Source organism: Streptomyces sp. HSS9-12, from assembly GCF_054963655.1.
On record NZ_JBUEGC010000034.1, the window covers coordinates 1 to 57,396 of the forward strand.

Sequence of the window (57,396 nt, forward strand, 5' to 3'; positions counted from 1 at the left end):
CGACGCGGCACCAGGGGCCCCGGGGCCACTGGGCCCCCGCCAGGCGGTAGTTCCCCCGGGCCTTGACCGGGAGCCGCGGCGAAGCCAGATCCCCCCTCAGGGGGCGGCGGCGCGCAGGAGTGGCCTCAGGCCCCGTCCAGGAGGCGTTCGCGCAGGCGCTCGCGGTGGGCGGGGGAGAACTTCAGCCCCTCGCTCACGTAGGCGTCCACCGTCCCCCAGGTCTCCTCGATGGCGGAGAAGGCCGCCGCCAGATACTCCGCGCGGGCGTCGAAAAGCGGCGCCAGCAGCTCCCTGACCTCGGGCGACATCTCGGCCTCGGACTGGTCGCCGCGGCGCACCCGGTAGCGCCGATGGGCGGCATTGCTCGCCAGGTAGTCGGCTTCGATCGCATCCCACTCGACCCCCAGCACCACCAGCGTCAGGGCGATCGACAGGCCCGCCCGGTCCTTGCCGGCCGCGCAGTGCACCAGCGCCGGGATGCTGTCCTCGGTGAGGGCGTGCAGCACCCGGCTGTGCTCGGCGGTCCGCGCCCGGACGATGTACCGGTACGTGGCGGCCATCCGGTCCGCGGCCTTGCCGTCGGCGAGTGCGCTGCGCAGCTGCTCGACATCGCCGTCGCGGACCATCTTCCAGAACTTCGCACCGTGCGCCGGGTCGGTGAGCGGAAGGCTCACATGCCGCACACCGGGCAGGGACACATCCGGGCCCTCGAGCGCGACATCGGCGGAGTTGCGGAAGTCGAAGATGGTGTGCAGGCCGAGGGAGCCGAGGAATGCGGCGTCCTCGGGGGTCGCGTGCGCCAGATGCCCGCTGCGGAAGAGGACGCCGTGCCGTACGCGCCTGCCGTCCACGGTCGGCAGCCCGCCGACGTCCCGGAAGTTGCGCACCTCCGCCAGCTTGGGCTCTTCGGTCGATGGGACCTGTGGGACCTGCGGCGTCTGCGTCACGGGCGCTCTCCTGGCTGTCGGCCGTCGCTACGGCTGCCGGCGGTGGGGACCTCCACGACGATACGACATGGATTCCTGGGGCAATCAGTTCGGCTGCGAGCCCCTGTTCTCCCGTGTCGGCTCGAGTGCGGCCCGATCCGGCGGTGGTCAATATCACGCCCCGTCAACCCTTGGTTACGGTGGCGTAGGTCACTTCGTGCGGTGAATCATGTGGTGCCGTGGCAGACGATTCGACATCAGACATCAGTGGCGCTATCGGGTCGTACACCGCTGTCGGTGACAGCTTCACCGAGGGGGTCGGTGACCCTGGGCCCGACGGCACGTTCATCGGCTGGGCCGACCGGCTCGCCGTTCTCCTTTCCGACCAGCGGCCAGGCCGCGACTTCCGCTATGCCAACCTCGCCGTACGCGGGCGGCTGCTCGACCGGATCGTCGCCGAACAGGTGCCGCGTGCCAAGGAACTCGGCGCGGATCTGGTGAGCTTCTGTGCCGGCGGTAACGACATCCTCCGGCCGGGCAGTGACCCGGACGATGTGGCCGAGCGTTTCGAGGCGGCAGTCGCCGACCTGGCGAGCGCCGTCGGCACGGTCATGGTCTGCACCGGTTTCGACACCCGGGGCGTGCCCGTGCTCCGGCACCTGCGCGGGAAGATCGCCACCTACACCGCGCACGTACGGGCCATCGCCGACCGGTACGGCTGCCCGGTGCTCGATCTGTGGTCGCTGCGCTCCGTCCAGGACCGGCGGGCCTGGGACGCCGACCGGCTGCACCTCTCACCCGACGGGCACACCAGGGTCGCCCTGCGCGCCGCTCAGGTGCTGGGCATCCCGGTGCCTGCCGACCCCGACCAGCCCTGGCCGCCGCAGCCGGAGCGGGCCCCGGCCGAGGTGCGGCGGGACAACATCCAGTGGGCGCGCGAGCACTTGGTGCCGTGGATCGGGCGGCGGCTGCGGGGTGAGTCCTCGGGGGACCACGTCGAACCCAAGCGTCCGGATCTGCTTCCGCTCTAGGCTCCGGTCCAAGGTGCCGGCGACGGTGCCCGGAGCGGTCGCCGCGCGGCGATAAGTGCGTGTCCCGCGCTGCCGGATGCGGCGGATGGTGTCGTCCTCGCAGAAGACCCGAAGCGGGGGGGGACCCGCGCAGGCGTCGTACACGTCCCCCGCTCGCGCTGCTCGGCCGTTGTGTCACGGCAGCCCGCACGGCCTGTCTTCGGCCGGCTCAAGACCGGCGCCGGTAGCCCCGGCACTGCGACGATTCCACGGCACGAAACGGCGATTTCGGCTCCAGTGGCCGCCGATTCCCTACGAGTCCGCCCTCCCCACCCTTCGAAGGGCGGAAGGGCGGCTGGTAACCGACGCGAAGCGTCGGACCCTGCGCCGGGGTGCGAGAAGGGACCTCGGGGGCAGGCTCCGGGTCAGTACTCCTCGCCGGAGGCGGACTCGTACCGCAACTCCGCCCAGACGACATGCCCGCAGCCGTCCTCGCCGGGCCGCACTCCCCACTCCTCCGACAGGACGTCGACCAGCAGCAGTCCCCGTCCGCCCTCCCCGTCGGGGTCGGCGGGCCCGGGGCGCAGCTGTGTCGTCGCGCTGCCCTCGTCTGTCACTTCCAGCCGTAATCTCCCCGTCTCCGCCAGCAGCGCGCAGACCACCTTCCCGCTGTCGGTGTGCCGCACGGCATTGGTGAAGAGTTCGGAGACCACCAACTCCGCGCTGTCGCGCGCCTCTCCGTCGACGCCCCACGTCAGCAGCAGTGCCACGACGTGTCGTCGTGCCTCGGCGACGGACGCGCCGTCCGCCGGCAGCTGGAACGTGTCCTGATGGCGCGGCGCGGCAGCGAGGCCGCCGCAGTGCGCTAAGCCAAGAGCGTCAGGGGAGGTAGCCACTCGGTAACTATGCGCCCGTTACCGACTCATGGCAAGGTTCATTCTGCAAATTGCAGAGTCACAGGAACAGCCTGTCGGCTGAGCTGACGTCATGACACACTGCCGTCAAACGGCGGCAGTTGGAGGGGAACCGGTAGTGGTGGAGACGCGATCCGGCGGCGCACCGACCGTTCTGCGCATGGTGCTCGGCAAGCGGCTGCACGATCTTCGGCAGAAGGCGGGGCTGTCGTACGAGGACGCCGCCCAGGCCCTCGATGTCACCCACGCGACCATCCGCAGGATGGAGAAGGCTGAGGTCAGCCTCAAACTCCCGTACGTCGAGAAGCTGCTGCAGACCTACGGCGTCACCGACGAGGACGAGCTCGAGGGGTTCCTCGACCTCGCCAAGAAAGGGAACCGGCCGGGCTGGTGGCACCGCTTCCGTGACGTACTGCCGGACTGGTTCAGCGCGTTCGTCAGCCTCGAGGGCGAGGCGAACCTCATCCGCGCCTACGAGCCGCACTACGTCCCCGGGCTGCTCCAGACCGAGGACTACGCCCGCGCCGTGCTGCGCGCGGGAATGCCGCATGAGCCCGAGGACCAGATCGAGCGCAACGTCGCCCTCCGCTTGGAGCGCCAGGCGCTGCTGGACCGTGCCGAACCGCCCCTGCTGTGGGTGGTCATGGACGAGACCGTGCTGCGCCGGCCCATCGGCGGACCCGAGGTCATGCGAGCTCAGATCGACCGGCTGACCGACGCCCTGTCGGTGCCGAACGTCAGACTCCAGGTCATGCCGTTCGCCGCGGGCCCGCACCCGGCGATGTACGGGCCCTTCTACATCTTCCGGTTCCCGATCCAGGAACTGCCGGACATCGCGTACACCGAGAGCCTGATCGGCGCCGTGTACTTCGACCAGCGCGATGACGTATCCGGCTTCCTGGAGGCCCTGGACCGGATGTGCGCGCAGGCCGCGCCTGCACACACCACCCAGGCCATCCTGAGTGGCATTCGCAAGGAGATCTGATCCATGGATCGCATTTACAACGGCATGCCGGCCACCGACCTGGGGACGGAGGGCTGGCACAAGCCGTGGAGCGGCGGCAACGGGGGAAGCTGCGTCGAGGCCATGAAGCTGAGCGATGGCCGTGTGGCGCTGCGCCAGTCCACCGACCCGGACGGGCCCGCCCTCATCTACAGCCACCACGAGATCGAAACGTTCATCAAGGGCGCGAAGGCCGGCGAGGCCGACTTCCTGCTCGCCTGACCAGCAATGAGCATCGAAATGGAGCACCCTGTGACCGACCACGGCTTCCCCGCCCACGAGATAGACACCAGCCGGCCGCACCCGGCCCGGATGTACGACTACTACCTGGGCGGCCGCGACAACTACCAGGTGGACCGCGAGGCCGCCGAGCGCGTCATCGCGATGGTCCCCGACGCCCGCCCGAGCGCCCGGGCGAACCGTAACTTCATGGAGCGGGCGGTACGTACGGTGGTGGGGAGCGGCATCCGCCAGATCATCGACATCGGCAGCGGCTTCCCCACCTCCCCCAACCCCCATGAGCTGGCCTGGGAGACCGACCCCGAGGTGCGGGTGGCCTATGTCGACAACGACCCGATCGTCGCCACCCACGCGGGGGCGCGGCTGCCGAACACCGGCAACGTCGGGTTCGCCTTCGCCGACGCCCGCAAGCCCCGCGAGATCCTCGACCACCCCGTCGTACGCGACCTCATCGCCTTCGACGAGCCGGTGGCCCTGCTGCTCGTCGCGATCTTGCACTTCGTCTCCGACGAGGAGGACCCGGCCGGCATCGTCGCCACCCTGAGCGAGGCGCTGCCGAAGGGCAGCCATCTGGTGCTGAGCCACGGGACAGCCGACTTTCACCAGCACATCGACAGCGACGGCACCGAGCTCTACAAGGGCGCCACGGCGATGCTCACCGCGCGCTCGCACGGCGAGATCATCCCGTTCTTCGACGGGTACGAGCTGCTGGAGCCGGGGCTGGTGCAGGTACCGCTGTGGCGCCCGGACGGCCGGCTGCCTGACGTCGAGAACCTTCGCCAGGTTGCCTTCTACGGCGGGGTGGGCGTCAAGCAGTGAGTGCGGCCGATGCCGCGGGCGGCCGCCCGCGGCATCGGCCATACGGTGAGCGCGGCGCGGCTGTCAGCGGGACGCTGTCAGCGCCGTGCGCTCCAGGCCCAGTTCGTGCGCGAGGGCGTCGTCCACCCATGCCTCCATCTGCCGGCGGCTCAGCGCACCGGGGAAGGCCGTCATCTGCACCGCCAGCCCGTCCAGCAGCGCGGTCAGCCGCCAGGCCGCGGTCCGCGGATCGGGGCAGACGTACTCGCCCGCGGCCGCGCCTTCCGCGATGACCTCGGCGAGAGCCAATTTCCACTGCCGGTCCAGGCCCAGCGTCACCTCCCGCAGCACCGGTTCGCGCAGCGACGCGGCCCAGCCCTCCATCCAGAGCTTCCAGCCCTTCGCCTGCCCGGTGGGGGAGTACCAGCGCACCGCGGCGCGCAGCCGGCGCACCGCGCTGCCGCGCCGGCCGAGCAGGGTGCGCAGCCGCGCCAGATCCGCCTGCGCCGCGTGTTCGAACGCCGCCGCGACCAGCTTCTCCTTCGTCGAGAAGTGGTACAGCACCAGGGCGTTGCTCACGCCCAGCGCGGCCGCCACGTCGGCGATGCGCAGCGCCGCGACACCGCGCACCTCGATCTGCTCGACTGCCGCACGCAGCAGCTCCTCGCGCCGCTGCTCGACGCTCAATCGGACTCTTGCCACAGCGTCACCCTACACACGCGCGGCGGCCTGCCGATCCGGCCCGGTCACGAGCTGCTGTCCGGACTATTGACACCCCTGTGTGGCGAGGGCCACAGTCGATCACTACTAACTGTGCGTTCAGTAAGTAATGCCCGGCGCCCGCCCGGTAGTGACGCCCGTAGGAGAACTCCCCGTGACTGAAGCACCTCCTCGTTCCCCGGCACCCCAAGCGCCCGACCTCTCCCAGGGCTGGGGTGAACAGCGTGGCCGGCTCCACAAGGACCTGCGCCGCTTCGACGTCCTGTTCTTCCTCATCTGCACGCTCGTCGGCCTCGACACCATCGGATCCGTCGCGGCCCAGGGCCCGCAAGGGCTGACCTGGATGGCCATCCTGGCCCTCGCCTTCTTCCTCCCCTACGGGCTGCTCGTCGCCGAACTCGGCGCCGCCTTCCCCGTCCAGGGCGGACCGTATGTGTGGACCCGTCTCGCCTTCGGCCGGGCGACCGCCGGCCTCAACCAGGTCCTGTACTGGATCTCCAACCCCGTCTGGCTGGGCGGAAGTCTGTGCATCCTGGCCCTGACCACCTGGGAGGAGTTCTTCACGCCCCTGCCCGGCCTGTGGAAGTACGCCGCCGGACTGGCCTTCATCTGGGCCACCGCCCTCGCCGTCGTGCTGAACGTTCGGGTCGGCAAGTGGATCCCCACCGCCGGGGCCATCGCCCGGATCATCCTGCTGAGCTTCTTCCTCGTCTCCGTGGTCGTCTTCGCGGTCCAGCACGGCGTCCATCCGCTGCCCGCCGGGAAGTTCACCCCCACCTACGCCGGCTTCATCGCCCTCGTCCCCGTGCTGATCTTCAACTACGTCGGCTTCGAACTGCCCAGCTCCGCCGCCGAGGAGATGAAGAACCCCAAGCGCGACATCCCGCTGTCCATCCTGCGCTCCGGCTTCGCCGCCTTCTTCCTCTACGGCGGCCCGATCCTGGGCATCCTCTTCGTCCTCCCGAGCGACAAGATCGGCAGCCTCGGCGGCTTCATCGACGCCTGCAAGGCGGTCTTCACCGTCTACGGCGGCCACATCGCCGCCGACGGCACCGTGACCCTCACCGGCGCGGGCTCCGTCCTCGGCGGCGTCGCGGCGGCCGGCCTCATCGTCGGGCTGCTGACCAGCGCCGTGACCTGGTCGATGGGCGCCGACCGGGCTCAGGCCGTCGCTTGCGCGGATGGCGCGGGGCCCGCCTGGCTGGGCACGATCTCCAAGCGGTACGGCACGCCGGTACGGGTGAACCTGCTGTCCACCGTCATGGCTTCGGCCCTCTTGGTGATCGCGCTCAACCTCACCGGCGGCAACGGAGAGAAGTACTTCACGGCCGGGCTCGGCCTGGCGATCTCCACGACGTTCATCTCGTACGCCATCACCTTCCCGAGCCTGGTGGCGCTGCGCCGCAAGTATCCGCGGGCGCCGCGCCCGTACCGGGTGCCGGGCGGCCAGGCAGGGGCCTGGCTGGTCACGGCGCTTGCCACCGGGCTGGTCGCGTTCACGGTGGTGGTGCTGATCTGGCCGGGCTTCGGGGTCGGCTGGTTCGGTACGGAGGGCTCCGCCGCGGACTCCCTGCCGGAGAGCTTCGCGGGCCAGCGCCTGCAGTACACCCTGAGCCAGATCGTGCCGCTGCTGCTCTTCCTCGGCATCGGGCTGGCGTTCTACGCACTCGGCGCCCCGGCCCGCCGGCGTGCGGTGGCGGCGGAGGCGCAGACGCAGGCCGACGGTACGGGGGATCGCGGCGATGCGGACGTGCCGGGCTCTCGTAACGCCGCGGTCATTCCGGACGTCTGATCCCGCGGATGCCTTGCGTACGGCGCCCCGCCGTCTGCTTGTCACAGGCGGCGGGGCGCTGCTGTCGGCGGCCGAACGCGGTCATCGCGTTGGGCCCGGCGTTGGCTAATACCAGATGACGAGGTAGCCGTCGCCGCCTGCCGTTCCGTCTTCGCCGGCCGCCCCGCCACTCACGGTGGAGATCAGGGGACCGCCTTCGCCGCCGTTGCCGCCGATTGTTCTGCCTGGGCGCTGGGCGATGATGCCGTCGACGGCGGCACCGCCGGTTCCGGGGGACAAGACGCCCCGTCCCGGTACTCCGCTGTCGCCGCGTCGGTCCAGACCGCCGGGGGCGCCGGGGCTGCAGGTGTTACCGAAGCCGCCGACGCCGCCGCCGCCGGCGAGGCCATTGGTCCCGTTCGCCCCACCAGCGCCGTTTTGCCCGCCACCGCCTCCGTGCGCGGTGATCAACGGGGTGTTGGCCGGACTCTTCAGCTGTGTCGAGGTACCGGGATCGCCGGGTTGGCCGTCGTCGCCGGTGTGATCACCCACAGCGGTGGCGGGGCCGCCGTCGCCGCCTGCTCCGCCCTCGCCCACGGTCACCGTGTACGTCGTGCCTGGGGTGAGGTTGAGCTTGCACCAGACGAAGCCGCCCGCTCCGCCCCCGCCGCCGGCGCCACCGAAGCCCTCGAAGTCCGGCGGATCGAGGGTGCCCTGGGCAGCGCCGCCGCCCCCGCCTCCGCCTCCGCCGCCCCATGCCTGGACGAACACCTCGGAGACGGGGGGAGTGAAGGTCCCGTTGTTGAGGAAGGCCGTGAGGCCGTGCTGGGGGATGGCAGTCGTCTTCTGGGCGGTGGCCTGTGCGGTGGGAGCGAACGCGAGGCCGCCGAGGGCGGCGCCTGCGGTCATGGTCGCCAAGCAGGCGCGGTAGGTCAGACGCCGCTTGCGTGCGGCGCCCGCCCGCCGGGCACTGCCTGGCAGGTTGTCTTCGGGCACGGAGTTCTGGAGATGCATGTTCGACGATCCTTCCGGGAGTCGTGGGGGCGGTCCGCCGGGGACTGGCGTGGGAGTACCGCAGAGAGGGTGTGCGGACGATGCCGCCCGCAGGCTCATCACACCGTCCCGCGCAGGAGTTCGCACGTCACGCGCGCGATGCTTGAGCCAGGTGGGCGCATGAACTTCAGGCAAGCGATGACCCGTTGGGAGGCGCGGCCGGTGGCTGTGGCCGTCACGGCAATCGCACCCGGCGGCGGCACATGGGGTCTCTGCCCGCTCCGGGTCTCGGCGCCCTGGTTCAACCACGTACTGGCGGCGCGCCTCGTGCGGGCGGGGAAAAGGGGCGGCGGCGAGCGGTTTTCGAGGCGTCGGGAAGCACGGGCATGCTTGGCGCCACGACCACCAACCGGTCAGGCAGAGGAGGGGGATTGGCGGCGCCGATGCCGTACGAGACAGCAGCCGGCGCCGCCATTGGTGACATGTGACGCTACAGGCGCGGCCCTCGCACACAGCAACCCCGCCACCTGCTTGTCGCAGTGGGCGGGGCGCTGCTGCTAGCGGCCGAGCGCGGTCCCCGATACCGCGTCAGGCCGGGTTACCAGTAGATGACGACGTAGCCGTTCCCGCCGGGCTGGCCCCCATCGCCGGCTTCGCCGTTGACGGTCGGAATGTTGTTGCCGCCCTCGCCGCCGTTGCCGCCGAGCGATCGGCCAGGGCGCTGCTGGATGATGCCGTCGACGGCGGGACCGCCCGTTCCGCCGTCGCCGCCGTCCAGCCCGTTGTTGCCGAACCGGTCCAGAGCCGCGGGCGGGCCGTCGCAGAAGTTGGTGGTGGTGCCGATACCCCCAGCACCTCCGCCACCGTCCGCAGGGGGGATGACGGTGGCCCCGCCACCGGCGGCACCGCCGTTACTGCCGCCCGCCTGGACGATGGTGTTGGTGAGAGACAGATTCTTGATCCAGGTGGCGGTTCCCGGGTCGCCGGGCTGCCCAGCTTGCCCGTCGACGTTAGTGGTGTCGCCGCCCGGGCCGCCCGTGCCGCCCGCGCCGCCGGTGCCCACATTCACCGCGTATGTGGTTCCCGGGGTAAGGGTGATCTTGCACCAGACGAAACCGCCCGAGGCGCCTCCGCCTCCGGTGCCACCGTGGCCGGTGATGCCGGTGAGCGCGCCGCCGCCACCGCCGCCGCCTCCGCCGCCGCCGCCCCAGGCCTGGACGAACACCTCGGAGACGGGGGGAGTGAAGGTCCCGTTGTTGAGGAACGCCGTAAGGCCGTGCTGGGGGATGGCAGTCGTCTTCTGGGCGGTGGCCTGTGCGGTGGGAGCGAACGCGAGACCGCCGAGGGCGGCGCCTGCGGTCATGGTCGCCAAGCAGGTCCGGAAAACCAGACGCCGCTTGCGAGAGGCACCCGAGCCCTTGCCCTCGGGAGCCGAATTCTGAAGGTGCATAATCGACGATTCCTTCCTTAGCGCGGTGTACCCACCGGGGACAGGGGTGGGACCACCGCGAAATTGACGTGCGGACGATGCTGTCCGCGGGCTCATCAGACTGTCCCGGGCACGTCTTCGCACGCCGAAAAGATCACGTTTGCCCCACGTGGGGCATGATCGACCCCGAAAGGGGGAGAGCCATCGGTCCAAATGGAGGCAACGGCCGGTGGCACATGACCTGCGCGTGTGCGTCAGTGCGCCACGAGGCCACCGCTCCTCGGCACCTGGTCGTCAGCGATGCCCTTTGACCAGGGCGGCGCCATCGCGCGGGCGAAGGTGAAGGATTCGCGACCGCTGGTTCCCGGGATGCGTGCATGCGGGCGCCGGCCCGCCGGAGAGCGGCGACCCGGCGCACCCGCAGCTGCCGTATCTGCGCGAGGGCGTCCGGGCCGGTGCCGTACGGACTCGCTCCCGCTCAGCGAGGGGCCTCACCGGTGCTGGCCGAAGCGCTCCGTGATGACCGGCAGCCGGTCGGCGACGATCGCGTGTGCGGCGGCGCGCGGCGTGCTGCCGTCTGCCTCGGCCCGCGTCAGCACCTGGTCGATCAGCGCCCGCATCGACCGCCGGATGTGGGCGAACGCCTCCTCCGCATCGGCGCCGATGTCCCCGAACAGCGTCCACCACCACCACGCGTTCGTACCGGAGTTGACCACGACGTCCGGCAGGACGGTGACACCGCGCGCCGCGAGCAGCTCCTCGGCCTCGGGCAGCACGGGCATGTTGGCCGCCTCGGCCACCCAACCGGCCCGGATGGACCGCTGGTTGGCGGTGTCGATGCAGTACGAGACCGCGGCCGGGACCAGCACCTCGGCCTCGGTCTCCAGCCATGCCGTGCCGGGGAGCTCGGTGTCCGACGGGCGCAGCGCTGACCGCTCCACGGCGCCGTAACCGTCGCGGGCGGCCAGCAGTGCCTCGACGTCCAGGCCGTCCGGGTTGGCGATCGTCCCTTTGACGTCCGCGACGGCGACCACCGTCAGGCCCGCGCGGACCAGGAAGCGGGCGGTCGCCCCGCCCATCGTGCCGAGCCCTTGGACCGCGACCCGCGTCCCCGCGTACGCCACCCCGGCCCGGTCGAGCGCGGCCAGCACCGACTCGGCGACTCCGCAGCCGCCGACCAGCTCGTCCAGACCCATGCCGTCCACCTCGACGGCGAACGCGTCGGCGAGCCGCTGCCGTGCCGCCTGCTCGTCGTCCAGCAGCGGATACACGGCCTGTATGGAGGAGACCAGCCCGGCCTCGGCAGTGGCCCGGTCGACCCGGTCCTGAGTGAGCCCCAGGTCCTCGCCGGTGGTCCAGAAGTGCTCGATGTACGGCCGCATGGCGCGCAGATACCGGACGAGTACGCCGTACGCCTCCGGGTCCTGCGGGTCGCAGTCGATGCCGCCCTTCGCGCCGCCCAGCGGGATGTAGCGGGCGTCCGGGTCGTAGTGCAGGGCTTCCTTCATCGTCATGCCGCGGGCGAGCCCGGCGACCTCGGTCAGGGTGCAGCCCGCGCGCATCCGCAGGCCCCCGCTGCACACGCCGCGTACCAGCCGGTCGATGACGAGGAAGCCCTGGCGGCCGGTGACGAGGTCGGTCCAGGTGGTGGTCAGCAGCGGGGTGGACACCGGGCTGTCTCCTCGCAGGTCGGTGATGCGGCGTGGCCAGGAGGGGTGCGGGCACCGGCCGCGGAACAGCAGCTTGCAACTGAATGCTCGGTCAGTATCCGAGGGAGCGGAACCACCTGTCAACGGGGCCGCTGACTGAATCGTCATTCAGTAGGTCCCGGTGGGAGAGACCATGGGGGCATGAACGGTGAGCTGTTCCCGCGCGCCAGGAGCGAGGCCGCCCCCGGGGGCAGTGACAAGGGGGGCAGCCGACCCGGTCACGGTTCGCTGTGAGCGCCGCCGGCCGCCGCTTCGCGCCGTGCGGCGAGGTGCGCCCACGGGCGGCACCGGCCTTCGCTCACCGTGGTGACACCCGTCGCGTCATAGCGGGAAGTCGACAGCGACCACGCGGGCCTGCGGGGGCTGCTCGGCGGGTAGCCGAGCGGCGCGTCTTCCCGCGCCCACGGTGACGGCACCGGGGCCTGCCCGCTCCCCGCAACCCGGAGGCCGGGGTGGCACACCGCCGCTCATAATGGTGCACAGGAGCGCCGCCGAACCCCCGGCGCCCGCTCCCCGCCATCCTCACCCTGGAGGTGCCGTGCCCGGATCCCGCCCCCGACCCTCCCGACTGGCCTCGCTGCGGCCCGCGTCCTTCGGCGCCGACCCGGCCGGGGAGCGGCTGGAGCGCATCCGGCAGTCCCCCAACTTCGTCGACGGGCAGTTCCGCAACCCGGTCCCCACCCGCACCATGCTCCCCGGGTCCGCCCTGCCCCTGCTCCGCTCCCAGCTGGCCCGGGACGACCGGCTGCGCAGGATGCCCGCCGCCCCCATCCCCGTGCACCGGCCGACCGCCGCGGACTGGGGCGAGCCGCCGGCCTCCGGGCTGCGGCTGACCTGGATGGGGCACTCCAGCGTGCTCGCGGAGATCGACGGCCACCGGGTGCTGTTCGACCCGGTGTGGGGCGAGCGCTGTTCGCCCTTCACCTTCGCCGGTCCGCGCCGTCTGCACCCCGCTCCGCTGCCGCTGACCGAACTCGACCCGGTGGTCGTCGTGGTCATCTCCCACGACCACTACGACCACCTCGATATGCCCTCCGTCCAGGCCCTGGCCCGTACGGGCACCCGCTTCGCGGTACCGCTCGGGGTCGGCGCCGACCTCGAGCACTGGGGCGTCGCGCCGGAGCGGATCGTCGAGCTTGACTGGCACGAGTCGACGCAGGTCGGGGACCTGACGCTGACCGCGACGCCGGCGCGGCACTTCTGCGGACGCGGGCTGCGCGGCGGCATGCCCACCCTGTGGGCCTCCTGGGTGGTGGCCGGGCCCGTACACCGGATCTTCCACAGCGGCGACACCGGCTACTTCCCCGGCTTCGCCGACATCGGCGCCCAGTACGGGCCGTTCGACGCGACGATGATCCAGATCGGCGCCTACAGCGAGTTCTGGCCCGAGATCCATATGACGCCGGAGGAAGGCCTGCTGACGCACACCGATCTGTCCGGTGGCACGCCGGCCGGGACCCTGCTGCCGATCCACTGGGGCACCTTCAACCTTGCCCCGCACCCGTGGGCCGAGCCCGCGGAGCGCACCGTGGCGGCGGCCCGGGACGCCGCGGCGAAGGTCGCCGTGCCCCGCCCGGGCATGCCGTTCGAGCCCGCGGACGACCACGTCGTCGACCACTGGTGGCGGGCGGTCGCCGTACCGCCGCCGCACGGCTGGCCGAGGCTGCCGGCGGAACAGGCCGTACCGGACACCGGGGCGACCGCCGCCACATCCGACCGGGCTTAGCCTCAGCGGTCCCCCTTCCTGGCCAGGACCGAGAAGGCGAAGGAGAACTCGGCCGGCGCGACCTCAAGCCGGTACTGCGGCAGCACCCCCGGGCCGCACGACTGGCTGCCGATGCCATGCTGCCCGTGATCGAGATTGACCCACACAGTCTCGCCCGCCCGCAGATCCGTCGTATGCGCCGCCGCGTCCAGCTGCTCGCTCGTCCAGCGGCGGGCGGTGAACCAGAACGGCTGGTCGCCCGCCATCCGGATGCCGGAGCCGTCCTCGTCGCGCAGCTGCGCCCACCGTACGTCCGCCCGCGCCCCGTTCTCCTGCGGGCGGACGTACGGGGTCTGCATCGCATCGACCGGCAGGGTCCAGCGGCCGATCCGGGAGGCGGCGCGCGTGTCCGGGTACGCCTCGCCCGGCCCGCCGCCGTACCACTCGGCGAGGCCGAGGCCCCCGGACACGCCCAGCCGGATCCCCAGCCGCGGCAGCGGGCACGGCCAGTCCTCACCCTCGGGCGTCACCGACATGGTCAGCCGCAGCACATCGCCGTCGGCGGTCCATCGGTAGGTGGTGGCGAGGCCGAGGTCGGTGGCAGCGGGAGCGACCCGGGCGCGTACGAGCAGCGCGTCGTCATGGAGCGCCACCGCATCGATCCGGTGCCGCATCCGGTGCAGCCCGAGCCGCCGCCACACCGGGCCCATGCGCAGGTCCGGCTGCCAGGGCGCGCCCTCGTCGTTGTCGGTGGGAGCCCGCCAGAGGTCCAGGCGCGGGCCGGCGATCCGGAATTCGCCCAGGCGGCGGAGTTCGCCTGTCGCCACGTCGAAGGTGCCCGGGCCGAGCAGGACGAGGTTACCGGCGCCTGTGCGAGGTGAGGCCGCTGTACCGGTCGTAGGGGACGCGGGCCGGGGACCAGCGGCCAGCTGGGCCCAGGCGATCTCGTACCCGGCCTCCGCCCACGCTGTGTCGGCGGCGAGCAGGGCCCGTACGGTCCACAACGCCTCGCCCGTACGGTCCGTCTCCGGCGGTGCGGGCAGCTTCAGCTCGGCCGACTCACCGGCGCCCAAGTTCGGTACGGCCAGGGGCCCTTTGGCGACGGCCTGGCCCTCGACCTCATAGGCCCAGGTGAACGTCAGATGGGAGAGGTCGGTGAAGTCATGGCGATTGGTGATCCTGACGGTGCCGGATGTGCCATCGCCGCTCATGCGGACCGGCTCGATGACCTTCGCGTACTCGATCAGGCCGGGGGAGGGGGTGCGGTCAGGGAACAGAAGCCCGTCGCAGACGAAGTTGCCGTCGTGGAGCTCTTCGCCGAAGTCCCCGCCGTAGGCGAACCACTGATGTCCGTCGGCTGTGCGCCGGGCGATGCCGTGGTCGGTCCACTCCCAGACGAAGCCGCCCTGGCAACGCTCGTACGTTTCGAACAGCCGCTGGTATTCGGACAGTCCGCCCGGGCCGTTGCCCATGGCGTGCGCGTACTCGCAGAGGATGAACGGCATCGCCCGCCGCCGGGCGTCCAACTCCGCGTCGGCGAGCGGCTCTTCGGCACGCCGGCCGATCTGCTCGACCTCGCTGTGCCGGGCGTACATGCGGGAGTAGACGTCCACGTCCGCGCACGACGGATCGCCCTCGTAGTGCAGGGGCCGTGAGGGGTCCCGCCGGCGGATCCACTGGGCCATGGCGCTCAGGCCGCGGCCGCTGCCGCACTCGTTGCCCAGCGACCACAGGATGACACTGGGATGGTTCTTGTCGCGCTCCACCATCCGGGCCGCGCGGTCCAGCAGCGCGGGCGTCCAGCGGTCGTCGTCCACCGGATTACCGCGCTCGCCGACCGCCCGGAAGCCATGGGTCTCCAGATCGCACTCGTCGATGACCCACAGACCCAGCTCGTCGCACAGCTCGAGGAAGGCGGGGTGCGGAGGATAGTGGCTGGTCCGCACGGCGTTGATGTTGTGCCGCTTCATCAGCAGCACATCGCGGCGCATGGTCGATACGTCCAGGGCCCGGCCGGTCTCGGGGTGGAATTCGTGCCGGTTGACGCCGCGGAACAGGATCCGCCGGCCGTTGACCTTGAGCACGCCGTCCTCGACGGCGACTGTACGGAAACCGATGCGCAGGCGGACGCGTTCGCCCGCGGTGGCCAGCCACGCGTCGTACCGGCGGGGCGTCTCCGCCGTCCACGGCTCGACCGGCACGGTCGCGGTCTCTCCCGTGGCCAGGTCCAGCGCCAGCTCGGCCACGCTCACCCGGCCTGACGGCTCGGCATCGACCCGCAGGGTGCCCCGCCCGCTGCGGTGGTCGTAGGAGGCGTGCACAAAGACGTCGCGCACCGCTTGCCCGGGCCGGTGCACAAGTGTCACATCGCGGAAGATGCCGGGCAGCCACCACTGGTCCTGGTCCTCCAGATAGCTGCCCGACGACCACTGGTGCACCCGTACGGCCACTACGTTGCCGCGCCGCCGCAGCAGCCCGCCGACCGCGCATTCATGCGGCAGCCGGCTGCCCTTGAACGTGCCCAGCTCCTGCCCGTTCAGCCACACCCGGGCGCACGACTCCACCCCCTCGAAGCGCAGCACCGCCTCGCCCGCCTCCGGCCATGTTTCGGGCAGGTCGAAGACGAGCCGGTGGTCGCCGGTCGGGTTCTCCGTCGGCACCCGCGGCGGGTCGACGGGGAACGGATAGGCCGTGTTGGTGTAGGCGGGGGCGCCGTGTCCGTGCAGCACCCAGTGCGCGGGTACCGGCAGGTGGTCCCACCCGGAGTCGTCGAAGTCGTTCCGGGCGAAGGACTCGTCGTACGCGGTGGCCGTCGGTGACAGGCGGAAACGCCAGGTCCCGTTCAGGCTCAGTCGCGCGGCGTCGGAGGTCGCGAACCACGCGCGCGGCGGCAGCGCTCCGCTGCCGGGTGAGATGTCTTCGTAGTAGGGGAGTGTGGAGGCGCTCATGCTTCTCCTCGGTGCGCTCGAGAGCGTCCTGACCGTCCGCCGTGGATGCGGTGGCCAGGAGTAGGACTTCCCGGCGAGCGCCGACCGGATCCGCAAAAAGTGCGGGGAGCCGGGAGCCAACGGCTCCCCGCACGGCTTCGGTTCGCAGCCTCGAGACCGGCTTCGATCCACACATGGGCGGTGGCCGGAAGGCTGGACGGCCGGGCCCCTCGGTCAGGCCCCGGCGTCGCAGCAGCTGTCGCGGCGCAGCTGCCGGCCGGCCTCCAGCCAGTCCCGCTCGCGCAGTGGCCGGGGCGGCCGTGAGGTACCGGTCGTCCCGGAGAACGCCGACACCAGCTCCGACTGTGTGAAGGTCATCCCGCCCCGCAGCACCGAGACCGTACGCACCAGGGCGTCGAAGTGCGTGAACGGATCACCGTCCGGGACCGTCAGGTCCGCGAGCTTCCCCTCCTCGACCGTGCCCAGATCCCGTTCCGCACCGAAAGCACGGGCCGGCGGCACCGCCGCCGTACGCAGCGCCTCGGCGGCCGACAGCCGTGACGGTCTGAGACGGTCTGCGGGATGCCGGCGTACGAGAGCAGGCGAGGGGGAAGGTCGATCACCGGCACCCTTTCCCCATGCTCCCCAGGAGGCGACGGTATGACAGGTACCGCCAAGGCCAATGCGGATCACTTCTCAGCCACGGACGGGGTCCGGGTGGCGACGTACACCTGGCTGCCGGAGGGCGGCCGTCCGCGGGCGCTCGTACAGATCGCACACGGAGCCGCCGAACACGCCCTGCGCTATGACCGCTTTGCGCGCTTTCTCGCCGGAAACGGCTACGGCGTGATCGCCTCGGATCACCGCGGCCACGGCGCGACGGCGGCGTCGACCGGCGGACGGGGTGTGGTGGGGGAGGACGGCTGGCGTGCGATCGTGGCGGACCTGCGGGCCATCGGCGACCGGGCCCGGGCCGAGCACGCGGGGGTGCCGCTGGTACTGCTCGGACACAGCATGGGCTCGATGCTGGCGCGCGACTGCGCACAGGAGTACGGCGGCGAGCTTGCCGGGCTGATCCTCTCGGGGACGTTCCGGTCGCTGCCGGGCGCGGAGACGGAGCGGTCGGTCGCCCGCCTGGAGCGCGAGATCGCGGAGAACGGGCGTACGGCACTCTCGTCGTACATCTCCGAACTGTTCGCGTCCTTCAACGACTCGTACGAGCACCGCACCGGCTTCGAGTGGCTCTCGCGCGACGAGTCCGAGGTCGACCTGTATGTGGAGGACGAGTGCTGCGGCTTTCCGTTCAGCGCGGGGCTGGCGCTGGACTGGGTCCGGGCGGTCCGCAAGATCAATGACCCGCGGAACCTGACTCACATCCCGGCGGATCTGCCGGTCCATATCGCCGTCGGCACGGAGGATCCCTGCAACCAGGGCATGACCTTGGTGTACGAGCTGCTGGAGGACTTCCGCTACCTCGGCACGCGGGACCTGACGTGGAAGGGCTACGAAGGGGCCCGGCACGAGATCCTCAACGAGACGAACCGGGAGGAGGTGCGGGAGGACCTGCTGGCATGGCTGGAGAAGCATGCCTGAGGAACTGCGACAAGCCGCTCCTTGCGTCTCTGGGTGATCATTCGATTTCCCAGGGTGATCGATATGCCCGCTGCGGCTGGTACGCGTCCGCGGCGGCCATGACCGCAGCCGTGGGCGGGGGTGCTGACACAGAATGCGATGGCTGTCCTTGCCCGGTCGCCGAACGAAGTCAGCCCTCGAGTCGAGTCTGAGCTCCCATGACGCCCGAGGGCATCGAGTCCCATCTGTCACACTTACCCCAGATGTCTCGCAGGGAGACGCAGTCTGCTGGACGGGCGCTACGGTGACAGGCCGCTGACGCGGAGTGCCCAGTGGCCCTCCCTTCCCCTCCCCTCCCCTCCCCTTCCTGTCGCGTCACCGGTGATGCACGAGTAGTCGCACATGTCCCACCGTGGCCTGATTCGCCATATCGGACGGTGGCGGGTGGGCAAGCACCCCCTGAGGTGCGGTATTGTTCTCGTGCGCGAGCGGCCGGGCGACAGGCCAGGCCGAACGGGCACCGGGACGTGGCGCAGCTTGGTAGCGCACTTGACTGGGGGTCAAGGGGTCGCAGGTTCAAATCCTGTCGTCCCGACACTGGTCAGAGGCCCTCTGGGATCTTCCCAGGGGGCCTCTGACATCAGCGGCTGACATCAACAGGCGGTTCAGACCGCTGCAGGGACTGCGTGGCGCCGCCGTCGCCCTACTCGTCCTCATCCAAGGCCAGTGCGTCGTCCATGCGCTCAGCGACGGCTTTCAGGGTCGTCACCATCACGTGCGCCTACGTGTCGAGTGTCATCGTAATCGTGCTGTGACCGAACGTTTCCGTGATGGTCCGGGCATCCGCCCCTGGGTGGGACGGCCAGTCGGGGTGGTGAAGACCAACCCGCTCGGCTGCACAGGTGACGGATTCCACCTGTCGCCAACGGCAGCGCGCTCCCGGCGCTGTATCTCCCGGTGCTCCTCAAGCGCGGCCACACACCGCTTGGACAGCGAGATGGTGCGCAGCAACCTGGTGGTCTTCGGCATCCCGAAGATCAACTCTTGCTTAATGCGCTGACGTGTTGGCCCGCTAACCCCCGGCCTTACCCACCCGCGCGCGATTGCCCCCTCCAGACCATCAAGGGGGCATCGGTGTATGCACTACGCCATCGCACAGGGGGACGGCTGAGCTATCCCCGCCGCTTACTTTGGGGAGGGCGGCACCTGCCCGGTTCGGACGAGCCATTCCGCATAGCGCCAGCGCAGCGCTTCAGTACAAAGGCGATCCGCCGCGGACCCCACCCAGGATGCTTGCGCCGCAACTCGCACACCGCCGCCTCCACCTCAGCAGAGGCCTGATGCGGACACGAAACCGGCCTACGGGAACGATCCGCCAACCCCGCCAAACCGGCGGCCTCATACCGGGACTTCCACCCGCTCACCGTCTGCCTGGACACCCCCAGCGAGGCGGCGACCTCCGTCACCGTCGCCCCCGCCAGCACCGCAAGCACAGCGCGGTATCTCTGCTCGACTACCGACAACTCCACCAGCGCCAATCCCGGCCTCCTGCCACACGCCGCAACGACGCGCACAGAAAAGCCGATCACGGCCACTGTCAACCATCAGCTGGGACCGAAGTGTCAAGCATCTCCCGGGACCGGACACTCGGCCGTCTCTGAGCGCGGTACAAGTTTCTCTACTTCATCAAGGCCCGCGCACGGCGCGGGCGCGCGCCGCCTTGTCGGCGGGGCCGCCGCCCTGTCTTCGCCAGCGGCGGCCCCGCCCGGCGGCCGCTGCGTGCCGCGGGCATGGGCGAAAACTGAGCTTTCGCATACGCATTGATCGAGCCAGGATGAGCCCCATGGGGGAATTCACCATGCGCGCAGCGTTCCGTCTCACGTTCACCGACTACCACGAGGACCCAGGCGACAGCGACGTGCTTCGACGAGCGGTCACCGTCCAAGCCGACCGCATCACATTCGACGATGGCAACCTGAACCTTTGGCTCGCTGGTACCCACGTCGGAGAGTTCCCGATCGACATGATTGAGTCCGTCTGTCCCCAGGGCGATGCCGGCAGGAAGCGAGAGTCCCCGGAGGAACTACGTGCCCGCTATCCGCGGATGGGCCACCCATGGTCGCCGGAGGACGACGCACAGCTCGTTGCTCTCTACCAGGAAGGGAAACGTGACTTTGACGCCCTCGGGGAGCGGTTCGGCCGAAAGCCCAGTGCCATCCGATCGCGATTGGCCAAGCTCGGGCTGGAAAGGCTCGCCTAAGAGGGGGCCAAGGCCCAAACGTCTGTGGCTGGGGCGGCCGGTTCCACGACTTTAGCCCAAGACCGGGAAGTTAGGGGCTGGCCGTGTCTGTTGGGGTGGGTTGTGGTGTGAGGGTGATGGTGATCGTGGCGGGTGCCTTGCGACCGACGCTGCCTGCTGTCTTGTTGTAGGCGTAGGGAGAGAGTGTGCGTTTCACGCAGCGGGGGCTGATGCGGGAGCGTCTGCGCCGGTCGGTGAGGTTGCGGGGATGCAGCAGGACGGCCAGGGCCGCGGTGGCTGGAGGGGTGGGGGCGGGAACGGCGGCGGTAATCACCGTGTGGCGTGCAGTGCGCAGGGCGATGGCGAAGGAGAGGCGGTCGGGGTCGAGGCCAGCGCTGTGGGCGGTGTCGTGGATCGCGGTGCGGGTGAGCTGGAAGACGGTCAGCAGGGCATAGATCTCCTGCTCAACGCCTCCCACGGTGTGGGAGCGCAGGACGCGGTCTGCTCCGCGGAGGGTGACTTTCAGTCCGTAGTAGGCGGTCTCGATCTCCCACCGCTGGTGGTAGAGCTCGGCCAGTTCGGCCGCGGGGTAGCGGACGGGGTCCAGGAGAGTGGTGATGAGCCGGACCGTGCTCGTGCGCTGCTGGCCGTCGGTGGTGGTGACGGTGACCTGGTAGCGGATGACACGCACGGTCATGGCAGTGAGCGCAGGCGGCGGTGTCGAGCGCTTGCGGCGCTGCCAGGCGGCCAGGCGGTCGCCGGAGCGGCGGTCGAGGATCTGGGAGAGGTGGCTGCCGTCCGCCAAGGGCTGGATCACCGGCAGCAGGCGTCCGGACTGGACCCGCCACAGCAGGTCAGCTCCCGTAGAGGCGGCGTCTCGGATGGCTTCGTATCCGTCGTATCCACGGTCGGCCAGCAGCAGTATCCCCGGACGCAGAGCAGGCAGCAGGCGGCGGGCCTGCGGCAGTTCCTTGTCGTGCATGGGCCCGAAGACAGCCCCGATCAGCGCCCGGGTGCCGCATTCGACCAGGGCCGTCAGCCGCACCTGCGGATAGCCAGCCGGACGGCTCGTCGCCTTCGCATGGCGTCCGTAGTGCGACACGTTCGCCGCACTGTCGGCCACCTCCACACTCGTGCCGTCCCAGGCCACCACCCGCAGACCACGCCAGAACACCCCCGGCGTCCCCTCGGCACCCACCGGGCCGCACAGCCGGTCGAACAACAACGCCAACGGCGCGGTCCCCAGACGGCGGCGGGCCTGCCGCAGTGCCGCCGCCGACGGATCAGGCACCAGCGGACCGGGCATCCCGGCGGTCAGCGCGGCCCACACCCCTCGGTAGCCACAGTCACCGAACAGGGTCATGGCCAGCACGAAGTAGACGACCACCCGGGCCGGCAGCAGCCGCACCCGCTTCTCCAACCGTCCGGTGGCGGCCAGCACCTCATCGACCAGAACCGGCGGCACCCACCGGGTCAACACCCCCAACTGACCGGGCTTCCACACCCCGGACCGGCCACGCGACCGCGGCGCGGTGGCACACTGAACAGACAACGGAGCCCCCTCCGACTGCGACTTCGACACTCACAGTCCGACAGGGGCTCCGTTGCCACGTCAACCCAGCCCATCTCGCCCTTGACACACCACGCCACCGGCTAACTTCCCGGTCTTGGACTTTAGCCAGCCACTTCGGCGCGAGCCTCGCAGATCATGGCCCCAACGTCGTGCTTTACCGGGCAGGTCCACAGACTGCCCGACGCGCCGAAAGCTTACGAGGCCATGATCACTCGCGCCAAAGCAGCTCCCGGCCAAAGTCGCTCCACCGTCCGCGTGTGTTAGTGACCGGCCGTAGTCTTCGGTCTCACATAGAGGCGCAATCACACCTCTACTGACCTCGTGGGCCGATACTCAAGAAGGTGTAGGTTCGCTTCGCTCTGCCCAAGGTGTTCTGCCACACGGTTTGCACCTCGACAACCACTGATACGGGCTTCATGTAAAACTGCCCGAGGCTTTCGTCTGTAAGGCTGGGGTCTAGTTCTGCGGTAATGATTCGTTCGTCCTCAAGTTGCAGATCCACCTTGCGGAGATTGCTGACCGTTCGGAGGACGCCTGAAAGAGTGATTCGTTCGGTCTACTCACTCACCTTAGTTACGACTGATTCCAAGAAGGCGGCCTCGCGACGGTGAAGACGAGTTGAGCGGATGCCGTTTTACTCAAGTAGGTTCTTAATCAGTGTCTGAAGACGGCCGGCATGCGTAATTCCCAACGGACCGAGGGCATCTCGCAGTTCAGCGATAGACGGTGTATCAGATCGCGCCGAGTCCCACACATCGATCACCCTAGAAATGGCGATATCCACCAGAGGTGGCCCGCCTTCGATGTCTAGAGTCCCTTGATCTTCTGCCGTTTGATTACTCGGATTTTGCGGCTTCTGCCACAAGTGGAAGACGGTAGATCCTGGTGTTGGCTGCGGCGAAAACATCAATTCGACTGAACTACGAAGCGCCTTCCGGCGAGCAGCCTTCCTCGTCCCACCCTGCTCGATTGCTTTTGCACGCAGCGACTCCGCTGCCGCAGTGATCATTCCTTGGAAGTCACCGATAAGCGCAACGGCTAGAGGAACTGGCATCGCTGAAGGTTCAGAACCCTCGGCATGGAACCGCAGAGTAGCGCGACGTCGTGGAACAGGACTTTCAATCCCGCACGCCCTGGCAAGCCGAAAGCGTTGCGCCATGGCTAGGTCAATAGAGTCGCGCGGAATAGTGTCACCGGTCGTTGGCTCGACTTCTCGCCTCAACCATTCCCTAAGGGCCGACTTATTGCCGATCAGGTCAGCAGGGAAGGGTCGCTGATCGCTCACAGCAGCACCTCCACGTAGCCACGGCGCCGAGACAGGCCATCTTCCTCGCCCTTCAGCCGCCAGGGCGGCCTGGCAGCGACTCGACCGAACTGTGGCCGAGCTGCTGGGCCTTGCAACGCCCTTGACCACTGCTCTGCCTCGTGCAGGTCCCGACGGATAGGGTTCGGGTAACGCGCACGGCTCCCGTCGAGCAGAGCTGTGACCGCCCAAGCCTTAGACCGGAGAAGACCTGCGTGAGCGTCCTCAGTCAGTTCGTGTGGAGCGTCGCCGACACCCTGCGCGGCCCCTACCAGGAAGCCGAGTACGGCTCGGTGATCTTGCCGTTCACCGTGCTTCGCCGCCTGGAGTGCGTGATGGAACCGCACCGGGAGGCGATGGCCGAGATCATCAGCGAGTACCCCGGTGATCAGCAGCGCCGCACTTACCTGAAGCTCAAGACGCGCACCCCGGACAATGCGGGCCTGAACTTCTGGACCACCAGCAAGTACACCCTGGAAAAGGCTCTGCAGGACCCGAACAACCTCGCGGCCAACCTCATCGACTACGTCTCTGGCTTCTCGTCGAACCTGGACGTATTCAAGTCCTTCGACTTCGAGAACGTCCTGCGCACCCTCGACGCCCGCGACCGCCTCTCGCCGGTCGTCAAGCACTTCCAGGGGATCGACCTGAGCCCTGAGACCGTCTCGAACGCGGACATGGGAGACCTGTTCGAGAATCTCATCTACCGGTTCGCCGAGTCCGCCAACGACGGCGCCGGCCAGTTCTACACACCCCGCGACGTCGTCCGCCTCCTCGTCGACCTCGTCTACGCCGAGGACACCGAGGCACTGCGCGACCGTAGCCAGGTCCGCTCCATCTACGACCCCACCGTCGGCACCGGCGGCATGCTGACCGTCGCCGACGAGCACCTTCACGACCTGAACGCGTCCGTCTCAACGGCCCTGTTCGGCCAGGAGATCAACCCGCGCACCTACGCGATCTGCAAGGCCGACCTGCTCATCAGGGGCCAGGACCCGACCAACGTCCGCCAGGGCGACACCCTCGTCGTCGACCGATTCGAGGACCGCAAGTTCGACTTTGTCCTATCGAACCCGCCATTCGGCACCGACTGGAAGGCCGTCGCCTCCGAGGTGACCGCCCAGCACGAGCGCGGCGGGCAGGGACGTTTCGCCCCGGGCCTACCCGCCGTCGGGGACGCCGCGATGCTGTTCTTGCTCCACGTGGCCTCGAAGATGCGCGACGTCGACGAGAACGGCCACGGCGGGAAGGCTGGCATCGTCCTCAACGGCTCGCCGCTCTTCAACGGCGGCGCAGGATCCGGACCGTCCAACATCCGTGGGTACATGCTGGAAAAGGATCTGGTCGAGGCCATCGTCGCCCTCCCCAACGACATGTTCTACAACACCGGCATCGCTACCTACCTGTGGATCCTCTCGAACGCCAAGCCCGCTGAGCGCAAGGGCACCGTCCAGCTCATCGACGCCACTGGGCTCGGCTCCAAACTGCGCAAGTCGATCGGCGCCAAGCGGGTCGAGGTGGCTGAGAAGGCTCGCACCGCCATCGTGCGGGCATTCGCCTCCCGCGAGGCATCGGACACCTCGAAGGTCTTCGAGAACCGCGACTTCGCCTACTGGACGATCACAGTCGAGCGTCCCCTGCGCCTCAGGTTCCAGTGCACCGCCGAGCGGATCGCCGACGTGGCCGACCACAAGACCCTTGGCAAGATCCCGGACCTGGTTGAGGCCCTCGGCTCTTTCGGCGAGCAGGTCTACTTCAATAGGGAGGAGTTCCTCCGCGACCTCGGCAAGCACCTGCGTGAGTACCCAGTCACGCTGACTGCGGCTCAGCGCAAGACACTGTGGCAGACGATTGGCGAACACGATGACGACGCCGACGTCTGCCGCTACACCTCCGGCCCGCACAAGGACGAGATCGAGCCCGACCCTGCGCTTCGCGACACAGAGAACATCCCCTTCGGCTGGGGCGGTCACCCGAAGACCCACGATGCCGCCGAGGAGACCATCGACGCATACGTCGAGGCCGAGGTCAAGCCGCACGTGCCCGACGCCTGGGTCGACAAGGCCAAGACGAAGACCGGCTATGAGATCCCGTTCACCCGGCACTTCTTTCGGTACGCCCCGCCGCGGCCGCTGGAGGAGATCGACGCCGACCTCAACCGCGTCGTCGGCGAGATCCTGGAGATGCTGCGGGAGGTGGAGGCATGAGTTCGTACGACCTTGCCGCAAGCGGGTCTCCGTGGCTCGGAGATGTCCCATCTCACTGGCGGGTAAGTCGCTTCGGATACGAAGCGCTGGTCAACGGGGGACAAGTGGACCCGCGTATAGAGCCATGGCGCTCTATGATCTTGGTCGCACCAAACCATATTGAGAGCGGTACCGGCCGAATCGTTGGTCGTGAAACGGCCGCCGAACAAGGTGCAGACTCTGGTAAGTATTTGGCCAGCGCGGGCCAGATTATCTACTCGAAGATCCGACCAGCTCTCAACAAGGTCACCATCGCAGTTGAAGACTGCCTATGTAGCGCTGACATGTATGCAATGTCGTTCCGGCCGACCGTCCTTCCCCGTTATGCGCTCTACTACATGCTCGCACGGCCGTTTCACTCGTATGCGACGGTCACCTCAATGCGCGTCAAAATGCCGAAGATCAATCGCGATGAGCTTGCTGCCGTCCCATGGCTCGTTCCTCCGCTTGAAGAGCAGCGAGCCATCGCAAATTCCCTAGACCATGAGACGACGCAGATCGACGCTCTGGTCGCCAAACAGAACGAGTTCATCGCGCTACTCCAGGAGCGCCGGTCGAATCGAACTGCCGATATTCTGGCGGACCTGGGCGTGCCCGACACGCAGTTGCGGAGAGTCGCTCGAATTCAGACCGGCGTCACCTTGTCAGGAAACGGGGATCCAAATCTCCCGTCATGGCCTTACCTGCGAGTCGCCAACGTACAGATGGGCCATGTGGACCTATCGGAGATCAAGACGCTCCACTTGTCAGAGCGGGTTGCTTCTTCTTCGATGCTCCGAGCTGGCGACGTGCTCATGACCGAGGGCGGCGACATTGACAAGCTGGGGCGCGGCACCGTTTGGGACGGTCTTATCAACCCAATGCTCCATCAGAACCATGTGTTCGCCGTCCGGCCAAAACCCGGAAATCTGCTGCCAGAGTACCTGGCGCTATGGCTCGATTCGCCCACCGCGCGGGAATATTTCTACGTGACGGCAAAGAAGACAACCAACCTTGCGTCGACAAACAAGACCATTGTTGGTCAGCTTCCGATTCGTGTGCCGTCCATTGAACAACAGAATTCTGTAATTCAGCGTCATTCCCAAGAGGTTGGTCGGATCGACGCCCTGATCGCCAAGGCGCAAGAGCACATCACCTTCGCCAAGGAACGTCGTGCCGCGCTCATTACGGCCGCGGTGACTGGACAGATCGACGTACGGACTACTCAGAAGGCAGGCTGAATGATGGCGTCCTCGGATCAGACCCACGAGGAGGCATTCGAGACCGAGATCGCCGAGTACCTGGCCGCCCACGGCTGGGAGTACAACACCTCCGACGACGGTTATGACGCTAAGCGCGCCTTGTGGCCCGAGGACGCCCACTGGTGGCTGAGCACCACCCAGGCCGAGGAGTACGAGAAGGTCGTCAAGATCGGCACGCCGAGCGAGCAGGCCGACAAAGACGCGCTCCTCGACGCCCTCGTGAAGCGTCTAGACACCCCTATGGCCTCCGGCGGCGGCACCCTTAACGTGATGCGCCGGAAGTTCTCGCACACCCGTGGTGCGACAGCTCACTTCCGGTTGTGCCAGTTCGCGCCGGCGACGACGCTGAACCCGACGGTGACAAAGGCGTACGAGTCGGTGAGGCTGCGGGTGGTGCGGCAGGTGCACTACTCGTCGGCCCGCGGTGACAACCGGTCGATCGACCTAGTGTTCTTTGTCAACGGCCTGCCGGTGGCAACGCTGGAGCTCAAGTCCTTCTTTAAGCAGGAGTGGCGCACTGCAGTCAAGCAGTACAAGCAGGACCGCCAACCAAAAGGCCAGCCGCTCCTCGGCTTCGGCACTCGCGCCCTGGTCCACTTTGCCGTCGACGACGACGAAGTCTGGATGACCACGAAGCTGGCCGGCGACAAGACCCACTTCCTGCCGTTCAACCGGGGCCACGCCGACGGCGCGAAAGGCAACCCCTCGAACCCGAGCGGCGCGGCCACCTCCTACCTATGGGAGGAGGTCCTCGAGCGGCACAACTGGCTCCACATCCTCGGCACCCTGATGTTCCTGCGCAAAGACGAGGACGAGGACCCGGCCACCGGGAAGATCAAGCGCACGACGACGCTAATGTTCCCCCGCTACCACCAGTGGCGTGCAGTGCGGCGGATCGTCAACGAGGTCCGCGCTGGCGGGCCGGGGCGGCGATATCTGATCGAGCACTCGGCCGGCTCGGGCAAGACCAACACGATCGCCTGGACCGCGCATCACCTCGCTCGGCTGCACGATGAGGACGATCGCAAGGTCTTCGACAAGGTCCTGATTATCTCCGACCGCAAGGTCCTCGACCGGCAACTCCAGGACGCCGTTAGCCAGGTCGACGACTCCGGCGACTCGGTGGCCATCATCAATTCCGCCGCCGTGCGCCGCTCGGGCGGCTCGAAGTCCCGGGCCCTACTCGACGCGCTAACCGGGCCTGCTCTGGCCGTCGTGGTCACGATCCAGACGTTCCCCTACGTTAAGGGCCTGATCGACACGACGCTCGGCGACAAGGTGTTCGCCGTCATCGTCGATGAGGCCCACACCTCCCAGTCCGGCAAGACGGCCAACGCCCTGAAGAAGGTCCTCACCGAAGGTGGGCAGGTCGCCGAGGACGAGGCGGTCGACACCCAGGACGTCGTCAACGAGCTCCTCTCTGCCGACGACGAGCACGCCAAGCGCGAGCGCCGGATCTCCGCCGAGACGGCTGCACGAGCCGCGTCACCGAACGTGTCGTTCCTTGCGTTCACCGCCACGCCGAAGCACAAAACGAAGACCCTGTTCGGGCGCCCCGGCGAGGATGGCAAGCCCGAGTCCTTCGACGTGTACACGATGCGGCAGGCCATCGAGGAGGGGTTCATCCTCGATGTGCTGCGTGGTTACCAGACGTACAAGACCGCCTTCGAGATCGAGGAGCGCGGCGCCGATGGCGTCGTTACCACGATCGGCAGCGACGATGAGGGCCAACTGGTCGACCCGAAGGCCGCGACGAAGAAGATCATGCGGTTCAAGAACCTGCACCCGTCCAACATCGGGCAGAAGGTCGAGATTATCGTCGAGCACTTCCGGGCCAACGTCGCGCACCTCCTCAACGGCCAGGCCAAGGCCATGGTCGTCACCTCCTCACGCCAAGCAGCCGTCCGCTACAAGATCGAGACGGACAAGTACATCCGCACCAAGGGCTACAAGCTCAAGACGATCGTCGCGTTCTCCGATGACGTCACCGACGAGGAGTACGGCTTGGAGAACGCCACCGAAGCGTCCTTGAACCCGGGCCTCGGCTCCGATCTCGCCCGTGAGTTCAGGCGCCCCGACTACCGGCTGATGCTGGTGGCGGAAAAGTTCCAGACCGGCTTTGACCAACCGCTGCTGTGCGCGATGTACGTCGACAAGCAACTCCCCGACGTCCACGCCGTCCAGACACTCTCCCGCCTCAACCGCACCTACCGCGCCCCGTCAGGGGAGACGAAGGACCAGACGTTCGTCCTCGACTTCGTCAACGACCCCGTTGACATTCAGAATTCATTCCTGCAGTACTACACCGAGGCCCACGTCGAGACTGCCACCGACCCCAACCTCGTCCACCAGCTCGCCACGAAGCTCGCCCAACCCGGCATCTACACCCGTGCCGACATCGAACGCTACGCCGAAGCCTGGTGGGGCAAGCAACGGCACTCGGCACTGGCGGCGGCGATCGCACCGGCCCGCGACGAGTTCACCAACCGATGGGCCGACGCAACCGAAAGGGACGACCGTGAAGCCCTGAACGAGCTGCGAACCTTCCGCAAGGACTGCGGCTCCTACGTCCGCCTCTACGACTTCATGTCTCAGGTCGTCGACTACGCGACCACCGACTTGGAGAAACTCGCCGAGTTCCTGCGCCAGCTGGTGCGCCTGCTCGCGGTCGAAGATCCCCGAGCCGACGTGGACCTGTCCGGGATAGCCCTGAAGCGGGTGCGGCACGTTGACCAGGGCAAGGCGGCTATAGCGCTGTCCGGAGATCAGGAGACGCCGGGGCTGCGGGGCGTCGCTGGCATCGGTACCGCCGTGGCCCGCGATCCGCAACAGGTACTGCTGTCGGAGGTTATCGCCAAGATCAACAGCCTGTTCGGCGGTGAGTTCGCGGACCCCCAGATCGGCGGCTTCGTCACGGCCGCGGCCGGGATGGCCGAGGAGGATCCGCTGATCGCCGAGCAGATCGACAACAACGCCGAGGACCAGTTCCTCATCTCCCCCAACCTGCGTGAGGCCCTCGCCGACGCGGCCGTCCTCAATGAAGGGGCTTTCGGAAAGCTGACCGGCGCGCTGACCGGCGAGAGCGAGCGAGCCGAAGAGCTCATCCAGCTGATCGGTGCCTATCTGTACCGGTCCCGGCGCGCGCGCACGGAGCCGGAGGCTGAGCCGGAAGATCTAACGGAATGATCCCCTGAGGGGGCCTCACGGGGGCTGACCAGAACCTTCCCACTCCATCACACGGCAGTGCCTGCGCTGTACCCCAGTCTCCTGTCCGCCGGCCCGGGCGTCCGCTCCCCCGCCCCGGCCTACCACTCCGCGGGCAGGACGAGCGGGGCCGTAATCCAACAGCGACTGTGAAACAACAACATCGCTGGAGCCAACATGCCTTGAGTCGGGATGATGGGATTTCCGTTGACCTCACTCATTCCTGTTCGGCCTGCTCGTCAAGCAATGTCCGTGCCAGCTCGGAGAGGGTTGCACCACCGTCCAGCGTCCACCGTGCGGGACCTTGAACGGCCACAGGGGCTTCCTCCCAGCCTGCGAGTTCGTAGAGGTTCAGGACCAGGCGCGTCGGCGAGTAAGCGCGCCCGTCGACCGCCCACACAAGACACCGTGTCCGATCGTTTACCCACGCTGCCTCACCGCGTCGGGGGTCCTCCGCGAGCCAAGGCGTGAGCGCGTCGACCTCGGGCTTGTTCCACAGGCGTAGCCGGACTGGCGTGCCGTTCCTGATCCTTCCGTGATCCACGAGGGTAGGCACAGCGTTAGGGCGGCGTGGCTTGCGCTTGCTCTCCTTGGTGGCCTTGTAGATGGCCGGTAGGTCGGGGATGACCCCTTCGCGTTCGGCGTCGCGCAGTACCAGCTCCGCCAGTCGCTTGCAGCGCCCGGCGTCAGTGAGTGTTCCACTGAGGAAGGAGGTCGGTCCGTACTCCGTGTCAATGTGGTGGATCAACCAGGACAGAACCCGATTGGTGAGTGCAGGAACCTCTCGCAGAGCCGCATCCCAGTCGTACTCCGGATCGTCGATGCGGTCCTGATCGAGAAGCTGAAAGACCAGATGGGTGACGAGTAGGTCGCCTCGCTGGCTCACGTCGGCGGCGCGCTTCTGGAACCGCTTGCGTTCTTCATTGAGGGCGGTACCCACGGTGCGGTGAACAAGTACAGAGCGCCAGATCTGGAAGGCTCCAGGACGCTCCCCGAAGAGGCGAGGGTAGGCGCCTCCGCTACCACGCTCCCAGAGAAGGTCTGTATCTCGCTTTGCACGTACGGCGAGGTCGGTGTTGCGGTGCGCACAAGCCAGGGCAATGGCGGCGTGCACCACAGAGCAGCCCTCGTCCGGCGCTGGATCGGGCTCACCACGCTTGAATACGTAGGTCTTTTGGAGAGACAGCATGAAGTCTTCGCGGATCATCGCCTGCACCTCGTCCAAGGCGATGAAGTCGCGCTGTTCCACGTGGTTCTGCGTATTGGTTGTCTCTGTGATGCGCTGTGCGAGATCCGACATGTTCTTGTCGACGACGATCACCTTGACCGTGACCTCAGCGTCCTCGACCGCCTCAGGGAACGTCTTAGTGGCGCGGTGTGCCGCCGCGACGGTTTGCGCGCCGTTTACGACGCTGACTCCTGAGAGGTGCAGGTGCACGGGTTCGTCTGGACGGCGGCGCCCCGGCCATTCCTCTTCTAGCTGATTGCACAGCACAGTCACACCGTTATTAAAGAGCCAGAAATTCTCAGGCTCGTCCACCAGAGTTCTCAACATGCCCGAATTAACTCGGGTTGTACCCAGGGATTGACGCAAGTTCTGCTCGTACAACTGGCTTTCATGTTTTTGATACCATTCGGCAATATTGCTTGCTGGAACCGTACCCTGATACGCAGTGAGTGGAGTGTTCCTTCGAAGCCAGTTCGTCATCCGCACGGTTACCCGTACAGGCTCGGGAGCAAGATCCTCACGGATCTGTCGGAGGATGTCCGCAGCGGGAACCACGCGGTACTCAAGGACCGGCCCAAGGCCGTTGAACTCGTTCCGAGCGTCTTCAAGAACGTTGATGGTTTCCCTGCCAAGTGTCCCCACACCCATGACAGCGATCACCAGAGTTACCTTGAGTCGCGCGTCATGCATCGCTGCGTTGACACGAGCAGCGACTGGCTCCAGGCGGTTGTTGAAGCGGTCGAAACTTCGCTGCTCGATGAGGCGAAGACCAGCGATGAGCTTGTGCGCCGCATTGGTGTCGAGCTTGCCCTTGCCTTCGTCGCTCCACTTGGCTTGGACGAGCCAGACCTCTTGTGTGCCCTCAGTGACGGCCACACCGTCGATGCCTTGGTCATCTTCACCGTCGATGACGGAGGCGCCGGCGGCCTTGTGATCACAACCTGTCACTTGGCGTACGGCAGCCGCTGTCAACGCGCGGGAGAGGAAGCGCTGTTCGTAGCCCTGCCGGTCGTACCCTTTGAGGTCCTCGTCATAGATGAGCCCCTGGTATTGCTGCAGAAGCGCAGTGCGGATCTGGTGAATACGGATAGGGGCCGTTGCAGCCCTGCGTTCTGTCTCTTCCAAGTCCGCCCCCAATGCCCTGCGCTGCGTTGCGCTGACACAGTCTAGGGACAGACCAGGAGGGCAGGGGGCTGATCGTCGCCACGTGGTCCAAGGGGATCCTCTGAGCTGACGCAAAATCATCTTGCCCCAGCGCTGTCATAGATGACTAGGCCGCTGCGTGAGCGGACGAGGTGTCACAGGATGGGTTGGGCGGCACCCTGCGCTCACCCTTGCCTCTCTGACGCGCTAATAGATCAGGTCCACTGTCACCAAGGCTCTGGCACCTTCGATTTGCCCGCCCCACGGCGCGGTCCAGGACAACAGTCGTCGAAGAAACAGGGTGGCGGGCGGCTCTGATCAGGTCCGCGAGCTCGCCCCGCCGGGTGACCAGGTCTTCGACCACGTGTGTCCCGTTCGTATCCGCCACATTGCCCATCTTGCTCGACAACATCGTCGACAAGGGCCGATTCCACGGCAGCATCTCTGAGCTTTGGCCGTGGCGTGCCAGATCCATGCCAGAACGAGCGGTCAGTCATGGTCAACTGCGGAGGCTCACGGCCTCAGTCGTGGGTCACCGGGTCCGCTGGCCAGTGTCCGCAGTGACCAGCGGAGACGGCTTGGAGAACACCACCAGGCTTACAAAGCAGCCGTCGGTCTCCGTAGGCGATTCTCGCCTCGGTGCAGGTCAGCGAGGGATCCGCCGGCCCGCACGGGTGAGGACGAGTGTGAGGCACCCTAGCCACTGGCCGTCGTCCGGATACTCCCAGTTCCCGCTTTCTGCCAGAAGGGCTGCGAGGCCCTGGCGCGGGATGGAGGGGCCGGGCTGGTAGCCGCGGGCTCCCTCGGGGGAAGTCCAAGGGACCAGGCGTGCCACCTCGATCCATCCCTTGTCGATCAGGGACAGCAGGACGACGGCCAGATCGGAGGAGGGCCTCGAGGCGAAAGGCTCATCCAGATCACCCCAGACGCCGGGCAGGATGTCGATCTCGGAGGCGTTGATCATGAATGCGCGCTCCACAGGCGACAGCTTGTCCGTTGCGGGATGGCTCATGCAGCGATCATTGCAGCCTTGAGCCGCCTGGGCCGTCTCTGGGCCGTGCGAGGTTGGCCAACGGTGACAGAGGACACCCACGGGTGACCGCCGTCGCACCGCTCTGGCCTGGGGCGCCGTTGTCGATCTGCGACACTGGGTCGACGGCATTGCGCGTCCGCTCCTGACTGGACGGCATCAGGTGTGCATACACCCGCAGTGTCAGCCCCGGGTCGGCGTGCCCCAGGTACTGGCTGACGGCCTTTGGAGGTCAAGGGGTCGCAGGTTCAAATCCTGTCGTCCCGACACTGGTCAGAGGCCCCTTGGGATTTTCCCAGGGGGCCTTCGACATCAGCGGCTGACATCAACGGGCCACTCAGCCGGCCGCAGGGACGCCTCCGCCGCCATCGCTGTCCTCCTCGTCGTCATCGGTGCCGAGCGCGTCGTCCATGCGTTGAGCAGCAGCTCTCAAGGTCGTCTCCATCACGTGCGCGTACGTGTCGAGCGTCATCGTGATCGTGCTGTGACCGAGCGTTTCCATGATGGTCCGGGCATCCACCCCCTGAGCCAGTAGCAGCGAAGCGCAGGTGTGCCGCAGGTCGTGAACGCGCACCCGGCGGACGTGGGCTTTGCGGCACAGGACCGTCAGCATGCGATTCAGGCTCCGCGGGTCGGTGGGACGGCCCGTAGGGGTGGTGAAGACCAAGCCGCCCGGCTGCACGAGTGACTGGCTCCACTTGTCGCCGGCGATGGCTTGCTCCCGGCGCTGAACCTCCCGGTGTTCCTTGAGGGCGGCCACGCATCGCTTGGGCAGCGAGATGGTCCGGAGCGATCGAGCGGTCTTCGGCGTGCCGAAGATCAGTTCCTGCTTGATGCGCTGGAGATTCCGCCGGACCCTCAGCTGTCCCCTGTCCAGGTCGATGTCCTGCCAGGTCAGGGCGAGTACTTCCCCGCGACGCAGCCCTGTGGAGACCAGCAGCAACCATAGGGCGTACAGGCGGTGGTCACGCGCGGCCTTGAGCAGCATCCTGGCCTCCGTCCGGTCCAACGGTCGCACTTCTTGCCGGGCGACGGTTGGGGTCTCCACGATCTTCGCGACGTTGCGGGCGATGAGTTCTTCGCGGACAGCGTGCTGGAGAGCTGAGCGCAGTACTGCGTGGACGTACTGAACGGTGCGTGCCGATGGCCGGCGGTTGCAGCACTTCCCGATCGCGCAGCACGTCCGTTCACCCTCTTTGCGGGCCGCGTCGACACGGCGCAGACAGCACAGGCAGGCGTCCTTGAACGCCGCGAGGAACGTGCGGATGTCGGCGGGGGAAAGCCGGTTGAGCTTCTTCCTGCCGAGGGAGGGCGTGATGTACAGGCGCGCCATGATCTCGTAACTCGTGAAGGTGGACGGCTTGAGCCGTGCGGAGGCCGCGGTCGCCAGCCAGTAGGTGAGGTAGTCCCCCAGCGGCATGGCGGACGTGGCGGCGGGGATGCCCTGACGAGTCTTCTCCTGAAGCTCGGTGAGCTTGTCCGCCACGTCGGCGCGGGTCTTCCCGTAAACGAACTTGCGGACGCGTGTTCCGTCCGGACGGTAGACGTAGGCAGCGCCCTGGTAACGCCCGTCCTTCCTCCTGGTGATGGTGCCTTCGCCATTGGCTCGACGCTTGGCCATTCAGGCAGCCTCCTCGATGCTGTGCTGGATAAAGGCGCGGAGCGCGTCCACCGGGATGCGACGAGAGCGGCCGGCCTTGAGGCTCTTGAGCTGACCGGAGCGGAGGAGGTCGTAGACCTTGCTTCGGCTGAGCCGCAAGGCGGCCATGGCCTCTTTGACGGTGACGGCTTCAACAGAGCTGGGCAGGGGGGTGTTCAACGAGGTATGCCTCCTCCGCAGGGGGGCTCGGGGTTCTTTGGGGATCCGCAACAGCCGCCACGCCGCAACATTGCTGGTCAGGGGCTTGGATCTGTGGCGGATAGCGGTTTTGTTGCGGATAGGTGCCGCCACGTCGGGACGTGGCGGCACCTCTGGGGTGGTGGTTGGTCAGCCGACGACCCTGAGCGGGCGCGTGGCGGTTTCCGGAGCCGTGTGGCGGATGCCGGGAAGCGGATTCGCCACAGATTCACCCCCGCTGACCTGGGGTGTGGCGGATGTTGCGGATGTTGCGGATTCTCCGGGGGGTGGGGGGCAGTACCGCGCCCACGCGTCCTGGAGGTCTTCCGCGTAGTAGCCCTTCGGGGTCCCGGAGGCGGTGCGGATGCCGCGCGGCTTGATGGGCTTGTTGTTCGGGGTGACGTACTGCCCGAGCAGCTTCGACAGCATCCGTGAGTTCAGCGGCTTGTCGTCGATGTCGCCCCAGGGAGCGTCGTCCATGGCGAGGAGACATTCGAGGATGACGGCGGTGGGCATGCGGTCGGCGCCGCAGAACACCTTGTCGCGCAGGTCGGTGAGCAGCCTCACCCCGAGGGAGGCTTCGTCGTTGTCGTGGGCGGCGTTGACCAGTTCCAGGCAGGCAGCGCGGGCGCGGGCGGGCCAGTGCCCGCCGGCGGCGTCGGCGACGGCGAGCAGGGGCTCCCACACGTCGGCGGGCCGGTCGGTGACGCCTTCGGGCATCTCGGGCCAGGCGTCTGCGACTTCGTCCCGGACGGTGTCGGCCCACTGGGCGAGCCGGTCGCGAAGGGCGTTGCCCTGCTGTTCGTGGATGCGGCGGCGGTAGGGCTCGACCTTCTCGTTGGGGGCGCGCTTGCGCATGCGGATGATGACCGAGCGGGTGAGGATCGTGTCCGGCAGAGAGCCGAGTCCGGCCATGGCGACGGCGCAGAAAGACGAGAACCACGCTGCGGTCTGGTTGGCGCCGTCCCCGACGCAGCGCAGCGACTTGCCGCCCCGCCGATAGCCGGAGTTGAGGAAGCCGCGCACGGGTTCGTTGTCACCGGCCTTCGGGCCGAATACGGTGTCGATCTCGTCGAAGAGGAGGGTCGGAGGTCCCTCGGGGGCCTCGACCAGCCGGAAGAGCGCATTGGGGGAGGCGTTGACCGTGGTCGCGGCTCGGGGAGTGAGTGTTTCGATGATCTCCAGGGCGCGGGATTTGCCCGAGCCTGGTTCGGGCGAGAGGAAGGCGATGCGGGCGGTGCCGTCGAAGGCGTCGATGAGGTGGGCATGTGCATCCCACAGAACGACGGCGACGTAGGCCGCTTCGGTGGGGAAGATGTTGAAGCGGCGGTGGAACGCTTCGACCTCGTCGAGCAGCGTGGCGCCGTCGATGGATGGTGCGGGCGGCTTGGGGGCGTTCACCCGGCGTTCCTCCCTTCGGTGGTGTGGCGGAGCGGGCAGTGCCCGCGGTGCGCTTCGTGTTCGTCGATCAGGGCGAGCACGCGGAGGCGGCCGATGGCCATGCGGTTCCGGCCGCACTCGCAGGTGGAAGTGGCGGTGGGGACGGTGCCTTTGGGGGCGCGGATGTGGAGCCACGCCATGGGGAAGCGCCCGTCGCCGCGAGCCGCGGCGTGCGGGGGCTGTTCCGTGCGAAGGGCTGAGAGGACGCCCTGACGGGCGGCCTCTTCTCGGCCGCCCACCTGAGCCGCAGGTGCCGCCGTGTCGGCGGAATCCGGCCCGTGTGCGGTGCCAGGGAGGCTTTTCAGGGGCGGGCGGGACGGGCTGGTCATGCGGCCTCCCGCGGCTTGCAGGTGCGGATGGACCAGTCCAGGGCGCTGCGGATGGTGGCGCGGCACTCGGACGGGGACAGTCCGGTCGCCTCGCCGGCCGCCTGAAACGCCTCCTCCACTACGTTCCGGGCGATCTCGCCCCAGGCCACGAAGCGGCCCAGGGCGCGGGCGCCCTCCAGCAGCCGGTTGTTCCGCCCGCCCTCTGGCGTGGCCCTCACGTCAGCGGTTTCGCGCTCCAGAGCGACCTCCGCCCGGCAGGTGGCCTGGCCCGGGATGAGGAGCGGTGCGGGCGCCGCGGCGGGCGTGGGCGGGCTCTGAAGGCGGTGCATCAGCCAGGTGGGCAGTTCCGCCACGGGGGCGCGGTTGACGGCGTCGTAGGCGCCATGGTGGGTGGTGCTGCCTGCTGCGACGATGTTGCCGCCCCAGCCCCGAGTGTCGATCTTTTTGGCGAGCAGGTCTTTGCTGCTGCCCAGCCCGATGCCCGGGTCGACCTGAAAGTACAGGTGGAGGCCGCCGCTGGGCGTCCGCACCGTGTAGGTAGTCGGCCAGGACTGTCCGGCGCGCTCGCAGAGCGCCGTGAAAGACGTCACGCCGTCAGGCGTGTCCTTACTGTCTTTGTCCTTGGGCACGTCCAGGTCCACCACGAGCAGGCCGGAGGGACCGGTGGCGATGCCGACGTTGAAGGGACCTGCGGACCATGCTGCGCGGATGCGTTCGGGATCTGTGGTGGCGCGCTGTTCCCACTTGCGGTGTCCGCCTGCGCACTCGCCGGTTCCCGGGCAGGAATGCTCTCCGTGCAGCGCAGAGCCCTTGGCGCCGGGCCGGAGGGGGTGAATGTGCCAGCCGCGTGCAGCAGCGGCCAGAGCGGCGTACAGGAGTCCTGCTCGCCGTTGATCAGGGAGTTGGGTCATGCTGGAGACCTCCAACGGGTCTGTGAAGGGGCTGGTTGGCCGGGGCGACCGCGGATCTTTGGCGAGATGGGGCGGTCGCCCCGGGTGCATCTAGAACGGCGGCTCAGCTCCGGACTGCGCCTCTGCCGGGGTGCCAGTCGCAGCCCACGGGTCGCTGGAGGCCTCGGGCGCGGAGCGCTTGGCGTTGATGGCGACGGTGGTGAAGCGCAGGCTGGCGCCGATGTCGTCGACCTCGATGGCGAGCATGGAGCGGTTCTCGCCCTGCTCGGTCTGCCAGTTGTGCTGCCGGATCCGGCCGGACAGGACCACCCGCGAGCCCTTGGTCAGGGAGTCGGTGATGTGTTCGGCCAGGGAGCGCCAGGCGGCGCAGCGGAAGAACGTGGAGGTGCCGTCCTTCCACTGGCCGGACTCGCGGTCGAAGGTGCGGGGGGTGGAGGCGACGGTGAACTTCGCGAGGGCCTGGCCGGAGTCGGTGAACTTCAGCTCGGGGTCGGCAGTCAGGTTGCCGATGACGGTGATCGGGGTTTCTCCGAAGGACATGTGGGGTTCTCCTTACTGGGCGTTGGTGGTGTGGGGTTCGAGGTCTTCGCCGGTGATGGCTTCGGTGACCATGGCCACCACGTCGCGGGCGGCGGGCGGGGTGACGGCGCCGGTGGACGAGCCGCCGGCCCCGCAGAACAAATCGGTTAAGGTCAGCATCAAGCTGGTCCCTTTCAGCGGTTGTTGATGGTTCCGTTGGCACGGCCGAAGAGGCCGGTCGCGGTGATGTTCTGGGTGATCTGAGTGGGAGCCGTCGGCTGCTGGCCGAGGCGGTTGCGGGCGGCCCGCATGAGGGCCGGTGCGGCGATGGCGCCGGCGGCGACGAAGGCAGCGGCGGCCCACAGGGCGTGGCTCATGGCGATCAGTCCAGGGGCTGCGTAGGAGAGTCCGATGCCCCCGGCGGCGATCCCGCCGCCGACGGTGGGAGCGAGCAGGGCGGTGGTCTTGGCCCAGGTCGGGATCGGTTGCGAGCCCGGCTGAGGCGGTGCGGCCAGGGCCGGGTGCTGGGTGTAGGCGAGGGTGCGTACTCCGTTGGGCAGGGTGACGATCTCGACGCCGGGCGGAATCTCGTGGGCGCGCAGCGGCGGCTGGAGATGGGCGGGGGCCTGACGGGCCGGTGCGGTGGTGATCGGGTAGACGGGCTCGGGGTGCACGGTGTCTCCTCCAACCGCCGGTCAAGTGGTGAGCTGGGTGAGGACGTCGGCCATGGCCTGGCACACGGCGTTGATGGGCTGGTAGGCGCCGGTTCCGGCGACGAAGAAGCCGAAGAGGAACAGCACGATCGCGCTGCCGCCTCCGAGATACCGGCCGCGGAGCAGGGCGAGGGCGAGGGCGCCGAAGAGGACGGCGGCGGAGATGGTCATGGCCACGAGTGCTCTCCTGTCGTCATGGCTGGGGATGCGCGGGACCCCCGCTCGGCAGTCGCCTTGGGCGGGGGTCCGGCTTGTCGTCTTGCTTGTCGCCTGACTTGTCGTCTGACTTGTCGTGCGGCTTGTCGCTTGTCTTGTCTTGTCGCTTGTCGCCTCGCAGGTCACAGACGGTTTTCTGCGCCCGCACAACCGTGCGCGGGTCCGTTTCGGGCGAGGGCGACAAGCGGTGGCTGTCAGTCCTCGGGCGGCGTCTGGGGGGCGTGCTGGCGGTGGACGTAGCGGGCCTTGGTGCCGGTGCCGATCCGTACCGCGGTGCCATCCTCGGCCCACGCCCTGAGCCAGCCGACAACGGTCTGACGAGTCGTTCCGTACTCGTCGGCCAGTCCCCGGGCTATGGCCGATGCTCCGGTGCCCTGAGGCCCGGCGGCGAGCAGCAGCGCCAACGCAGCCCGTTGGGCAGGGCTGTCCTGCTCGCCCCGCAAGGCGGACAGGTTCAGCCCCTGCGGGGCGTCCGCACCCTCGCTGTCCTCGTCCCCGTGAGGGGCAGGGGCGGTGGCGAACTGGGCGTCGATCTGTTCCCTGAAGGCCCGCGCAAGCGCGTCCTCTTCCGATTCCGGCTGTTCGGTGCGCATTGCGGATAGGTTCAGTCCCGGCGCACTGCTCACGGCGGACTGTGCCGGTTCGCTGCCATCGGGGCCGTCGACCGTGGTGGTGTCGTGCATCCATGCGATCCGGGAGGCGTCCCAGCGGCGGACGTAGGCGGACCCGGCCGCCTTGACCGACACATCGTCCAGTACGGGGTGCCGGTCGGAGGTGGCGGCGATGATGTCCCGGATCTGATTCGGCAGGATCCGCCACGCCTTGAACAGCCCGGCCGGCGACTCGGGGGTGCCCATGAACCCCGCCCCCTTGTACGGGGCTTGCTCCACGCGCAGACCCCGTGTGCCCGGGAACATCTTGGACAGGTCCATGCCCTCGGTCTCACCACCGGTCAACGCGACGCGGACCTTGGCTTCCCGACGGATCATCAGGTTGCCCAGCACTGAGCCGGTAGCTCCAAGAGCGGTGAGAACGGTGCGCACGCCCATGGCGCGGGCGATGCGGATGACCTCGAGAATCTTTTCGGCGAGCTTGCGCATGCTGCGGTCAGTGCTGGTCAGGATCTCCGCTCCCTCGTCGATGACCAGCATGATCTGCGGAATCCTGGGACTGACTGGCAGCAGGTCCGTGTTGGCCTTGGACAGCAGGTCTTGGTAGGCCATCTTGCGCTGCTTCGCCACCTTCACCGCCGTATTCAGCATCAGCATCGCCTCGTCGTGGGAGGCAGCGAGCCAGTCGATGCCGGGTCGCACGGGCTTGCCGTCCTCGCGCTGCACCTGGCCGGTCAGGGCGGGCAGCACCCAGGGGAGGCCGGCGGATCCGGCGTTGAGGTCGATGACCCACGTGAGCATGTCTTCGGCTCGGGCGAACCCAGCGAGGATCGTGTGGACCATGTTGGTCTTGCCGGAGCCGGTGGGGCCGACCACGAGCGCGCACTGCTCGCGCAGGTAGGCGCGGATCTCTTCAGCGTTGGTCCGGAACCCCCAGGGGATGCCGGAGTAGACCGACAGGGGGCCGTAGTCGTCGGGGTAGGTGACATCCTCGGCGAGGACGTTGACGGTGGTCACGTCGATGATGACGCGGCCCTGGTGGATGCCGGGTGAGGCGGTGGCGGTGCAGCCGTGCGGCAGCCGGGCATCCGCCGACAGCCGCGCGGACTCCTTGGCGATCCGGTCGTAGGTCGCTCCGCCCGGGGGGAGTTCGGCGTCGATGGAGAACCCGGCGCCGGTCACCCACTGCTCCACGGCCAGCACGCGGACGGTGATCCCGCACACCCGCTGAATCCGGTCCACCCATTCCGCGGCGACCGCCCTGCGCTCGGCAGAGAGCTCCGCGGCGACCTGCCGCTCGGCAGCGGCGATGGCCTCCTCTTCGCGGGCCTCTTCGTACAGGGCGGTCGAGCGGGCGGCAGCCCCGATCCCCACGCCGATGGTGGCGAGCGACCCGAGGGCGGCCCAGGTGAGGGGGCCATGGGTGATGGCCCAGGTGGTCCATCCGGCCCCCACGAGCCAGGAGGCGGCGCGTGCGGCCAGGGTCCGGCCGGCATTGCGGACCCGGAGGCCGGCGATGGTGTGCCCGAGAGCTCCGGCGGCACCGACAGCGAGCGCCCATCCTGGGGGCATGCCGGTGGCGGCGCCGGTGGTAGCGACGGCGAAGGCTCCGGTGGTGGCGGACAGGGCGCCGGTCACGGGTCCGTGACCGGCCGCCCAGTCCAGCACCGGGCCACTGTGCTCGGTGGCGATGCTGCTCATCGTTAGACGTTCCAGCCCTTCTCGGCCTCTGGGCCGTTGCGGGGGTCTTCGTGACGGGCGATGTCCTGGGCGTGGATCTGCCGGAACAGCGGGCCCATGTCCTCAGCGACCGCGACCGCGCTCATCAGCGCGCCGAAGATGTCGTTGAATGCGCCCGCGACTTCCTTCTCCAGCGGGAATTCGGAGTCGGAGCGCTCGGCGAGGATCTTCATCACGTTCGCCACCGAGGTCAGGGCGGCGGGCAGGCCCTCGACCATGGCGAGGATCTCCATGCAGCCGTCAGGGTCGTAGGAGTTGGCCGCGGTCTCCATCTCGGCTGCGGCCTCTTCGAAGCGGAATCCAGACACGTGCTCTCCCGTACTGCTCGCGGGTGTAGGGGTGGTGGGGACATGGGCGGCGGGCCGCTCGACCCGATCGCCGATCCCGCCGCCTGCGTCCTGCTCGGCCTCGGCATCGGCCGCGGCCTCCTGCTCTTGCTGCTGGTCCCGGATGTCGGTGTCTCGGGCGGCTCGCTGCTCGGCCGCGATACCGACCAGCCGCCGGTACAGGCGCCGTCCGGGGTGCATCAGCCACCGAATGCCGAACTTCCGGCCCAGAGGCGTGGTGATCAGCCCGAGCAGTCCGAGCGGCACGGCGAGCAGGGTGGCCAGCAGGCGGCGTCCGTGGAAGCGGGCCGCGGAACGGCGCAGTGCCTGCCGGGCCGCCTTACGGGCCGGGGCCTTGCGCACCGCCGACCGCAGGGCGGCCACCGTGCCGCGGGTCTTCTCATCCCGCGCCGCACGGGCCTTGCCCACAGCCGCATCCCGAGCGGCACGGGCCCTTTGCACGGCCTTGCCGAGCAACCGGCCCGTCCGTTCCTTGCCGGAGAGCTGGGCCCCGGCACGCGTCGGGCGACTGTGGGTGCGGTGGGCATCGGCGACCGCGCGACGGGCCGAGGTCGTCTGCGCCCGCCGGGCCGCACGCGACGGCGCTGCGGACTGCTGAGCAGCCCGCAGCGCCTTCACCTGCCCGATCCGCCCCGCCGCACGACCGGCACCAGCGGCGGGCTTGCCCAGGGGAATGGCCCTGTTGGCGGACGCTCCGGAGGTGTGCGGAGACGCGGTGCGGCGGGTCTTGCCGCCCAGTCCGCCTCCCTTGGCCTTGCCAGTGCGAGCCGTCGAGCCGCGGCCCGACTGGCCAGGAACACGCCCAGCGCGGCTGCTGCCCCGCCCTGCGGCCGGTGCAGCGGCCCGGCTGCCGCTCCGGCCGCTCGTGGATGGCTTGGTGCGCCTGGGAGTCGATGCAGCGGCGACCCGTCCTGCGGTGCGTGCTGCAGCGCGGCGAGCCTGCCGGCGGGGGTTGGGATGGCGGCTGCGGGTGGCTACGGCCGTGCCGAGGACTATCGCCCCGGTGGCGGCCACAGCAGCGGCGACGGGGCCGCCGGCCAGGGCAGCCGTGGCGACCATGCCCACGGTCGTGTTCACGCCGGACAGGGCCAGCGGCACCACCGGCCAGCCACCGGGCGTGTGCCCCTTCTCGATAGCGACCGACATCGAGGCCGCGGGGGTCTGGGGTGCGGGTGCTGTCTCGGGCGGTGCTTCGGGGGCAGCTTCGACGGCTACCGGTTCGGTACTGACGTCGGTCATGCTGAACGCACTCCTTGGGAGTGGGAGGCCCGGCCGGATGCTGTGGAAGGTGACCGGCCGGGCTTGCTGGACAGAAAGGGTCAGGCGGCGCGCTGTTCTTCGCCGTAGGCGCAGGCCCCACACATGCCGCGCAACGTGGGAATGACGTATCCGGCGTCGCGTCGGCAGACGGGGCAGGTGCGGCGGGCGGCGTTCGCCAATGCCGCCCGCCGGGCCGGGGTCATGGGCCGGACGGGCTTGGCGTGGTCGATGCGGTACAGATACGCGACCAGCGGCCCGCGCCGACGGCGGGGCCGCTGGAGCTCTGCGGAGATGTCCTGTCCGCCGGGGCGCAGGTTCATGGCGCGGAGTTGTCGGCGTGTGGCCAGCCCGTCCGGTGCCAGACGCCACCGGTAGACCGGCAGCGTCACGGCATGTTCTCTTCCTGGGACAGCAGCGTGCCCCAAGCTGTGCGCACCCGCTTTTCACCGCCGACGTATCCGGCCTCGCGGAAGGCGGCGGCGGCTTGGCGGTAGGACATGGGCGGGTCGACCGAGTAGCGCAGGTACCGCAGCACGACGATGAGCTGTGTGTCCGTCAGCGTCCTACCGGTCACCGGTGTCTCGACACCGGCGACGGCGGCCACCTCATCGAGCGTCACAGCCCCCTCCGCCGGCAGCCGCACCGCATCCTCGTTGGTCTCCGTCGGGGCCGGTTCGCCGTCCGGCGTCACAGGCGCCAAAGCATCGGCCGTCACGGGCGTCACGGACTCCGTCACGCCCGTCTCCTCGTCGGGCGTGACCTGCGTGTCTACGGGGGTCACGGGGGGCGTCACACCCTGCCCTGCCTCGACTGCGGTGGCGGGCAGTTCCGGCGTGGCCGCAGCCTCGATAGCGGGGTCCGTGACGGGCAGAGCAAACATGCCCGACAGCGCCGCGTCGGCGCCCGCCGTCATCCGTTCCCGCTGCACTTCGATGAGATGCGACCCGAGTTCGGCGTCTCCCGTGCCGACGCGCTTGGCGAGCTTCCACGACTTCAGCTCCGACGCCTTGCGGGCATCCTGGTCGGGGTGGTTCGCCGCGCGGGCACGGTGGTAGGCGAGTTGCTGCATGACGTCGGCGTTCCGGCGCTGGGCTTCTGCGTCCACGCCGGTGCGGTAGACGACGATCCGCCGGGCCAGCAGGCCCATACCTTCCGCAGACACGCACATAGCCATCGGGGTGACAGCAAAGACGACCGCTTCCGTGGTGGACTTCGCGACTGCGGCTCCGGTCAGGGACGCGACCGCGGGAAGCGTCCACAGCCCGATCCGCACGGCTGCCGGTGAGGACTGCCCCAGCATGGTCAGGCCCACCAGGACCAGCGCCAGCACCAGCGTCGCGCCCTCCCCCGCGGCCACCACGCCCAGTGCCGTGGCCGAGCGGTGGAAGACGCTAGTGATGTTGCTGTAGGTGCCCCACGCGCCCAGCGCGCCGAACGCGACCATGGGCACCGCGGCGGCGCCCAAGACGAGTTCTTGGCCTCTGCTCAGGGACCGCTCGAAGGTGCCGTTCATCGCGCCTCCCTCCCTGCGGCCGGAACCGGGTCGGGGATGTCGCCGTAGCCGATTAGCTCCAGCGCGGCGCCTGCGTAGGTGGTGGTCGTGCGCAGGACGCGCGTACGGCCGTCGCTCTGCTCGTGATAGGTCACCGAGCCAGGGGCGATGCCCAGGGCGTCACGCCACGCCTCGAACTCGGACAGGGCGTCGTAGAACGACAGCTCCAGCTGGTTCGGGTAGACGGTCGACACCCGTGCGCACGGCGCGGGCAGGTGCCCGAAGTCCGTGGCCAGCAGGCGCAGCGCGCGCAGCGGTGCGTCCAGGTCATCGAGCGTCAGCGTGTCGCTCATGCCCCCACCTCCGTCATTGCGGAGGTCTGGTTGGTCAGCTCACGCCGTGCGGCCAGCACCCGGCGGCGGGCCCGCCGCAGACGGCGCGCGTCCAGCTCAGACGGCGTGCGGTCCAGCAGGCTGATGTGCACGTCCAGCAACTCGACCTCGGCGAGGATGGCCGGCATCTCGTGGTCGATCGCGTCCAGCTCCGCGGCCGACGGCTCGCAGTCGTACAAGGCGGCGGTAACAACCGCCTGAAGTGCAGCGATGTGCTTCATGGGTCGTGTTCTCCTTCGCTCAGGAACGGCCCAAACAGCGGCCCCGGTGTTGCCTCACCGGGGCCGCGCGCCGTTAGAACCAGGGATCTCCGGCTCCCCTCAGCCCCGCCCGTACGATCGCGAGGGCCGGACGGGCGGAGGAGGCAACCGGTCGCAGCTGCAGAGCGCGAGGTTGAGATTCGCGCGGGCTTTATCCCCGCACTGGCCGCCTTATCGGAGGAGGCGGCGGGCCTCATCACGCTGTTGAGTTGTCAACGATCAGCCGCTTCCTTCGGGCCCGTTTCGCGGGTCCTCCGGGCGTAAAGCGCAGGTCAGGCAGGCAGGCAAAGCTCTGTTCAAGAGCTTTGGGGGCTCATCGACTCTGCCTCAGAGTGCACTATGAGGCAGAGAGCGTCAAGTCTTATGGAGTCGGGCGTGCGAGTGGGACTGGCCTCGACCTCTAGCGCTTGGGCACTATGGGGCAGAGGCGCAGATAGGCATGGGGTGCAGATGATCGAGTGGTCCGGTAAGCCCGCTTACCAACAGCTGGCAGACAGGCTCCGTCAGCAGATCGCAGACGGAGCGTTCTCCGAGGCTGGGCGGCTGCCGTCGCTCGGGAAGCTCCAGGAGGACTACAGCGTCTCCGTCACCGTGGCTCGGGAGGCCATCCGGCAACTGAAGGCGGAGGGCCTCGTTGTCAGCCACCAGGGCAAAGCCGCGTTCCTGGCCCCGGACGCTCCGACCCTTGCGAGTCGAGGCGGTGCATCGGTCGACGTTGTTACGCTCCGCGAGGAGGTCGCGGCGCTGCGACGCGAAGTCGGGGAACTTCGGAATCGCGTGAAGAAGCTGGAAGCAAGCTGACCTGACAAGGCCAGGACCCGTGGTTGGATCTGAACCTCGGGAGCTGCTGCGATACATGGGCACCTCCTTAACCGGACGTGCAGTCAGTTCACCGCAGAAGCAAGGAACTTGGTATCACGAACCGTTATCCAATCAAGTAGGCTGCATGTTAAACGTCGGCTTACACATCCACTATCACGGTTTTTCGCAGGCGCATCAGGCCGCTACATTCGCGGCGAGTAGCCATGTAGGAGGGGCAGATGGTTCGGCAGCACCCGGACTGGAATCCGGAACTTCTCCGCAAGCACCGAGAGAATCACGGCCTCACCCTTGAAGAAACCGGCGAGCGACTGCGGGAAATATCCGTGCGGCATGGATTCAACATTGCCGCGAACTTCCAGACGATCTGGCAGCACGAGAAGGGGAGTGTTTTCCCTGGACCGCACTACCGTAGGGCTTACTGCCTTCTCTACCGCCGCAACGAGGCAGAGCTGGGCTTCCGCCGAGCCTTGCCCGGAGAGGAGGCCAAAGTGCAACCCTCGGCCGATGTACTGGATCGCACCCTCCTTGATCAAACTCAGGCAGTCAGGGAAGCTCTGGGCATTATTCGCGAGGGCACCGGCGATGTGGACAGCGAGGCGTTCCGCGAGCGGGTCTTTGACGCGTGGCGTCGCCGGACGTCGGGTGGCGCAACCGGGGCGCCCTTCGTCGTGCTGGTTGGAGGCTTCGCAGGCTCTGGCAAGTCTGAGCTCGCTAAGTTCCTCGGCAGTCTCACAGGATGGCCAGTCCTGGATAAGGACTCGTTGACCCGCCCCCTTGTGGATCAGCTTCTGATCTCGCTGGGCGGGGAGGCGAACGACCGGAGTTCTGAGCTGTACCGCGAGAGGGTGCGGCCGCTGGAATACCGGTGTCTCATGGAAGCGGCTTGGGACAATGTGGAATGCGGAATCTCGACAATTCTCGACGCTCCGTTCGTCTCGGAGTTTTCGCAGGTTGAATGGATGCAGCGCTTCCAGAATCGATGCCGCTCGAAGCGTGTTTCCGTAGCGACGATATGGGTTGAATGCGACCCTGAGTCGATGCGGGAGTACATCGAATTCCGCGGGGCGGCCCGGGATGCGTGGAAGATGGAGGCGTGGGACGAGTACCTGGCTACGATGGACCTGGAGATGCGGCCGCAGGGGCCGCATTTTGTCGTGAACAATCGCCTCGGTGCGGCAGTGGCAGTCGCCGATCAGGCCCGAGACGTGCTGAGCGGGGGGACCCTGTGAAGGCTTCAGGCGTCATCCTCTATGGTCCCCCGGGGGCTGGAAAGGACACCGTAACCGCGGAGTTGGCTAATCTCCGCCCGGGGTTTGCACTCTTCGAGCGGCTGAAGGCAGGGCCTGGTCGAACCACCGGGTACCGAATGACCACGCTTGAGCACATCGAAGAACTATCGTGTGCGGGAGCGTTGCTCTACCGGAACGCGCGGTATGACGCGGAGTATGCCATTGACCGCCGCGGCGTCTCCGAGCTGGTCGAGGCCGGTCGCATCCCAGTTCTCCACATGGGCCAGGTTGTAGGGGTAAGCGCAGTGGCTGCGTTCCCTATTCACTGGGTCAAGGTGCTGCTCTGGTGTCCTCAGGAGGTTACGGAGCAGCGGTGTAAGGGACGGGGCGACAAGGACGTGGAGGCACGACTCAAGGTCTGGGCTGAGACGCGCCAAGACCTCTTGGATCACGTTGACGAACCATGGTCACTCGTCGTTGAGACCCATCGGCTCAGTTCGGCAGAGACAGCCCAGAGGATCGCGGAGTCCGTCACATTCGGAGCGGACGCAGCGGCCCGTGACATTCGGGCGCTGGTCGGATGACGACCGTCGGAATCTTGCACCCCGGCAGCATGGGGGCGGCGGTGGGAGCCCAGGCGAGGATGCGCGGAGTCGAGGTTCTCTGGTGCCCACAGGGGCGTAGCTCTGCCAGCAAGGACAGAGCCGTGCGGGCTGGGCTTTCCCCGGTCGATAGCGTCGGGGAGATGGCCGAGCAGTGCGACGTCATCCTCAGTATCTGTCCGCCGGCCGTGGCCGAGGACATCGCAGCGGAGGTGGCTCGCCACTCCTTTGCAGGGGTTTACGTCGAGGCGAACGCCGTCTCACCCGCCACCGTTACGCGCATCAACGCGATCATGAGTTCAACGGAGAACGTCGTCGACGGCGCTGTCATCGGCTCCCCTCCGTCAGAGACGAAGTCCACGCGGCTGTACCTGTCCGGGCCGCGGGAGGCGGTCACCCTGGTGGCCGGCCTTTTCAGAGGGACGGCGGTTCAGGCTCACTCGCTGGCCGGCGGGCTCGGGCGGGCATCGGCCCTGAAGCTCTCGTACAGCAGCTATCAGAAAGCCAGCCGTGTCCTCGCCGCTGTGTCGTACGCCCTCGCGCGCGACTACGGAGTGGAGGAGGAACTGTTGCACATCGCGAAGGGCCGCACGTCCAGCTACCTCGTAGAGACGGACTACTTTCCCAAGGTGGCTGCTCGCGCGTGGCGCTGGGCACCCGAGATGCGCGAGGTGGCGAGCGCGCTCTCAGAGACCGCTCTGCCGAACGAGTTGGCGGAGGCAGCAGCCCGGGTCATGGAACGTTGGGAGGACGCGAAGGACCGTCCGATGGAGCTATGCGAGGCGCTGCAACGTCTTCACTCCGAGGCGGAGGAAGACTGAACTCCCTCTCCTGCACTCCACTTCAGCAGTGAGTCAATCGCGTCTGCAGCATCCTCCGCCATGTGGTCGGGGCTGCACTTCTCAACTGACCACTTACGGCCATCGGCAACCCAGATAGTCCGGAGCCCAGCCCCTCGACCCCCGGCTACATCAGTGATCGGGCCGTCGCCCACCATCCATCCGCCGTCGGCGATGTCTCGGCCGCATCGATGTGCAGCCAGCTCGAAAATCCGAGCATCCGGCTTCCGGGCCCCCGCTTCCTCGGAGATGCAGACGGCAGCGACGACGTCTGCGAGGCCAGTGCGGTCCAGCTTCGCGCGCTGGATCTCTTCGGCGCCATTTGTCACGATCGCGAGCGTCCAGCCCGTAGCCCGCATCCGACTGAGCCCTTCCAGCACCCCCGGCTGGCAGGCTGCCCTGTCGGCCATACCTGAGACGTACGACTGCCACAGGTCGCAAGCAGCGTCGGCCAGTCCCAGCTCCTCCCGGAGGCGTACGAAGTCTTCCGGGTAAGCGCGGGCGGCGAGAGCGCTGACGATCCGCTCCTTGGTGGCTCCACTGAGCCCTCGCCAGGCAGTGAAGTCATCCGCCCAATCCATTAGGGCCGAGTGGCGGTCGATAAGCGTGTTGTCCAGGTCGAAGAAGGCCAGACGTTGCACGATGCGCGACTGTAGCTGATGTGTCCGAGCTGTCCGACCGCCCGGAAGACGGTCGCCACGCGTGCAGCCGGTCGGAGACCTCGTCGGGGAAATCATTGCGATCCTCGACCGCCCCGGAGGACGGTCGCCACTTCCATTTCCCAGGGGCGGACATGCAGCAGGTGCGCGTTGCGATCCTCGACCGCCCCGGAGGACGGTCGCCACGTCGGGTACCAGCGATGACGTGCCGATCATGGCGTCGTTGCGATCCTCGACCGCCCCGGAGGACGGTCGCCACCCCCACACGGCGGGCGGCACGGGCGGCACGTCGTGGAAGTTGCGATCCTCGACCGCCCCGGAGGACGGTCGCCACGGTGGCGCCGCCGGGGGCGACGATGCGGATCCCGTGGTTGCGATCCTCGACCGCCCCGGAGGACGGTCGCCACACGCCTACGGCCCAAGGGCCGAACAACTGAGTTCGTGTTGCGATCCTCGACCGCCCCGGAGGACGGTCGCCACCTCGGTAGCGCTGGTGCGGATCTGCTGTACGACTCGGGTTGCGATCCTCGACCGCCCCGGAGGACGGTCGCCACGGCGTCAGCGCGGGCAGGATCGCCACCAGCAGCTGCGGTTGCGATCCTCGACCGCCCCGGAGGACGGTCGCCACTCACACACCCGCGCCTCGGTCATGCGCCGACCGTAGTTGCGATCCTCGACCGCCACGGAGGACGGTCGCCACCGCGTCGGGCCTTGTAGTGGTGGGGGGTGTCGTGGATGTTGCGATCCTCGACCGCCCCGGAGGACGGTCGCCACCGTTGGCTGGCGGTCCGGCTGTCGGATGGGGGTGGGGTTGCGATCCTCGACCGCCCCGGAGGACGGTCGCCACAACCATCAAAAGCCGCACGCCATGACCGCAGGCGAGGTTGCGATCCTCGACCGCCCCGGAGGACGGTCGCCACCGCGCTGCGGTTGTTGCTGTTGGCTACCGGCATCGAGTTGCGATCCTCGACCGCCCCGGAGGACGGTCGCCACTGTGGTCACGTCGCCGTTATCCAGATAAGACCAGATGTTGCGATCCTCGACCGCCCCGGAGGACGGTCGCCACAGCCTGCCGGCTCCGCAGTGGAGTTGTGGGGAGTCGTTGCGATCCTCGACCGCCCCGGAGGACGGTCGCCACTGCGGAAACCCTTGTACCGCAGGGCTGTCGCCTCGTTGTTGCGATCCTCGACCGCCCCGGAGGACGGTCGCCACCTAGTACGTGATCTCGGTCGCCGGCTCGGCCGAATAGTTGCGATCCTCGACCGCCCCGGAGGACGGTCGCCACTAGAACTGGACTCCGTCATGCCTACTAGCATCCTTGTGTTGCGATCCTCGACCGCCCCGGAGGACGGTCGCCACGCTGGTTGACCAGCGGAAACAGCACAGCGAGGGGATTTGCGCGACTCACCGACGGGAGCGTATGCGGTCGTACCAGACATTCTCCTTCGGTGCGGTCCGCGTGTCGTGCGTGCACTAGGGGTTCCGAAGCTCGGGCTGACTCACAGGATGAGGTCCTCGTGGTGGGGCTGGATCTCGGCGACACCGAGGGTCTGGACGTCGGCGAAGCCGTCGTGGGGGAGCCGGTAGATGCGGATGCTGTCACGATCTGTGTCGATGATGTCGTCGATCCGGTCGAGGAGTTTCAGCAGGTCCTTGTCGTCGGTGACGATCTCGAAGACGGACTGCTGTACGCGCAGGCCGTAGCCTTCGCAGAGTTTGGCGACGCGGCGCAGTCGGCGGCGGCCTTCGGGGGTGGTGGTGTCCACGTCGTACGTCAGGAGCAGGTCCATCAGGCGGCAGTCCAGGGGAGGTAGCCGGGCAGTTCGCCGCGCAGGTGGCGGGCGAGTAGCCGGGCTTGTACGACGGGGAGGAGCCCGGCGGGAACGTCACGGCCGGCGATGGGGTGTTCCCAGGTCTGGAGTTTCCAGTCCTGCCAGGCGCCGATGACGGTCTTGCGGCCGTCCTCGGTGAGCTGGACGGCGCCTCCGGCAAGGTGTTCGAAGTGTTCGGCGCGCAGTTGTCGGCGGTTGAGGAGGGTGAGGGCGAAGCGGTCCGCGAGGGCGGGGCGGAATTCCTCCATTAGGTCGAGGCAGAGGGCGGGTTTTCCTGGTCGCAGGCCGTGGAGGTAGCCGATGTAGGGGTCGAGGCCGACTTGTTCGGCTGCGCCGTGGACGAGGCCGCGTAGCAGTCCGTAGGTGAAGGAGAGCAGGGCGTTGGTCGGGTCGGTGGGCGGCCGGCGGTTGCGGTGCGTGAAGGCAGGTATGCCGTCGGCGGGCCTTAAGGCGTGCTGCAGGGCGGTGAAGTAGCCGCGGGCGGCGTTTCCTTCGATGCCCATGAGGATGTCGAGGGATTCTGCGGTGGCGGTCTTGGCGAGGGCCTCGGCGAGATCGGCCGCCACCTGGCGGATTTGCTGGCGCGGGTTCGGGCCGGCGTCGCGGGCGGCGCGCAGCAGGATCCACCGGCTGTTGCGGATCTTTCCGGCGACGATGTTCCGAGCAATCGTGAGTCGGGCCTCGGTGTTGTCGTGCACTTGGTGTTGGGCGTGGCGGAGCAGGACGTTGCCGTGTACGGCACCGTCCAGGCGGGCGAGGTATCGGCCGCCTCGGCTCATCCAGGTGATGGGGCGGCCGTCCTGGGCGCACCGCGTGATCAACTCGGTGGATAGGTTGATGTGCCCGTAGAGGACGATGCCGTCGAGGCGACGCAAGGGCAGGGTCTTGCGTCCGGGGACGTCGGGCAGGTGAACGCGGAGGGTGTCCTGGTCAAGGCGCATGTCGGCGCCTTGGGTTTGGACGTAGAGGGTGTTGAGGAGCTCGGTGGTCACGCGTGGTGGTCCTGGGTGTCGTCGAGGCGGTAGAGGTCAGTGAGGGCTTGGCGATAGCGGCGGGTTCCGGCTAGCACCTTGGGCATGCAGCCGGTGGCCATCGAGCAGCGGCGGCAGCGACTGTCGGCGGCGGGCGGTGGCAGGGTGCTGCCGGTGAGCATCGTGCGTACGGCTTCGGCGAGTTCGAGTACGCGGGCGCGCAGGGCGTCGTCGACGGTGACCGGGTGGCGGCGGCGGTCGGCGGCGGAGTAGACGACTGCTTCGGGGACCGGCCGTTGGAACATTTCTTCCAGGCAGATCGCCTGTGCTGCGGCCTGGATGTCGGCCGGTCCGCCCGGGTGGTAGCGGCCGGACTTGTGCTCGACGGGCAGAACGCGGCCGTCGGCGTGGAGTTCGACGGTGTCGCAGATGCCGGTCAGGCCATATCCATCGTGCCAGACGGGCAGGGCGTGCAGAGTCCGGATGGTGCCGCGTCCACGGTTGCCTGGGGTGTCGACGCGCTGGTGCAGCAGAGTGCCGCGTACGGTCGCGGCGTCGTCTGCGAAGGCGTCCTCCAGAAGGATCAGGCCGGACTGGCGGGGGCAGTACGCGAAGTGCTCCAAGGCGGAGAGGGGGACCTGGGCCAGGTCCCCCTGCGCCAGGGCGGGTCGGGGGGTCATCCGATGAGGCGGGTGAGGGTGACGCCGTCGGGCAGGTCGGCCTCGGCGACATCGACCTGGTAGTCGCTGAAGGCGCGGGCGGTGGCGTCGCCAGGGCCCTTGACGGTGAGGCGGTCCAGGAGTTGGCGAGCTGGCGCCTTGCCGTACTGGTCGTCGTGGCTGAAGACGTACAGACCGCGCAGGTTGAGTTCGCCGCGGGCGGCGGCCCGGTCGTGGTCGAACATGAGGGTGAAGGCCCGCCAGAACATCTCAAGGTCCTCGGCTGAGACGCCGGTGCGGGTGGCGAGCGGGGCGCTGAAGTGGCCCTCTCCGCGGTAGAGGCCGTAGGGGACGATGTGCTTGGAACCCATCTCGGTGGCTTTGCCGGAGTCGACGTCTTCCTGCTTGGTGGGGGTGACGCGGGTGATGCCGTACTCGAGCGGGGTGACGGGGTCGATCGACCGGGAGAAGGTCAACTGGAGGGGGCCCTGGACACGGCCGGCCTGCTTGTCCTTCTTGCCGGTGGTCATCACGGCGCCGAACATGCGCACGTCGAAGAAGGCCTGGCACATCCACTGCTGGGCACTGAGCTGGTCCGCGTCCTGGCCGAGGGCAGCGTAGGCGCGCTCGTGCTGGGTGTTGAGCGCCACGCCGGCCTCGACGTAGATGTCGTAGCCGGGCTTGTGGGCCTCCTCGTTGAGGAGCGCGACGGTGTTGCGGATCTTCCGCTTGAGGGCGACGTCGGTGATCAGGCCCTGGCTTGAAACGGGGTCGGTGCGGGGCATGCCGCCGGCGTCCGGGTCGCCGTTGGGGTTACTGTCGCGGGCCTCGATGAGGAAGACGAAGTCGTGCTTGCGGGCCGGGTCCAGGTGGGCGGCGATCACGGTGATGTTTCTCCTGTGTCTGCAGATGTATTGGATAAGGCGGTGTGCTGAGGGTGGTGTGGGATCAGCCGGTGGAGGCGGTGCTCGCAGCTGTGTCCGGCGCCTCGGCCGGGTCCTGTTTTTTGTCCTTGGCGGCCTTGTGTGCGGCGCGGGCAGCGTTGTCCTCGGCCCGCTGCTGCTCGTAGCCGAGGACGAACCAGGCCTGCTGACGGGTGTCCAGCAGGACGGGAATTCCCTGGTCGAGGCGGGCGAGGGTCGCGAAGGCCTCGGACAGGCGGGTGTCCAGGGCGTAGTACGTGCCGGGCTTGTCTCGGCGCAGTCTCTTGAGGTGGCCGTTGGCTCCGTTGCGCAGGTTGGTCAGAACGGCGGCGGGGGCGGTCATGGCGGTGCCGAAGTACTTGTCGCCGATGGTGGTGTTCACGTCTGTACCGAGCGCGGCGCGCTGGACGGCTTCCAGGACGGCGAAGGTGCGGCCGCACAGGTATCCGGGTTCGTGGTTGTGTTCGTCCTGGCGGGGCATGGGTCCGGGGCACTCCTCGTCGTGACGGTTCGGGTGAAGGGCGAGGCGCAGCAGCGCGATGCGGGCGGCGTCCAGGCGCCGGTCGGCGCGGATGCGCTGCAGCAGGTGGGGTAGCAGGCGGGCGGGTACAGGGCCGCGGGTGAGGGCGGCGCGTAGCAGTTCGGCCTCCAGGCCGTGGGGGGCGCTGCGCGGTACGTATCTGCCGACTTTGTCGTCCCAGCGGCCGGCGGCTAGGACGAGCAGCCAGATCGGCAGGTAGCGGTGGGTGTTCTCCCAGCCGTCGTAGACCCGGTGGTGCTGGAACCAGGCGGCGATGTTGGTGCGCAGCCGGTCCAGGGGGATGTCCAGCCAGTCCAGGACGACCGCCCGGGCGTTGTTCAGGGCCAGGGTGAGCGCGTAGTAGGCGTTGGCGTCGACCCGCTGGGCGGTGATGGGGTCAGGACGGTCGTTGAGGGACTCCAGCAGGCGGCCGACCGCCTGAGGTGTGGGGTGGTCGAGGGTGTCGAAGAGTGGATCGGCCGGCTCGCGGGTCCACCACACGGTCACCGAGTCCGTCGCGCGTCGCCGGTGCCTCTCGTCGGCCAGAAGCAGGTTGAGCGCAGCCATGGCCCGCGAGCCGCAGCGCTCGCACACGGGGGTGTTGACCAACTGCAGCGCCCCGCCGCGGCCCTGGGCGTAGGCGTTGATGCTGACCAGCTGGGCGTCCTTGCCGAGCCCGGTCGTGGGGATCGCACCGGATTTGATGCTCTCGGGAATGGTGGCGAGCAGGTCGCCGTCCTTCCCGCACACCAGGCACACCCCGGGTGTCCCGCCGCCGGCCTTGCGTGCCCGGACCGTGGCCGCCCAGGCCTCCTGGGCCGAGGGCAGACTGTGCAGCCATCGCCCGCCGCTGGTCATGAGCGCGATGGTGTCGCTGTGCACCAGGTCCTCGGGCAGCTTAACGCGGGCCAGGCCGCCCGACCTGACGAAGGCCGCGGCCGTCTGTGCGTCGGGGGGGTCGGGCACGTTGTCGGCCCAGGCCAGCAGCAGCTCGGCGTACTCCCCCCGGCGGCGGACCGCCTCCTTGGTGGCCTCCTCGCTCACCGTCCCGTCGGCGGCCGCCTTGGGAACACCGAGCACATACTGAGCGGTGTCCACCAGCAGATACGGAGGCGGCATCGTCCCCGACCGGTAGGCGTAGGGCGCGTTGGTCTCGACCGGCTTGTCCTTGGAGCCCTTGGCTGGGCGCCGGTCGAGGAGGTCGGCCCGGGTGCCGTGTTCGTCCAGCACCAGCGCCCACTGGATCTTCTTGGGCCGGTAGTAGGCTGGCGGTAGATCCTCTTCGTGACACTTGGCGTACTCGACTAGGCGATGAAGCAGCATTCCCGCCTCACCGCCCCCGCGTGTCGGCGCGCCACGCCGCGCCGGCCATCGCCACCTGCTCCGGGCCCAGCGGCCGCAGCGGAACCTCTAGCACACCGCTGCGCAGTTGGGCGTGGAACCAGCGGTACTCCTCGCCCCCGCCCTTCGGGCGGATGATGGAGTGCAGCATCACCCCCAGCTCCTCGTCCCGCTCGATGGGCCGGGCGTCCGTGGCGGGGCGGAAGTCGCAGCTGAATTCCCGGCAGCCCAAAAACGGCTGGGAGAAACAGGCCCCCTTGTCAACCCGGCGGCGCAGCTGCTCGCGGTACTTCTCCTCCGTCCCACCCTTTGCGTGCTGAGCGAGCGCGACCTGCGCACGGATCCGGTACGCGACATCCCGCAATAGCATCGCGTTGCGCTGATCGCGGTCGCGCTCCACGTCGTAACGCCGCCGAGGATCCTTGCGCAACGCGGCCACCTCGGTGGTGGACACTACCGACTTCACCTCATTGCGCCGGACCGAGCTCCACTCGATGGGCTTGAGTACCTCGATCGCCGTGATCACGTACCGGAACTCGGGTTTCCAGAAGATGGACTCCAGCACCCCCACCGCCGCCGACGGCGTCATTACCGGGTAGGAGACCCGCTCGACCTTCAACTCAGGCCGGGTGAAGCAGGCCGACGGGCCCGCCACCTCCACCACCAGATCCGGAAAGACCCAGCCGTTGTTGCCACGCCGCTCGGCCAGACCAAGTCGCACCGCCGTACCAGACGCCATGTCACTCCCTCCCCAATTAACCCGGCGCAACCGTGCACCGGGAACCACTCCGCCTTACGCGGACCCCTTCTTACGTGCTGTGCGCCTCGGCAGTCCCGGAGGACGACCGGGATCCGGACCGTACTTGCGGGGACTGACAACGCCCCCTGCCACCGCACGAGGCATGCCGATTGAGCAGCGCGAACGCCTTGGCCGCCAAGTGCCAGGCCTATTCAGAGGTTGAACGCGTCCCGGTCCTCAGGCTCCTGGGGATCCAGACCGCGATGCTCGTGGTAGGCGCCCTGCCACAGCAGCAAGTCGCCGAGCACGGGAGCGGCCAGACCGGACCGCACAGCCCCCTCCGCCTCGTGGCGCGGGAGGGACGCGGTGTGCTGTTGAAGACCGCGCAACACCTCCGGCCCGCACGGGCGGTACGGGTCGCGCAGCCGCGCGACCGCGTCCTCGATCTCTTCGCGCTCCTCCTCGCGGCGGATGACCACCACCGGGATGCTCAGCCCGTCCTCGATCATCTGAAAGCGCCGATCGACCTCCGGGAAGTCCAAGCCCCGCCGCAGCTCGTCGATCTCCGATCCCAGCCCGGAGTCCGGGCTGCCTTGCTGCAGGGCGTATCGCAGCTGGTAGTAGCGTTCCAACGCCAACAGATCGTCCGGATCGGCCAACTCGGGCCCGAAGTGCAAGCCGCTGGCCTCGAGGGCCGCCTTGTACGAGGCTCCACCAGGCTGGCGGCCATCCGTGGCCCGGAAAACCACCACGGTTCCCGGTCGGGGGAGCCGCCCGTCACGGTTACAGCGTCCGGCCGCCTGCTGCAGCGAGTCCGCCGGCGCCCACGACCGGTACACCCGCGGGAAATCCAGATCCACTCCGGCCTCGATGAGGCTGGTGGAGACAGCCTGGACCGCAGCCCCATCTGCCAGGAGCTGCTTGATCTCGGCGATGACCTCCCGGCGATGACCGGCAGTCATCCGGGTCGACAGGTGCAACACCACGGCCCCCGGATCAGCTTCCGCCTTCAAGTGGCGGTGGAAGCAGGCGGCGTCTTTGGTCGTGCCCACCACCGTGAGCACCTGCGGTGCGCTGCCACCTCCGCGGCGATGCCCTCCAGCGTCACGTCTTCGCCGGACCGCCACTCATACTCCACGCGGCGCAGAGCGTCGAACAGCGCGGCGGGCTCCTCCACGATCGCCCGCCGTTCCAGCCCCTCCCACTTCTTCAGGTCCCAAAACGATGGCTGCGTGGCCGAGACCAGCAGCACCGTGACCCCGAAATGCT

The 57,396-nt window shown here is 68.3% G+C and carries 50 protein-coding genes, 1 tRNA gene, 3 pseudogenes and 1 CRISPR repeat array (1 of these 55 only partly in view); of the genes and pseudogenes, 16 read left to right on the forward strand and 38 right to left on the reverse strand.

Features of this window, described 5'->3' with window-relative positions:
* Positions 1-125 precede the first annotated feature (125 nt).
* Entirely contained in the window at positions 126-947 is an 822-nt protein-coding gene (locus tag ACY34J_RS18805) for a tyrosine-protein phosphatase (RefSeq protein ID WP_462727631.1), read from the reverse strand.
* A 218-nt stretch (positions 948-1,165) separates the two neighbouring features.
* Here ACY34J_RS18805 and ACY34J_RS18810 point away from each other — a divergent pair, with 218 nt between their 5' ends.
* Positions 1,166-1,957: an SGNH/GDSL hydrolase family protein gene (locus tag ACY34J_RS18810; protein WP_462727632.1), complete on the forward strand. Its 792-nt coding sequence runs from the start codon at positions 1,166-1,168 to the stop codon at positions 1,955-1,957.
* 404 nt (positions 1,958-2,361) lie between these two features.
* Here ACY34J_RS18810 and ACY34J_RS18815 read toward each other — a convergent pair whose 3' ends face one another.
* Complete coding sequence (locus tag ACY34J_RS18815) at positions 2,362-2,832, reverse strand: ATP-binding protein (protein ID WP_462727633.1); 471 nt, start codon at positions 2,830-2,832, stop codon at positions 2,362-2,364.
* Positions 2,833-3,010: 178 nt separating this feature from the next.
* On the opposite strand from ACY34J_RS18815, the gene ACY34J_RS18820 reads away from it, so the two are divergent.
* The 3 genes from ACY34J_RS18820 to ACY34J_RS18830 are packed head-to-tail and all read left to right on the forward strand — an operon-like array spanning position 3,011 to position 4,912.
* Complete coding sequence (locus ACY34J_RS18820; protein ID WP_462727685.1) at positions 3,011-3,835, forward strand: helix-turn-helix domain-containing protein; 825 nt, start codon at positions 3,011-3,013, stop codon at positions 3,833-3,835.
* Between the two features lie 3 nt (positions 3,836-3,838).
* Complete coding sequence (locus tag ACY34J_RS18825; RefSeq protein WP_462727634.1) at positions 3,839-4,075, forward strand: DUF397 domain-containing protein; 237 nt, start codon at positions 3,839-3,841, stop codon at positions 4,073-4,075.
* Positions 4,076-4,093: 18 nt separating this feature from the next.
* On the forward strand, positions 4,094-4,912 hold the full coding sequence (locus ACY34J_RS18830; RefSeq protein ID WP_462727635.1) for an SAM-dependent methyltransferase: 819 nt from the start codon (positions 4,094-4,096) through the stop codon (positions 4,910-4,912).
* A 63-nt stretch (positions 4,913-4,975) separates the two neighbouring features.
* Here ACY34J_RS18830 and ACY34J_RS18835 read toward each other — a convergent pair whose 3' ends face one another.
* Positions 4,976-5,593: a TetR/AcrR family transcriptional regulator gene (locus ACY34J_RS18835; RefSeq protein WP_462727636.1), complete on the reverse strand. Its 618-nt coding sequence runs from the start codon at positions 5,591-5,593 to the stop codon at positions 4,976-4,978.
* Between the two features lie 172 nt (positions 5,594-5,765).
* Here ACY34J_RS18835 and ACY34J_RS18840 point away from each other — a divergent pair, with 172 nt between their 5' ends.
* Complete coding sequence (locus ACY34J_RS18840; RefSeq protein WP_462727637.1) at positions 5,766-7,403, forward strand: APC family permease; 1,638 nt, start codon at positions 5,766-5,768, stop codon at positions 7,401-7,403.
* Between the two features lie 105 nt (positions 7,404-7,508).
* Here the strand turns inward: ACY34J_RS18840 and ACY34J_RS18845 are convergent, their stop codons facing one another.
* The 3 genes from ACY34J_RS18845 to ACY34J_RS18855 all read right to left on the reverse strand — a co-directional run bounded on the left by ACY34J_RS18845 (position 7,509) and on the right by ACY34J_RS18855 (position 11,474).
* Complete coding sequence (locus ACY34J_RS18845; protein WP_462727638.1) at positions 7,509-8,396, reverse strand: hypothetical protein; 888 nt, start codon at positions 8,394-8,396, stop codon at positions 7,509-7,511.
* 577 nt (positions 8,397-8,973) lie between these two features.
* The gene (locus ACY34J_RS18850) at positions 8,974-9,825 is read right to left on the reverse strand and encodes a hypothetical protein (protein ID WP_462727639.1); all 852 of its coding nucleotides are present in this window, start codon (positions 9,823-9,825) and stop codon (positions 8,974-8,976) included.
* Positions 9,826-10,295: 470 nt separating this feature from the next.
* Complete coding sequence (locus ACY34J_RS18855; RefSeq protein WP_462727640.1) at positions 10,296-11,474, reverse strand: Glu/Leu/Phe/Val dehydrogenase dimerization domain-containing protein; 1,179 nt, start codon at positions 11,472-11,474, stop codon at positions 10,296-10,298.
* 577 nt (positions 11,475-12,051) lie between these two features.
* Here ACY34J_RS18855 and ACY34J_RS18860 point away from each other — a divergent pair.
* Positions 12,052-13,239, forward strand: coding sequence for an MBL fold metallo-hydrolase (locus tag ACY34J_RS18860; RefSeq protein WP_462727641.1), 1,188 nt, complete (start codon positions 12,052-12,054; stop codon positions 13,237-13,239).
* Positions 13,240-13,241: 2 nt separating this feature from the next.
* On the opposite strand, the gene ACY34J_RS18865 is transcribed toward ACY34J_RS18860, so the two are convergent.
* Positions 13,242-16,166 carry a glycoside hydrolase family 2 TIM barrel-domain containing protein gene (locus tag ACY34J_RS18865; RefSeq protein ID WP_462727642.1) on the reverse strand — a complete coding sequence of 975 codons (2,925 nt, stop codon included), beginning with the start codon at positions 16,164-16,166 and terminating at the stop codon, positions 13,242-13,244.
* A 213-nt stretch (positions 16,167-16,379) separates the two neighbouring features.
* Positions 16,380-16,700 (reverse strand): annotated as a pseudogene (locus ACY34J_RS18870) (amidohydrolase family protein); the annotation flags it as partial.
* 105 nt (positions 16,701-16,805) lie between these two features.
* On the opposite strand from ACY34J_RS18870, the gene ACY34J_RS18875 reads away from it, so the two are divergent.
* Complete coding sequence (locus ACY34J_RS18875) at positions 16,806-17,738, forward strand: alpha/beta fold hydrolase (protein WP_462727643.1); 933 nt, start codon at positions 16,806-16,808, stop codon at positions 17,736-17,738.
* A gap of 500 nt (positions 17,739-18,238) precedes the next feature.
* Positions 18,239-18,312 (forward strand) — tRNA-Pro (locus ACY34J_RS18880).
* A 652-nt stretch (positions 18,313-18,964) separates the two neighbouring features.
* Here the strand turns inward: ACY34J_RS18880 and ACY34J_RS18885 are convergent.
* Positions 18,965-19,249, reverse strand: a pseudogene (locus ACY34J_RS18885) (helix-turn-helix domain-containing protein); the annotation flags it as partial.
* A gap of 311 nt (positions 19,250-19,560) precedes the next feature.
* Between ACY34J_RS18885 and ACY34J_RS18890 the strand changes: the two are divergent.
* Entirely contained in the window at positions 19,561-19,977 is a 417-nt protein-coding gene (locus tag ACY34J_RS18890) for an SANT/Myb-like DNA-binding domain-containing protein (RefSeq protein ID WP_462727644.1), read from the forward strand.
* Between the two features lie 70 nt (positions 19,978-20,047).
* Here the strand turns inward: ACY34J_RS18890 and ACY34J_RS18895 are convergent, their stop codons facing one another.
* Both ACY34J_RS18895 and ACY34J_RS18900 read right to left on the reverse strand, forming a co-directional pair.
* Positions 20,048-21,436 carry an IS4 family transposase gene (locus ACY34J_RS18895; RefSeq protein ID WP_462727686.1) on the reverse strand — a complete coding sequence of 463 codons (1,389 nt, stop codon included), beginning with the start codon at positions 21,434-21,436 and terminating at the stop codon, positions 20,048-20,050.
* A 727-nt stretch (positions 21,437-22,163) separates the two neighbouring features.
* Positions 22,164-22,814, reverse strand: coding sequence for a hypothetical protein (locus tag ACY34J_RS18900; protein ID WP_462727645.1), 651 nt, complete (start codon positions 22,812-22,814; stop codon positions 22,164-22,166).
* Positions 22,815-23,047: 233 nt separating this feature from the next.
* Between ACY34J_RS18900 and ACY34J_RS18905 the strand changes: the two genes are divergently transcribed.
* The 3 genes from ACY34J_RS18905 to ACY34J_RS18915 are packed head-to-tail and all read left to right on the forward strand — an operon-like array spanning position 23,048 to position 29,505.
* The gene (locus ACY34J_RS18905; protein ID WP_462727646.1) at positions 23,048-25,039 is read left to right on the forward strand and encodes a type I restriction-modification system subunit M; all 1,992 of its coding nucleotides are present in this window, start codon (positions 23,048-23,050) and stop codon (positions 25,037-25,039) included.
* Positions 25,036-26,298: a restriction endonuclease subunit S gene (locus tag ACY34J_RS18910; RefSeq protein ID WP_462727647.1), complete on the forward strand. Its 1,263-nt coding sequence runs from the start codon at positions 25,036-25,038 to the stop codon at positions 26,296-26,298. Before ACY34J_RS18905 ends, ACY34J_RS18910 begins: the two co-directional genes overlap by 4 nt.
* Positions 26,299-29,505 carry a type I restriction endonuclease subunit R gene (locus ACY34J_RS18915; RefSeq protein ID WP_462727648.1) on the forward strand — a complete coding sequence of 1,069 codons (3,207 nt, stop codon included), beginning with the start codon at positions 26,299-26,301 and terminating at the stop codon, positions 29,503-29,505.
* A 235-nt stretch (positions 29,506-29,740) separates the two neighbouring features.
* On the opposite strand, the gene ACY34J_RS18920 is transcribed toward ACY34J_RS18915, so the two are convergent.
* From ACY34J_RS18920 to ACY34J_RS19005, 18 genes and pseudogenes are all read right to left on the reverse strand, one after another.
* Entirely contained in the window at positions 29,741-31,876 is a 2,136-nt protein-coding gene (locus ACY34J_RS18920; protein ID WP_462727649.1) for an AIPR family protein, read from the reverse strand.
* Between the two features lie 664 nt (positions 31,877-32,540).
* Complete coding sequence (locus ACY34J_RS18925) at positions 32,541-32,906, reverse strand: hypothetical protein (protein WP_462727650.1); 366 nt, start codon at positions 32,904-32,906, stop codon at positions 32,541-32,543.
* A 7-nt stretch (positions 32,907-32,913) separates the two neighbouring features.
* Positions 32,914-33,150: pseudogene (locus ACY34J_RS18930) on the reverse strand (hypothetical protein); the annotation flags it as partial.
* A gap of 111 nt (positions 33,151-33,261) precedes the next feature.
* Positions 33,262-34,545: a tyrosine-type recombinase/integrase gene (locus tag ACY34J_RS18935; protein ID WP_462727651.1), complete on the reverse strand. Its 1,284-nt coding sequence runs from the start codon at positions 34,543-34,545 to the stop codon at positions 33,262-33,264.
* Positions 34,546-34,743 (reverse strand): helix-turn-helix domain-containing protein, encoded by a 198-nt coding sequence (locus ACY34J_RS18940; RefSeq protein ID WP_462727652.1) that lies wholly within the window; start codon positions 34,741-34,743, stop codon positions 34,546-34,548.
* A gap of 168 nt (positions 34,744-34,911) precedes the next feature.
* A complete protein-coding gene (locus ACY34J_RS18945) occupies positions 34,912-36,162 on the reverse strand; it encodes a DUF3631 domain-containing protein (protein WP_462727653.1) in 1,251 nt (416 codons plus the stop codon).
* Positions 36,159-36,341 (reverse strand): hypothetical protein, encoded by a 183-nt coding sequence (locus ACY34J_RS18950; RefSeq protein WP_462727654.1) that lies wholly within the window; start codon positions 36,339-36,341, stop codon positions 36,159-36,161. Before ACY34J_RS18950 ends, ACY34J_RS18945 begins: the two co-directional genes overlap by 4 nt.
* Before the next feature lie 185 nt (positions 36,342-36,526).
* Positions 36,527-37,441 carry a bifunctional DNA primase/polymerase gene (locus tag ACY34J_RS18955; RefSeq protein ID WP_462727655.1) on the reverse strand — a complete coding sequence of 305 codons (915 nt, stop codon included), beginning with the start codon at positions 37,439-37,441 and terminating at the stop codon, positions 36,527-36,529.
* Between the two features lie 90 nt (positions 37,442-37,531).
* Positions 37,532-37,981, reverse strand: coding sequence for a single-stranded DNA-binding protein (gene ssb, locus ACY34J_RS18960; protein WP_462727656.1), 450 nt, complete (start codon positions 37,979-37,981; stop codon positions 37,532-37,534).
* Between the two features lie 12 nt (positions 37,982-37,993).
* Positions 37,994-38,140: a hypothetical protein gene (locus ACY34J_RS18965; protein ID WP_462727657.1), complete on the reverse strand. Its 147-nt coding sequence runs from the start codon at positions 38,138-38,140 to the stop codon at positions 37,994-37,996.
* A 14-nt stretch (positions 38,141-38,154) separates the two neighbouring features.
* The gene (locus tag ACY34J_RS18970) at positions 38,155-38,634 is read right to left on the reverse strand and encodes a hypothetical protein (protein WP_462727658.1); all 480 of its coding nucleotides are present in this window, start codon (positions 38,632-38,634) and stop codon (positions 38,155-38,157) included.
* Positions 38,635-38,655: 21 nt separating this feature from the next.
* Positions 38,656-38,844, reverse strand: coding sequence for a hypothetical protein (locus ACY34J_RS18975; protein WP_462727687.1), 189 nt, complete (start codon positions 38,842-38,844; stop codon positions 38,656-38,658).
* 239 nt (positions 38,845-39,083) lie between these two features.
* Positions 39,084-41,201, reverse strand: coding sequence for a hypothetical protein (locus ACY34J_RS18980; RefSeq protein ID WP_462727659.1), 2,118 nt, complete (start codon positions 41,199-41,201; stop codon positions 39,084-39,086).
* 2 nt (positions 41,202-41,203) lie between these two features.
* Complete coding sequence (locus ACY34J_RS18985; protein ID WP_462727660.1) at positions 41,204-42,826, reverse strand: hypothetical protein; 1,623 nt, start codon at positions 42,824-42,826, stop codon at positions 41,204-41,206.
* An 80-nt stretch (positions 42,827-42,906) separates the two neighbouring features.
* Positions 42,907-43,230 (reverse strand): RRQRL motif-containing zinc-binding protein, encoded by a 324-nt coding sequence (locus ACY34J_RS18990; protein WP_462727688.1) that lies wholly within the window; start codon positions 43,228-43,230, stop codon positions 42,907-42,909.
* Positions 43,231-43,232: 2 nt separating this feature from the next.
* Positions 43,233-44,360, reverse strand: a complete 1,128-nt coding sequence (locus ACY34J_RS18995) for a hypothetical protein (RefSeq protein WP_462727661.1) — start codon at positions 44,358-44,360, stop codon at positions 43,233-43,235.
* Entirely contained in the window at positions 44,357-44,692 is a 336-nt protein-coding gene (locus ACY34J_RS19000; RefSeq protein ID WP_462727662.1) for a hypothetical protein, read from the reverse strand. The genes ACY34J_RS18995 and ACY34J_RS19000 overlap by 4 nt, the downstream gene beginning before the upstream one ends.
* The gene (locus ACY34J_RS19005) at positions 44,689-44,952 is read right to left on the reverse strand and encodes a DUF6284 family protein (protein ID WP_462727663.1); all 264 of its coding nucleotides are present in this window, start codon (positions 44,950-44,952) and stop codon (positions 44,689-44,691) included. Before ACY34J_RS19005 ends, ACY34J_RS19000 begins: the two co-directional genes overlap by 4 nt.
* 489 nt (positions 44,953-45,441) lie before the next feature.
* Here ACY34J_RS19005 and ACY34J_RS19010 point away from each other — a divergent pair, with 489 nt between their 5' ends.
* The 4 genes from ACY34J_RS19010 to ACY34J_RS19025 all read left to right on the forward strand — a co-directional run bounded on the left by ACY34J_RS19010 (position 45,442) and on the right by ACY34J_RS19025 (position 48,465).
* Entirely contained in the window at positions 45,442-45,792 is a 351-nt protein-coding gene (locus tag ACY34J_RS19010) for a winged helix-turn-helix domain-containing protein (RefSeq protein WP_462727664.1), read from the forward strand.
* Between the two features lie 239 nt (positions 45,793-46,031).
* Positions 46,032-47,042: a P-loop nucleotide/nucleoside kinase family protein gene (locus ACY34J_RS19015; protein WP_462727665.1), complete on the forward strand. Its 1,011-nt coding sequence runs from the start codon at positions 46,032-46,034 to the stop codon at positions 47,040-47,042.
* A 137-nt stretch (positions 47,043-47,179) separates the two neighbouring features.
* The gene (locus ACY34J_RS19020; protein ID WP_462727666.1) at positions 47,180-47,626 is read left to right on the forward strand and encodes a guanylate kinase; all 447 of its coding nucleotides are present in this window, start codon (positions 47,180-47,182) and stop codon (positions 47,624-47,626) included.
* Positions 47,623-48,465, forward strand: coding sequence for a DUF1932 domain-containing protein (locus tag ACY34J_RS19025; RefSeq protein ID WP_462727667.1), 843 nt, complete (start codon positions 47,623-47,625; stop codon positions 48,463-48,465). Before ACY34J_RS19020 ends, ACY34J_RS19025 begins: the two co-directional genes overlap by 4 nt.
* Here the strand turns inward: ACY34J_RS19025 and ACY34J_RS19030 are convergent.
* From ACY34J_RS19030 to ACY34J_RS19070, 9 genes are all read right to left on the reverse strand, one after another.
* Positions 48,441-49,124: an HAD family hydrolase gene (locus tag ACY34J_RS19030; protein WP_462727668.1), complete on the reverse strand. Its 684-nt coding sequence runs from the start codon at positions 49,122-49,124 to the stop codon at positions 48,441-48,443. The genes ACY34J_RS19025 and ACY34J_RS19030 overlap by 25 nt on opposite strands.
* Before the next feature lie 94 nt (positions 49,125-49,218).
* A CRISPR array of direct repeats spans positions 49,219-50,501; the repeat unit is 37 nt; unit sequence GTTGCGATCCTCGACCGCCCCGGAGGACGGTCGCCAC.
* 140 nt (positions 50,502-50,641) lie between these two features.
* Complete coding sequence (cas2, locus tag ACY34J_RS19035; RefSeq protein ID WP_462727669.1) at positions 50,642-50,932, reverse strand: CRISPR-associated endonuclease Cas2; 291 nt, start codon at positions 50,930-50,932, stop codon at positions 50,642-50,644.
* Positions 50,932-51,966, reverse strand: coding sequence for a type I-C CRISPR-associated endonuclease Cas1c (cas1c, locus tag ACY34J_RS19040; protein ID WP_462727670.1), 1,035 nt, complete (start codon positions 51,964-51,966; stop codon positions 50,932-50,934). Before cas1c ends, cas2 begins: the two co-directional genes overlap by 1 nt.
* Complete coding sequence (gene cas4 / locus ACY34J_RS19045) at positions 51,963-52,625, reverse strand: CRISPR-associated protein Cas4 (protein WP_462727671.1); 663 nt, start codon at positions 52,623-52,625, stop codon at positions 51,963-51,965. Before cas4 ends, cas1c begins: the two co-directional genes overlap by 4 nt.
* Positions 52,622-53,488, reverse strand: coding sequence for a type I-C CRISPR-associated protein Cas7/Csd2 (cas7c, locus tag ACY34J_RS19050; protein WP_462727672.1), 867 nt, complete (start codon positions 53,486-53,488; stop codon positions 52,622-52,624). Before cas7c ends, cas4 begins: the two co-directional genes overlap by 4 nt.
* Positions 53,489-53,552: 64 nt before the next feature.
* Complete coding sequence (gene cas8c / locus ACY34J_RS19055) at positions 53,553-55,370, reverse strand: type I-C CRISPR-associated protein Cas8c/Csd1 (RefSeq protein ID WP_462727673.1); 1,818 nt, start codon at positions 55,368-55,370, stop codon at positions 53,553-53,555.
* A 7-nt stretch (positions 55,371-55,377) separates the two neighbouring features.
* Positions 55,378-56,127: a type I-C CRISPR-associated protein Cas5c gene (cas5c, locus tag ACY34J_RS19060; RefSeq protein WP_462727674.1), complete on the reverse strand. Its 750-nt coding sequence runs from the start codon at positions 56,125-56,127 to the stop codon at positions 55,378-55,380.
* Between the two features lie 212 nt (positions 56,128-56,339).
* Positions 56,340-57,179 (reverse strand): hypothetical protein, encoded by an 840-nt coding sequence (locus ACY34J_RS19065; protein ID WP_462727675.1) that lies wholly within the window; start codon positions 57,177-57,179, stop codon positions 56,340-56,342.
* Positions 57,137-57,396, reverse strand: the end of a protein-coding gene (locus ACY34J_RS19070) for a CRISPR-associated endonuclease Cas3'' (protein ID WP_462727676.1). The gene runs 1,234 nt beyond the window's last position; only the last 260 of its 1,494 coding nucleotides appear in the window; its start codon lies off the right edge, out of view — the gene reads right to left on this strand; it ends in the stop codon at positions 57,137-57,139. Before ACY34J_RS19070 ends, ACY34J_RS19065 begins: the two co-directional genes overlap by 43 nt.

Excerpts from the sequence above, each read along its gene's own strand:
- ACY34J_RS18820 (WP_462727685.1), top strand. The coding sequence starts at position 3,011 with ATGGTGCTCGGCAAGCGGCTGCACGATCTTCGGCAGAAGGCGGGGCTG.
- ACY34J_RS18825 (WP_462727634.1), top strand. The coding sequence starts at position 3,839 with ATGGATCGCATTTACAACGGCATGCCGGCCACCGACCTGGGGACGGAG.
- ACY34J_RS18830 (WP_462727635.1), top strand. The coding sequence starts at position 4,094 with ATGGAGCACCCTGTGACCGACCACGGCTTCCCCGCCCACGAGATAGAC.
- ACY34J_RS18845 (WP_462727638.1), bottom strand. The coding sequence starts at position 8,396 with ATGCATCTCCAGAACTCCGTGCCCGAAGACAACCTGCCAGGCAGTGCC.
- ACY34J_RS18850 (WP_462727639.1), bottom strand. The coding sequence starts at position 9,825 with ATGCACCTTCAGAATTCGGCTCCCGAGGGCAAGGGCTCGGGTGCCTCT.
- ACY34J_RS18865 (WP_462727642.1), bottom strand. The coding sequence starts at position 16,166 with ATGAGCGCCTCCACACTCCCCTACTACGAAGACATCTCACCCGGCAGC.
- ACY34J_RS18875 (WP_462727643.1), top strand. The coding sequence starts at position 16,806 with ATGACAGGTACCGCCAAGGCCAATGCGGATCACTTCTCAGCCACGGAC.
- ACY34J_RS18890 (WP_462727644.1), top strand. The coding sequence starts at position 19,561 with ATGGGGGAATTCACCATGCGCGCAGCGTTCCGTCTCACGTTCACCGAC.
- ACY34J_RS18910 (WP_462727647.1), top strand. The coding sequence starts at position 25,036 with ATGAGTTCGTACGACCTTGCCGCAAGCGGGTCTCCGTGGCTCGGAGAT.
- ACY34J_RS18915 (WP_462727648.1), top strand. The coding sequence starts at position 26,299 with ATGATGGCGTCCTCGGATCAGACCCACGAGGAGGCATTCGAGACCGAG.
- ACY34J_RS18925 (WP_462727650.1), bottom strand. The coding sequence starts at position 32,906 with ATGAGCCATCCCGCAACGGACAAGCTGTCGCCTGTGGAGCGCGCATTC.
- ACY34J_RS18935 (WP_462727651.1), bottom strand. The coding sequence starts at position 34,545 with ATGGCCAAGCGTCGAGCCAATGGCGAAGGCACCATCACCAGGAGGAAG.
- ACY34J_RS18950 (WP_462727654.1), bottom strand. The coding sequence starts at position 36,341 with ATGGCGTGGCTCCACATCCGCGCCCCCAAAGGCACCGTCCCCACCGCC.
- ACY34J_RS18955 (WP_462727655.1), bottom strand. The coding sequence starts at position 37,441 with ATGACCCAACTCCCTGATCAACGGCGAGCAGGACTCCTGTACGCCGCT.
- ssb (WP_462727656.1), bottom strand. The coding sequence starts at position 37,981 with ATGTCCTTCGGAGAAACCCCGATCACCGTCATCGGCAACCTGACTGCC.
- ACY34J_RS18965 (WP_462727657.1), bottom strand. The coding sequence starts at position 38,140 with ATGCTGACCTTAACCGATTTGTTCTGCGGGGCCGGCGGCTCGTCCACC.
- ACY34J_RS18975 (WP_462727687.1), bottom strand. The coding sequence starts at position 38,844 with ATGACCATCTCCGCCGCCGTCCTCTTCGGCGCCCTCGCCCTCGCCCTG.
- ACY34J_RS18980 (WP_462727659.1), bottom strand. The coding sequence starts at position 41,201 with ATGAGCAGCATCGCCACCGAGCACAGTGGCCCGGTGCTGGACTGGGCG.
- ACY34J_RS18985 (WP_462727660.1), bottom strand. The coding sequence starts at position 42,826 with ATGACCGACGTCAGTACCGAACCGGTAGCCGTCGAAGCTGCCCCCGAA.
- ACY34J_RS18995 (WP_462727661.1), bottom strand. The coding sequence starts at position 44,360 with ATGAACGGCACCTTCGAGCGGTCCCTGAGCAGAGGCCAAGAACTCGTC.
- ACY34J_RS19000 (WP_462727662.1), bottom strand. The coding sequence starts at position 44,692 with ATGAGCGACACGCTGACGCTCGATGACCTGGACGCACCGCTGCGCGCG.
- ACY34J_RS19005 (WP_462727663.1), bottom strand. The coding sequence starts at position 44,952 with ATGAAGCACATCGCTGCACTTCAGGCGGTTGTTACCGCCGCCTTGTAC.
- ACY34J_RS19010 (WP_462727664.1), top strand. The coding sequence starts at position 45,442 with ATGATCGAGTGGTCCGGTAAGCCCGCTTACCAACAGCTGGCAGACAGG.
- ACY34J_RS19015 (WP_462727665.1), top strand. The coding sequence starts at position 46,032 with ATGGTTCGGCAGCACCCGGACTGGAATCCGGAACTTCTCCGCAAGCAC.
- ACY34J_RS19020 (WP_462727666.1), top strand. The coding sequence starts at position 47,180 with ATGACCACGCTTGAGCACATCGAAGAACTATCGTGTGCGGGAGCGTTG.
- ACY34J_RS19025 (WP_462727667.1), top strand. The coding sequence starts at position 47,623 with ATGACGACCGTCGGAATCTTGCACCCCGGCAGCATGGGGGCGGCGGTG.
- cas2 (WP_462727669.1), bottom strand. The coding sequence starts at position 50,932 with ATGGACCTGCTCCTGACGTACGACGTGGACACCACCACCCCCGAAGGC.
- cas4 (WP_462727671.1), bottom strand. The coding sequence starts at position 52,625 with ATGACCCCCCGACCCGCCCTGGCGCAGGGGGACCTGGCCCAGGTCCCC.
- cas8c (WP_462727673.1), bottom strand. The coding sequence starts at position 55,370 with ATGCTGCTTCATCGCCTAGTCGAGTACGCCAAGTGTCACGAAGAGGAT.
- cas5c (WP_462727674.1), bottom strand. The coding sequence starts at position 56,127 with ATGGCGTCTGGTACGGCGGTGCGACTTGGTCTGGCCGAGCGGCGTGGC.